Here is a 57,671-nt window from a genome sequence, read left to right on the forward strand (position 1 = left end):
ATGGATGCACTGGTGAGCTGCTTGGATTCCAAGGCTGCCAGATACATAATGGGTTTAAATGCCGAACCTGGCTGGCGTGTGGTCGCCAGTACATGGTTAATCTGATTGGTGCGGTAGTTTTTGCCGCCCACCATGGCTTTGATGTAACCTGTGCGAGGGTCAATAGACACGAGGGCCGTCTCCAGCTCGCTTTTGGCATCCATACCTTTTGCTACAGCATCTTCGGCCGCTTTTTGTACACGTAGATCCAGTGTGGTGTAGATATTCAATCCCCCATGATCCAGCATTGCTTCACTGATTCCCAGCTCTTTGATGGCCAGACTTCGAATATAGTCCCGGAAATAAGGAGCACTTTCCACCGTTTTACGTTCACTTTCCGGCTTGAACGAAAGCATTTTCTCATAGGCCTTATCTGCTTCGGCCTGGGTGATCTTGCCGATATCCGCCATGGCATTCAGCACAATCTTCTGCCGGTCTTTGGCATTCTTCATATGATTATAGGGTGAATAGTAGGTGGGTCCTTTCGGGATTCCTGCCAGCATGGCACTCTCTGCGAGATCCAGCTGTTTGGCTGATTTGCCAAAATACATTCGTGAAGCCGCTTCGATTCCGTATGCTCCATGCCCATAATAGATTTCGTTCAGATACATCTGCAAAATTTCATCTTTGCTATATTTCATTTCCAATTGCGCCGTGTACATGGCTTCCTTTGCTTTGCGAGTCCATGTTTTCTCATGAGACAGATACAGGTTACGCGCCAATTGTTGGGTTAATGTACTCGCACCCTGTGACATCTGCATGTGTTCGAGGTTAACGAGCACAGCCCGTCCCATCCCTTGAACGTCGAAACCGTAGTGATTATAGAATTTGCGGTCCTCTACAGCCAGAGTGGCGTTGACCAGATCCGGAGCAATATCCTCCAGTTGAACGGGAACAGAGTCTTTGCCACCTGCGGAGAAGGTAGCGATCACTTCACCTTGACTGTCCAGCAATCGTGAATTCCGATCAGAGTCTGCGAGGGGCAGGCTGGTTGCGTATAGGTACACCAATCCCGCAGCGGTAGCAAGCATAGCGAGCACGGCGAGCAGAGACAGGTTTTTAAACAATTTCCGTACACGGAACCCGCGTTTGCGGGTCTTTGGGTTTGGCTTGGTCATGGAACGGGCTCCTCTCTTTTCTTCCAGTATGGGACTTGAATGGCAGGGATATTCAATCGGGTGCATAAGCAAACAAAATGTAGCATTTTCCCCGGAAAAACCGTTTTGCAGTATAAACATCAATCGCGTATAATGCAAAAGGGTAATGAAAAGGTAAGATTCGGTACAAGATATACTATCTATATAATGAAGTGAACCGCGGAACTTTCCCGCAGGCCAGCAATCATAACGCGATATGGCGCCGAACGCTGGACGTGCTTGGGCGAACCGATTATAGTGCACAGCACTTGGGTCGGGTATGGCTGATCATTAACTTTACGGAAAGAAGGTAGAGATTATGGAATTGTGGTTTACGGAGAAACAGACCCCGGTATTCGGGATCACCGCGAAGATTAAGCAGACCTATGTTACAGAGAAAACCAATTTTCAGGATTTGGCCATGGTAGAGACCGAGGAATTCGGTAACATGTTGCTTCTTGATGGCATGGTGATGACTACCGTAAAAGACGAGTTCGTATATCACGAAATGGCAGCTCATCCTGCGCTGAACACTCACCCGAATCCGAAAAAAGTTCTGGTTGTCGGTGGCGGTGATGGTGGAGTCATTCGTGAAGTGATTAAGCATGCTGCTGTAGAAAAAGCAGTTCTCGTCGAAATCGACGGTAAAGTTATTGAGTACTCCAAAAAATATTTGCCTGAAATCGCCGGCAAGTTGGACGAGCCTAATGTTGAAGTGCTCGTGAACGACGGCTACATGCATATTATTGAACATAAAAATGAATACGATGTGATCATCGTAGACTCCACGGAGCCTGTTGGTCCGGCTGCTCCATTGTTTGAGCGTGGTTTCTACCAAGGCATCTACGAAGCGTTAAAAGAAGACGGAATCTTCGTTGCCCAAACGGACAACCCCTGGTTCAAGGCGGATCTGATCCAGAAGGTGAACAAAGACGTCAAAGAAATCTTCCCGATCGTACATGTGTACGGCTGTAATATTCCAACATATCCAAGTGGTTTGTGGACATTCACCATGGGTAGCAAGAAACATGACCCGCTCGAAGTGGATGAGACTCAAATCCCGGAGATGGATACCAAGTATTACTCTCCGCGTCTGCACAAAGCAGCATTTGTACTTCCTAAATTCGTGGAAGATTTAACGAAATAAAGGGGAAATCATTAATGAAATTGGATCAAGCTTATTCAGGAAACGTATTTATTTGCAGCTCTGAGGATTATGAGAACTCGAAAGCAGTTATCTATGGTATGCCGATGGATTACACCGTCAGCTTCCGTCCGGGTTCCCGTTTCGGCCCATCTCATATCCGTCAAGCATCGGTTGGACTTGAAGAGTACAGCCCGTACCTCGACAAAAGCCTTGTAGACATGACGTACTTTGACGCTGGAGACTTGCTCTTGCCTTTCGGTAACGCGGGACGCAGCCTTGAAGTGATTCATGAATACATTGGCAGTCTGCTCGCAGACGATAAATTCCCAATTGGATTGGGTGGCGAGCATTTGGTTACTTGGCCAGTCATTCAACAGATGTACAAGAAGTACCCGGATCTTATCCTGATTCATATTGATGCACACGCTGACCTGCGTGAAAACTATGAAGGCGAGCCATTGTCCCACTCCACGCCAGTACGTAAAGCAGCAGAGCTTATGGGTGGCAAAAACATCTATCAGTTCGGTATCCGTTCCGGCTCCCGTGAGGAGTTCCAGTATGGTCGTGAGAACATCAACTTCTATCCGTTTGAAGTAGCAGCTCCAATGAAGAAGGCCCTTCCGAAGATGGGCAACCGTCCGGTATATGTGACCATCGACATCGATGTGCTTGATCCGTCTGCAGCACCAGGAACAGGCACAGCAGAAGCGGGCGGCATTACGTCCAAAGAACTGCTGGAAGCCATCCACATGATTGCAGGATCTGATGTAAATGTAGTCGGTTGCGATCTGGTTGAAGTAGCACCGATCTACGATCCAACACAACAGACACAGATTGTGGCTGCGAAGATGATCCGTGAAATGCTGCTTGGATTCGTGAAGTAATTACAGAATGATCGATAAACTTAATGCTCTCTGTCTGCGCGATTTCAAATTTTGCGCAGGGGAGGGTGTTTTTTTTGTAAACGTTCATCCCTGTGTCCTCAACTATTCCAGCTTAAGGAACGGACTGGATGGTAGATCCGAAACTATTCTGCCAAGCGAAAAAGTTAAGTTAACTTAATTTAACTTTTATCTAGAGCTGTGCTATACTGACTACATAAGTATTCAGTAGTATATGAATTGATATATTACATTCGTGAAGTATATGGTGATCGGGTTCGACCATATACTAAAAAAGAGTCTTCACCGCGTCAACGGTAAAGACTCTTAGGACCCGAAAGGCTGTGGATGGCCACGGCGCGCCAGAATTAAATAGTGCAATTCAAGCGAAACCCACCGTCAGGCGTCCAACCTTATGAGGTGGGTTTTCGCTTGCTACGAAACTTTTTGCGCAACCAACGGTAAAGCTTTCGTCCACTCAGTACAATACTAAGGATCGCAGCAATCCATCGGATTACATCAAGCAACGCCACAAGTTTGACCATCGACGTCACCCCCTTTCGGGAAGCTGCGCCGTGGTCTGAAAAACATCCACCGTTATTCAAAAGTCCATAAGACTGATTATAGCACGTCTGTTCCCATTCCACTACCATTTGTTGTATATGTTAGTACCGTCATCGTCATGTAGATGACCATGCTTTATATATAAATAATATGGAAATAGAGGAAGGTGAATGTGTATGCGTGTGATTTGGGCTCAATTGAGTATGTATCCCAAATGGCTAACTGCAGCTTTTATAGTGTTTGTCATCAATTTTGTATTAGCAGTGACGATATTTCTCAACTTCACGTTAATGGTGGCTAATCTGGCCATGCTTTTTGCTGCATATAGTATTCGGGAATATAAATACAACAAAATATATTTTAGTTTATGCCTTTTCTTAAGTATCAGTTTTGTTATCATTGGTATCCAGACATTTCCGATTTAACCTAGAGTACACAACGTTTAGTGATGAATCACCCTTGCCTGCATGATACCAATCGTGGGTAAAGGTGGTTTTTTTCTTGCGAAATTGTCATCGGGCTTCACTGGATTGTTACGTTAACACAATCGAAATTGGGTAAAACCATAGAAGGAGGTGTTACGATGACAATCAAGAGAACGATGACATGGAAACGGATTGGTGCAATCGCATTATCGTTAACGCTGGCTTGGGGGATGGGACCGGTACATACGCTATCAGGCGCTAACGCTGCATCCTCGCAGGCATGTGGAAAGGGAGACCATGGACTTGCTGCTACATTGAAAAAAGGCAGCGGTGTGGAAAAGCAACACCTGCAATTTACTGACATTGATTTCCTTAATGATACGACTGGACGAGCTGGGGGTGAAGGCTTCCTGATCGGCACATCGAATGCAGGATGTACGTGGCAGTCCATATATACCGGGCAGTGGCAATTCACACAGCTTGATTTTCCGAATAATGTGAATGGATATGCGTTGGCACAAGTGAAGAATTCACCTGCAACCTATCTGATCCGTACCCATGACGGGGGATCTCACTGGACGCGTCTCGATATGCCGGGCATTCAATTCAAACGAATCGATTTCCGCAATAAAGATGTAGGTTATGGCTACACCTATAGTGGTGCATATCAGACGAAGGATGGCGGGGTGACCTGGAGTAAAATCAACACACCTGCCAATACGCGAGCAGCTGCCTTCGCGACAGAGAAGCAAGGGGATGCCGTCGTGGTTGTACCCGGATCGGGATATCATTTGAAGCAAACGAGTGATGGGGGCAAGAACTGGACCACCTCTCTTCGAGTTGTCTCAGACACATGGAGCGGAGCGGATCTGTATGCACATGGCCAGCAAGTGTGGGCCCTACTGTATGGTGATGCAGGCATGTCCCAACAATCGTACTCCCTCTATGCGAGCGGTAATCAAGGCAAGAACTGGACCCAAGTATTTGCGCAATCCACAGCAGGAGGAGGTCCTGCGCCCGGTACAAACAGTACGGGTAAAGGAACCGGACCTGCCAATCCCGGCGGTCATCCAGGCAACATGGCGCTGATCGGTAATCAGACGGCTTATCTGTCCGCAGGTTCACCCGCAGCTGGTAAAGTGGGGATTGGGCGTTCATATGATACAGGTTCCACGTGGAAAAACATTGATCTGAAAGATCCGGGGTATAGTTCCCGTATCTCGTTCCCATCTGCCAAGACAGGTTGGCTTGTAGTAACAAGTGATAACTCCCCTGCAATCTATCAGACTACAGATGGTGGAACGACGTGGATACAAAAAATGTTGTTGCCCACACAGCAGGATTAAAGGGCCTGGTATTATGAAATAACAACGGGGCAAATCCAAATTAGAAATGAATGATAATCAATTTGGTATGTCTCTGCATGAATTTATATAATAAACAAGTCTCTTCCTGATCAATTGCACAGGAAGAGGCTTGTTTGCGTAGAAATAAAAACGGTTGAAACCTGCTTTAAAACAAGTTATTGTAAGCGATAACAATACATTTATTGGAGGTTGAAATTATGGTTGATGTTATTCTAAAGGCTGATTCAGATCAAGGATTAATAAATCGCAATATATATGGTCACTTTTCCGAACACTTGGGACGTTGTATATATGAGGGGTTGTGGGTAGGAGAAGATTCACCTATTCCGAATACGGATGGGATCCGAAATGATGTATTGACTGCCTTGCAGAAACTTAATATTCCAGTGCTTCGCTGGCCAGGCGGTTGTTTTGCCGATGAATATCACTGGAAAGATGGCGTGGGTCCGAAGAGTGAGCGTGCTCGTATGATCAATACGCATTGGGGCGGTGTGGAAGAGAACAATCACTTTGGTACACATGAATTCTTGAGATTATGTGAGTTGCTCGGCACGGAGCCGTATATCAGTGGCAACCTGGGTAGCGGTACAGTGCAGGAGATGCAGGAATGGGTGGAGTACATCACATTTGACGGTGAATCCCCGATGGCGAACTGGCGTAAGAGTAACGGCAGGGAAGAACCGTGGAAACTGAAGTATTTTGGCGTAGGGAATGAGAACTGGGGATGCGGCGGAAATATGCGTCCCGAATATTATGCGGATGAATATCGCCGGTATGCTACATACGTACGTAACTATTCCGGAAACGAGATTTATAAAATCGCTTGTGGACCCAACGAAGGCAACTATGAGTGGATGGAAGTCCTGATGCGGGAGGCTGCTCGCTTTATGGACGGAATCAGTCTTCATTATTACACCATCCCCACAGGAGAGTGGAATGATAAAGGTGCAGCCACAGGATTCGGAGAGGCTGAGTGGTTCACCACCTTGAAGAAGACGCTGTATATGGATGAATTGCTGGTGAAGCACTCCGAGATTATGGACAAATATGATCCAGAGGGCAGAGTCGGCATTATTGTGGACGAATGGGGCACGTGGTATAACGTTGAGCCGGGAACCAATCCAGGGTTTCTTTATCAACAGAATACGATGCGGGATGCTGTGCTTGCAGGCGTTAACCTGAATATTTTCAACCAACATAATAAACGGGTACACATGGCAAATCTTGCGCAGATCGTCAATGTACTTCAATCGCTTGTGCTCACGGAAGGGGACAAAATGCTCCTGACACCTACGTATCATGTATTTGATATGTATCAGGTGCATATGGATGCGCAGCGACTGGACTTGAATTATGAAAGCCCAGGATACACATTCGGAGAAGAGACCATTCCACAGCTCAGCTTATCAGCCTCTCGCAACAAGGATGGGGTCATTCATGTGACGGCTTGTAATCTAAGCCACACGGATGAGTTGGAAGTCGTATGCCAGCTGGAAGCAGCTCAAGCGGCTAAAGTATCTGGGCAGATTCTGCATCATGCTGATTTTGGTGCATTCAATACCTTTGAACAACCAAGTCACGTTCAGCCTGTAGCGTGGGATGGAATCACACTGGAGAATAACACACTGCGTTTTGTCCTTCCACCAGCATCGGTTGGGGTGCTCGCTGTAGAGGGTTAATGCATGAAAAGGCAGGAACCTTGCAAGGGGTGCAATGAACAGTATGATGTGAAGGTTAGCGACGCCAAAATGGCCAGACTTGTGGAGATTGCCTCCCGTTCGCGTCCGACGGTGCAGGATGAGGAATATGAGCGTCGACTATCCATCTGCTCTGCTTGTCCGGGATTGCAATATGGTACAACCTGCAGGCATTGTGGTTGTCTCGTACAAGTGCGAGCGAAGCTGAGTGAGTCGACATGTCCTTTTCCTTATGAATCGCAATGGGCCTGATCTGACGAACGAATCTCATTATAATGAAGCAAAAGGGAGTTGCACTTTACAGGTGTGACTCTTCTTTTTTGGCTTCATGAGGAAAAAACTCTGAATTTGGATTTGAATTGAGCGAGGGAACTGGATATAGTTATACAGTAGAGTGTAGGATAGCGAGCTATCCGGGAATATGAGGGCGTATAGCGACACAACAATACGGGAAGGGCTGTTCTCACCGGCCGTGCCTGATTTTGCGTCGCCTCGAATATAATGGAGGTTAACATTCATGTCGAACATGCGACCGGTACACATCCGGCTGCACAGCCGTTATGAAGGTGAAGATGTGCTGCAGGAAATGCAGGGTGAAGCCATGTTAAAAGGGTCCGTTCTTTATGTTCGTTATGAAGAACCGCAGGTTGGACCTGAGGGGGGGACAACCCGTACAACATTGAAGCTGGGCGGACAATCCATCAAGATTATACGTCATGGTGAGGTGGAATCGGAGCAGACTTTTGAATTGAATCGGAAGCTTCCTGGTTTCTATCGATCACCATACATGTCGTTTGCCCTGTCCACGCATACACAGAAGCTGGAACTTTCCATTCAGGGATTGAGCGCACGCGCAGCGTGGAGCTACGACTTTTACCGCTTTGATGAAGAATCCGGACATTTCGCGATTAGTTTGCATATACAGGAGGAACCAATTTCATGACACGTAATCCACTAGATACGATTAACGAACGGGTAAGCACGGCCATTGGCAATGCCATTGTGGCAGCCGGAATTGTTACGCAGGAAGAATTGCCAGCCATCACATTGGAAGTACCACGTGAGAAGACACACGGGGACTTGGCGACCAATGCTGCCATGCAACTGACCAAGATTGCCAAGCGCAATCCGCGTCAGATTGCTGAAGAGATTATTGCCAATCTGAATCTGGCTGAAGCAGGAATCGAGAAGGCTGAAATCGCTGGTCCGGGATTCATTAACTTCAAATTGGACAAGAGTTACCTTTACCCAGTACTTAAGCTTGTGCAGGAGCAGGGCAAAGATTACGGAAGAATTAACATCGGAGAAGGACGCAAAGTCGAGATGGAGTTCGTCAGTGCCAACCCGACAGGCAGTTTGCATCTGGGTCATGCCCGTGGAGCAGCTGTAGGTGATGCGCTATGTAACATCCTTGACTATGCAGGATATGATGTAACCCGTGAGTACTACATTAATGATGCAGGTAATCAGGTGTTTAATCTGGCTCGTTCCATTGAAGCTCGTTATCTGCAAGAGCTGGGTCAGGATGCTGAGATGCCTGAAGACGGTTATCACGGCGAGGATATTAAAGGGTTTGCCAAGCAACTCGTTGATGAAAAGGGTGAAGAATTGCTGTCCATGCATCCGGGTGACCGTGCGGCTTATTTCCGTGACTTTGGCCTGGAGAAGGAACTGGACAAGATCAAACGTGACTTGAATCGCTTCCGTGTTAACTTTGACATCTGGTTCAGCGAAACTTCCCTGTATGACAACGGAGAAGTGCTGCGAGTACTGGATGAATTGCGTGACCGCAATGAGATCTATGAGCAAGATGGAGCAACTTGGCTGAAAACGATGCAGTACGGTGACGACAAAGAACGTGTATTGATCAAGAACGATGGCACGTATACTTATCTGACGCCGGACATTGCTTATCACCGTGACAAATATGCGCGTGGATACGACACAATGATCAACATCTGGGGTGCCGATCACCACGGATATATTCCGCGGATGAAAGCCGCCATGCAAGCACTGGGCAATGACCCTGAGAAACTGGTGGTCTTGATTGCACAGATGGTGAGCTTGTTCCAGAACGGTGAAAAAGTGAAGATGTCCAAGCGTACAGGTAAAGCTGTAACGATGGAAGACCTGATGGATGAAGTCGGCATTGATGCCATCCGTTACTTCTTCACAATGCGCAGCATGGACTCCCATCTGGACTTTGACATGGACCTTGCCATTTCAACGTCCAATGAGAATCCGGTATTCTACGTACAATATGCGCATGCACGTGTATGCAGCGTATATCGTCAGGCTGAAGAACAAGGTATTGAACTGTTGCCACTGGCACAGATTGACCTGTCCAAGCTGACAACAGAGCACGAGTATGACCTTCTCCGCAAAATGGGAGAGCTGCCTGAGGAAATCTCGGCAGCGGCAACAGGATATGCGCCTCACCGCATCATCCGTTACGTATACGAGCTGGCATCTCTGTTCCACAGCTACTACCGTGCAGAACGTGTTATTACGGAAGACGCGCAGCAAACTCAGGCGCGTCTGGCTCTGATCGGTGCTGTGCGTACCGTTATCGCAACAGCGCTTCGTCTGGTAGGCGTAACCGCTCCTGACAAAATGTAAATTCCAGGCTCGCGGCCTACCGCCGCTCTGCCTAAGGCAAAAAGTCTCCATGTCCACGTTGAGTGTCTTCAACGTGATACATGGAGACTTTTTTTGTTGTGTACTCGGAGCTGAAGAAAACGAATGCCTGGTCCAATGCACACTAGCCTGCCCTGACATCACAGCGGAGCAACCTAGAGTCTCAGCCGCTACGTAATACTCCCTCGTGCGTACTGCCTGGGCTGGGCTACTGCGTTTCACCACGAAGCCTCAATCAAGTTCTGCTGACGACTAACAGAGCTGGCTCACTCCCCGCCCTCCTGCATTAGCCGCAGGGCGTCAATCTCACCACCACGTACCTTGTTTTTTGTGGTGGTGGTCTTGCGGGCGCGCAGCGGGATCGTAGCACGTTTAACGAATGTCTTGATTTCACTGGGGGATAGTCCGGGATGTTTCGCGAGCAGCAAGGCGATTGCACCGCTCACATGGGATGTCGCCATGGATGTGCCGCTCATCTCGTGATGCTTGCCTTGAACCCAGGAGGAGACGATCTTATCGCCAGGTGCATAGACATCTACGTATGCGCCCCGATTGCTGAAGGACGCAATACGTCTGTTTTTGTCGGTTGCCCCAACGGATATGGTCTGTGGATACCTTGCCGGATAATCAATACTGCGGCGTTTGCCGTCATTTCCTGACGAAGCAACAATGACGATTCCGGCATGATATGCACGATTAACCACGTCAAGAAGTGCTTTGCTGCGTGTTTTCATGCCAAAGCTCATATTGATGATATCAACCTTGTTTCGTACACACCAGTCGATGCCAAGCACAATGTCGGATACATAAGCTGATCCGTTGTGGTCAAATGCCTTCACCGGATAGATCAGGGAGCGTGGAGCTACACCAATCATGCCTGCGGTGCTGTTGGCTGCAGCGATAGTCCCTGCAATGTGGGTGCCGTGTCCATTGTCATCATGGGGAAGCAGGCTGCGGTTTAACAGGTTGATTCCGCGTGCCAGGGAATAACGAAGATCAGGGTGGTGGTAATCAGCACCCGTATCAATCACACCGATTTTAATCCGGTGTCCGGTAGACACAGACCATACTTTGGGTGCCCGAATCTGCTTCACTCCCCAGGGTATGCCTTGGGCATTGCTCGGTTTGCTGTGAAGTGCGGTGGCGTGAAGTGAGATGGGCACGTCTGCTTCAATCGTAATCTCATCCCCATAACGGTATAGATCCTCCGGGCGTTGCACTGGAGCGATAATGGAACGAGCCAGTCGCGAGGAGCGGACAGTTTCAAGATCAGTAAATTCATTCCGCATTCGAGACAATTCTACGAGACAGGCCTCATACTGCTGCGGTTTGGCAAATCGGATCAAATATCGCCCTCCCTGTTCTGGTTCAGGGCGTCGCATTCCGTCAATCAATTGATGCAATAAACCAGTATAGTCCATAATGGGCAGCCCCCTTCGGGATGAACATGCTGAGGTATTCTATGAATGCGCTCATCCCGCCGCATGGGGAACTTGCCCTTTTTTTACAAAAACACATTCTCTTCGTGTCAAAACGGGCGCAGGGACATATGATGGATGGAGAGCTAGAGGGCTCTTGCGGGGAACCTGGTGAGGAGCAATCCTTCAAGGGTATACAGTCAGAAGGCGGAGGGGACTCCGTCTTTTTTATTTTTTAATATATGGATGGATTGGACCTGCTCTCCGCATTTGCGTCACATCCGTACATAAAAACTTGCTTTTTAACGCTAAATAGGTTTTACTTAGGTTTGTTAATGGATATGTTATACGTAACAGTCCAGTTCGTAGGGGTTAAAAAGTGAATTTTGTGTGAGAGGAAGTGTCTGCAGTGAGTACCTCGCTCAATTTGAAAATTGATAAAGAAAAGGTAAAAGAGATCCCTTTGGTGGACCTTGCCTTTATGGTGCTGAAAGCGGCTAATACGCCGTATTACTATCGTGACTTGATGAATGAGGTAGCGAAGCAGCGCGGAATGACTGATGAAGAAATCAACGAGTTTATCGCCCAGCTATATACCGAGATTAATATCGATGGCCGTTTTGCTTGCGTCGGTACAAGTCTGTGGGGCTTGAAGCGCTGGTATCCGGTAGCTGGAACAGAAGATTCCATGACGGGTGCGAAGCGTCCGCGTATCATCAACGATGAAGACGATGATCTGGAAGATGAAGACTTCGGTGAAGAAGAAGACAGCTATAACAGCGATGAAGACTTCGACAGCACGGATAAAGACGAAGAAGAAGACGAAGAAGATGAAGACGAAGACGACATCTTTGACGAAGAAGACAGCGAAGAAGAAGTGCTGGTTGAAGATGACGATCTGGAAGATGAAGACCTCGAAGAAGACGAAGAAGAGTCCGAAAACGAGGATGAATTTGACGACGATTCTGATAATCGGTAGTCATTTTTGACGTCTATAATTTACCCGTTTCCCCGGAATAGTCAGCCTTGACAGCAGACGGGGTAACGGGTAAACTATTGCATGGGCTTATGAATGAGCGACAATATATTTATGTTTTTTATAGAAGGTGCCCCGTCCTGCGGGAGTACTTTTTTTTGTATTTTTAGAGGCATAATTTTGCAAAATGATTTCTTTTCCGTATGCTCCCGGCCAACATTTCGTGGCCCGTTTTTGTATATCAAAAACACGAAATGGAATGAAGGCTACCGGAATATTTGCACCATTTTTTGCTGTAGAACAACGTGTATTTAAACCGTCTTCGCAGAAAGAGCAGTTCGCAGATGCAGGGAATTTCTGCCATTGCTCTTTTTAACGATGATTACCTGGGAAACAGGTTACGATAACACCATATATCGCCTGAATTTCTGTACTTATATTAGGAGGGTAATAACAGTGACAAAGTATATTTTCGTGACGGGCGGAGTTGTGTCCTCCCTGGGCAAAGGGATTACGGCTGCTTCTCTGGGCAGATTGCTGAAAAACAGAGGGCTTAAGGTAACGATCCAGAAATTTGATCCATATATTAACATCGACCCGGGAACAATGAGTCCTTATCAGCACGGCGAGGTTTTTGTAACGGATGATGGCGCGGAAACGGATCTGGACCTTGGCCACTATGAACGTTTTATTGATATCAATCTCTCCAAAAACAGCAACGTCACGACTGGTAAAGTATACTCTTCCGTCATCAGCAAAGAGCGGCGCGGGGAATATCTGGGCGGAACGGTACAAGTTATTCCACACATTACGAACGAGATCAAAGAGCGTGTATTCCGCGCTGGACGTGAAGCGGGTTCGGATGTGGTTATTACGGAAATTGGCGGAACGGTGGGCGACATTGAGAGTTTGCCTTTCCTGGAAGCTATCCGTCAGATCAAGAGTGATGTAGGTCGCGACAATGTGATGTACATCCACGTAACACTTATTCCTTATATCAAAGCAGCTGGTGAAGTGAAAACAAAACCAACGCAACATAGTGTTAAGGAATTACGCAGCATCGGTATTCAACCGAATGTGATTGTATGCCGTACGGAGTATGAATTGTCTAAAGACATGAAAGCCAAGATCGCTCTCTTCTGCGACATTGATGAGAATGCCGTGGTTGAATGTCGTGATGCAGACACCTTGTATCAAGTACCTCTGAATCTGCGTGAAGAAGGCTTGGATGAGATCGTGGTAAATCACCTGAAACTGACTACTCCTGCACCGGATATGAGCGAGTGGGAAGGGCTGGTTGACCGGATCAACAAGTTGGAGCATACGGTTGAGATCGCTATTGTTGGTAAATATGTAGCGTTGCATGATGCCTACCTGAGTGTTGTTGAGTCCTTGTCTCATGCAGGATTTGCATCCAATGCCGATGTGAAAATTCGCTGGGTTCCTTCTGAAGATATTACGGATGAGAATGTAGGCGACCTGTTACATGGTATTGGCGGTATCCTTGTTCCTGGTGGATTCGGAGATCGTGGTATTGAAGGTAAAGTATCGGCAATCCGTTATGCTCGTGAGAAACAAATTCCGTTCTTCGGTATTTGCCTGGGTATGCAGGTTTCCGTTATTGAGTATGCACGTTCCATCGTTGGTTTGAATGGTGCAAACAGTTCCGAAATTAATCCGGCTACGGAATTCCCGGTGATCGACCTGTTGCCTGAGCAAAAAGATATCGAAAATCTGGGTGGCACGATGCGTCTGGGTCTGTATCCTTGTAAGCTTCAGGAAGGTTCTTTGGCGATGGCTTGTTATGATGACGAGCTGGTGTATGAGAGACACCGTCACCGGTATGAGTTCAACAATGAATACCGTGAAACGATCGAAAAAGCAGGACTGGTTATCTCGGGTACATCCCCGGATGGACGTCTGGTTGAGATTGTGGAACTTCCAGGACACCCATGGTTCCTGGCGGTACAATTCCATCCGGAATTCACTTCCCGTCCGACCCGTCCGCAACCATTGTTCCGTGAGTTTGTAAAAGCTTCTCTGGAGAATGCGCAGAAGTAATACATGGTTTTAGTGTTAACTTATAGAAATTGGGATGTTCCTGGCAACCATAGCGGATGCCGGAACATCCCTTTTTTTGCGTAAAAGTAGTTCGAAATGCTTTTTGTCATTTTATGAAGGTAGCAGGATTTTAATGGAAGAGGTAGAATACTTATCATGACGACTATGGGATAGTTATCCAGATTCGAAGGTGTACATGCTTTCCTAATTCTAGGAGGTTAAAGAGTGGAAGATAAAAAAGTTTTGATTGTTGATGACCAGAATGGTATTCGAATCCTGTTAATGGAAGTGTTCGGCAGTGAAGGATATAACACGTTTCAAGCACCCAACGGCAAGATCGCCCTGGAAATTGTGAACAATGACAAGCCTGATCTGGTACTACTCGATATGAAGATTCCTGGGATGGACGGCCTGGAAATCCTGAAGCATATTAAAGAAATTGATCCAGATATCAAGGTCATTATGATGACCGCTTATGGCGAGCTGGACATGATTAAGGAAGCCACGGATCTCGGGGCACTCATGCATTTTACAAAACCATTTGATATCGATGAGATGCGAGTGGCTGTGAATATGCAGCTTCGCAATGGTGCTGCCAACAAATGCAGCTAAATCCTGTAGATACAGGATTTTTTTGCGTGCGGAGAACATAGAAGGTGCGTGGTGGAAAAATGGGGTATTTCACTCCATCATCCGGGGAATATTGGAAATGGGGAAGTCATAAAGCGGTGTCTATGAAAACTGTGCTGCAAAGCACAGCATTTTTGCAAATGCTTGTTTAGTATTTGACATGGGATGTGGTATAATAAGCCCGTATGTGATTTCGGCTAAAAACCATAGACACAACCCAAACCCCTAGGAGGATTGAAACCATGCCATTAGTATCTATGACAGACATGTTGAACAAAGCACTTGAAGGAAAATATGCAGTTGGTCAATACAACATCAATAACCTTGAGTGGACTCAAGCGATTCTTGGTGCTGCTGAAGAAGAGAAATCCCCAGTAATCCTGGGTGTATCCGAAGGCGCAGCACGTCACATTGGTGGCTTCTACACTGTAGTTAAAATGGTAGAAGGACTCATTCACGACATGAAAATCACTGTTCCAGTTGCAATTCACCTGGACCACGGTTCAAGCTTCGACAAGTGTAAAGAAGCGATCGATGCTGGATTCACATCCGTTATGATCGACGGTTCCCACCACTCTATCGATGAGAACATCGAAATGACTAAAAAAGTTGTTGAATATGCACACGCTAAAGGCGTTTCTGTAGAAGCTGAAGTAGGTACTGTAGGCGGACAAGAAGACGACGTTATCGGCGGTATCATGTATGCTGACCTGAACGAGTGTATCCGTATCGTTAAAGAAACAGGTATCGACACATTGGCACCAGCTCTTGGTTCCGTACACGGTCCTTACCATGGCGAGCCTAACCTGGGCTTCAAAGAAATGGAAGAAGTTCGTGACGCGGTACAAGTTCCACTCGTATTGCACGGTGGTACAGGTATTCCTAAACACGACATCGACAAAGCCATTTCCCTGGGTACATCCAAAATCAACGTAAACACAGAGAACCAAATTGCTTTCGCAAAAGTGGTTCGTGAAGTGCTTGCAGCTAAACCAGATGCTTACGATCCACGTACATTCATCGTACCAGGCCGTGATGCAATCAAAGAAACAGTTAAAGGTAAAATCCGCGAATTTGGTTCCAACAACAAAGCGTAATTTATCTTTACCAGTTCCATACTGTGAAATGGAAGAACACCGCCTAGCCGGTGTCTTTCCATTTTCACACCTTATTTCTACATTGGATGCCAACAGCACGTATTGCCGTTCATCGGCTGCAAAACACGTAGGGGGACATTAAGCTTTATGGAAAAATTGATGATTAGTGGCGGACGTCCGTTACAGGGAACTGTAACTATAAGCGGCGCCAAGAACAGCGCCATTGCGCTTATTCCTGCAGCATTGCTTGCCGAGTCAGAAGTCGTGTTGGACAACCTCCCGCTTTTGAGTGATGTGGCGGTTTACGCAGAAATTTTGGAGGAACTCGGAGCACATGTGACGTGGGAAGGCAGTCAGATGAAGATTGATCCTTCTGACATCAAATCCATTCCTATGCCGAATGGTCCCGTGAAGAAGCTTCGTGCTTCGTATTATATGATGGGTGCATTATTAGGGCGTTTCAAAGAAGCGACCATAGGTTTACCAGGGGGCTGTAATTTCGAGCCTCGTCCAATTGATCAACATATCAAAGGTTTTGAAGCGCTTGGCGCAACCGTAACAAACGAACACGGCTCCATTCATTTGCATGCCAAAGAGCTGCGTGGAGCAAAAATCTATCTTGATGTAAGCAGTGTCGGCGCAACCATTAATATCATGCTGGCGGCTACTCGTGCCAAAGGCTCTACAATTATCGAAAACGCGGCTAAAGAGCCTGAGATTATAGATGTAGCAACACTTCTGAATTCCATGGGTGCCAGCATCAAGGGTGCAGGTACCGAAACGATCCGTATTGAAGGGGTTTCGGAGCTTAAAGGCTGCCGTCATTCCATCATTCCGGACCGTATCCAAGCGGGTACGTATATGATCGCTGCAGCAGCAACGCGTGGAGATGTTCTGATCGACAATGTGATTCCCAAACACCTGGAAGCTTTAACGGCAAAGTTGTTGGAGATGGGGGTTGGCATTGAGGAATTGGATGAAAGTATACGTGTCATTGGTAAACCAAACTATAACCACGTGGACGTGAAGGCACTTGTATATCCTGGTTTTCCAACGGATCTACAGTCACCAATGACCAGTGTTTTAACACAGGCAACCGGTGTGAGTGTCCTGAGCGACTTTGTATACAGTAATCGATTCAAGCACGTGCCAGAACTGGTGCGGATGGGTGCAAAGATTCGGGTAGAAGGACGGTCAGCGATTATTGAAGGCAGTGCATTGAACGCGGCCAAAGTAAAAGCATCCGATCTTCGCGCTGGAGCAGCACTGGTGATTGCGGGTCTCACCGTCAGTGAAGGTGTGACTGAAGTAACGGGGGTCGAATATATCGACCGTGGTTACGATCACCTGGTGACCAACCTACGCCTGCTTGGTGCAGATGTATGGCGGGAAACCGATTAATTCGTAAGCATCATGTATGATTCGGACATGCACATGTTTATTTTAGCTGAACTGCATATCCTTTCAGTAATTGGGTAAACCTGTTTTAATAGAGTTCTCAGTCTCTCCGGTATAAGACGAAATGTTTCTGTTTCCTTTCCCGGAGGGTCTTTTTTTGAATCAAACTTCATATGGCTGTAAGAACATCATTTCTCTTTCCCCAACCCCCGGTTTTGTTTGAACCTGCGCTCCATAGCCGGTCTACTTGGATCGCTGCCTCATTGTATCGTGTTCACTCATTAGCGGATTATGCCGAATATGGCCATCCCACCCGGAAAACTTACACTCAAAGACAAGTATTTGCATTATAACGGTTACATTCCGTACAATGGACAGAAGAGATTGTGGCAGACGCTGCGCTCTATAGCCGGAACATCTAGCGAAACTATCCATTTCACACGGACTTATTAATTGAATAGGTGGTTATTATATGGATCTACAAATTTCCGATTTGGAAGAAATGAAACTAACGGACCTCTACAAGCTGGCCAAAAAATATCAGATTCCTTACTATGGTACGTTAAAAAAGAAAGAATTAATCTTTGCTATATTACGTGCACAAGCTGAACAAAGCGGTCTGATGTTTATGCAAGGCGTACTCGAAATTTTACCGGAAGGTTACGGATTTCTTCGGCCGATCAACTACTTGCCAAGCACGGAAGACATCTACATCTCAGCTTCTCAGATTCGCAAGTTTGACCTAAGAACAGGTGATCTCGTATCAGGTAAGTGCAGGACGCCTAAGGAAAACGAGAGATACTTCGGTTTGTTGCAAGTCAACGCTGTAAATGGTGAGAATCCATCGGCGGCTGCAGAGCGACTTCACTTCCCGGCACTAACCCCACTGTATCCGCAGAAAAAACTGGTTCTCGAAACATCCCCCAACCATTTGTCCACACGCATTATGGATGTGCTCGCCCCGGTAGGATTGGGACAGCGCGGATTGATCGTAGCACCTCCCAAAGCGGGTAAAACACTTCTCCTCAAAGAAATTGCCAACAGCATCTCAACTAACAATCCAGAAATTGAACTGTTTGTCCTGTTGATTGATGAACGTCCAGAGGAAGTAACGGATATGTCACGTTCGGTAAAAGGGGAAGTTGTGGCTTCGACATTTGATGAACTGCCTGAGAATCATATCAAGGTGGCGGAATTGGTGCTTGAACGTGCGCTTCGTCTGGTTGAGGCTAAAAAGGATGTTGTTATCCTGCTGGATAGCATTACACGTCTTGCCCGTGCATATAACCTGGTTATTCCACCATCTGGTCGTACGCTTAGTGGTGGTATTGACCCAGCTGCATTCCATCGTCCGAAACGTTTCTTCGGTTCTGCACGGAATGTGGAAGAAGGCGGAAGTTTGACCATCCTGGCAACGGCATTAATTGATACCGGTTCACGTATGGATGACGTCATTTATGAAGAGTTTAAGGGTACGGGTAATATGGAGTTGCATCTGGACCGTCGTCTGGCTGAGCGTCGTATATTCCCGGCAATCGACATTCGTCGTTCTGGTACGCGTCGTGAAGAAGTGCTGCTCAGCAAGGAAGAGCTGGACACAATCTGGGCGATTCGCAAGAACATGAATGATTCCCATGACTTTGTCGAAGGTTTCCTGAAGAAACTTCGCAACAGCAAGACAAATGCAGAGTTTTTGGCGGCATTTGATTCAGCTGGTAATAGTCCAACAAGCAATTCGGGGACAACAACAACCCGTCGCTCACCAAGACAGACAGCTACGTCAGGTACATCGACATAAGTGTTGTTCGATCAATAACCTGCGTTTAGCAGCGTTGCTGTGAATTTTACAATACACTCGTCGTTAGGTTTAACCCATTAGATGTGAGGAGAACATCATGTATTTAGTATACGCAGATGAAAAAGGTAATGTATTTGATCACCCATCCCTGTACGGGCTTGCCCGCAGCGGAGATATGATCGTTGAGATTATGGAGGATGAACTTATCCCTTTGCCGGAGGGTGCAACTTTGGTTGGACTCCCAAGTACTCGGCCCATTGGTATGGACCCGGACACAGGTGAGATGTTGCCGATGCCAACGGACACACAGGCTGTAGGTGCGTTGCTTCCACAGGGATTCACTCGTTTGTGTCTCCCAGGCTATGTGAAGACGGATAAGGAGTATAAATTGCCGTTGTTCGGCTATTCCGCAGTAGTTTGGAAAGATGGCGGTTTCTATGTTACGGCTGCGAAATCGGATAGTCCTGACCAATGGAACCCGCTGAACTGTGATCGGGACGATGTGCGTTCCGGAGTTAAACGGTTGACGGAGCAATATCCCGAGAATCGTCTTTATACCCATTTGTCCAACTGTGCGCTCGGATATGAATGTCTAACTTCATCAAACACGTTCCTGAATCGTTGGGAAGGCGGAGTGCCGGTATCCTATTCCTGTAATGCGGGCTGTTTCGGATGTATCTCCGAGCAACCTGATGATAGCGGCTTTGTTTCCCCGCAGACACGTATGAACTTCAGACCACGTGTGGATGAGATTGTGGAGGTTATGCTGGAACACCTGAAGACACCGGAGTCCATCATTAGCTTTGGACAAGGTTGTGAAGGGGAGCCTTCCACGCAGGCCAAGCTGATTATTGAAGCGATTCGTGAAGTGCGTTCCGTAACGGACATGGGGTATATCAACATTAATACCAATGCGGGTCTGAATGATCACATTAGAGGGATTGTTGACGCTGGGTTGGATCTGATGCGCGTAAGTACAATTAGTGCACTGGATGACCATTATAACGCCTACTATAAACCACGTGGTTATACCTTGGCTAATGTTGAGAAATCAATGAAATACGCAGCACAGCAGGGTGTGTACACCTCCATTAACTATTTGATCTTCCCGGGCGTAACAGATCGTGAAGAAGAGATTGAGGCAATGATTGAGTTTGCGAGAAGAACCGATCTACGCTTGATTCAGATGCGTAATCTCAATATTGATCCGGAGAGTTATCTGGAATTAATTCCTCCAGCTCAAGGTGATATCTTGGGTATGAAGCAGATGATTGAGATTTTTGAAGACGAGTTGCCTGATGTGGTGATCGGATCGTATACCCACGTTCCACCAGCTGGAATGGCACGTCCAAAACGGCTAATCACCTCTTGATAATAATGGATTGCAACCGGCATTAAGCCGTGTTATAATCTCTGAGTTATGCCATTTACTCTGGGTCCGCTTGAGGCTCAGGGCGGAAAGAGGTGAAAGGTAATGAAAGAAGCAATTCATCCTAATTACACGATTGGTCAAGTATCTTGCGCTTGCGGGAATACTTTTGAGACAGGTTCGGTTAAAGACGGACTTCGTGTAGAGATTTGCTCCGCGTGCCACCCGTTCTTCACAGGTAAACAGAAGTTTATCGATGCTGGCGGCCGTGTTGATCGTTTCAAGAAGAAATACGGAATCTAATAGGACAATTCTTGGAGTTGTCTGCTAATTGCATCCAACCCACCCCTGCTGATCTGGCAGGGGTTTTTATATCTTTTATGTATACATAGTTGCTGCTACGTTCCTTCTGGTTGCAATTTGGACAACCTTACGTTATACTATTTCTTACCGTGCTAGATGGGGAGGTAGCGGTGCCCTGTAACTCGCAATCCGCTATAGCGAGGTTGAATTCCTGCTAGAGGTTTTGTCGATGTGAGGTTTGGTCCCTGAACGTGGTGTTGACGGTTGGGTCCTCCGCAATGAGTACTCATGAACCTGGTCAGGTCCGGAAGGAAGCAGCCATAAGTGAGATCACTCTTGTGCCGGAGGGTCGCCTAGCCCGAGCTATTGTTCAGGGGTGCCACTTGGATCGCAAATATCGATAGCAGGTGCACGGCTTACCATTTAAATGTTTAGACCTTTGCAGTTGTATGTATGCAGAGGTCTTTTTGATATGTCTCAAAAAACCACGCATGAATGAGTCAGATAAAGTTTGGATTCACCCTGGAATATAGTATAATAGGGGAACGACAAAGGACTCGAATGCGAAGTGGAAGGAAGGTAACGCATCATGGAGCATATCGCGTTATACCGGGCTTGGCGTCCCCAGTCGTTTCAAGATATGGTGGGACAACAGCATATTATTCAGACCTTGCAGAACGCGATTCGTGAACAGCGGACTTCCCATGCCTACTTATTTAGCGGGCCTAGAGGAACGGGAAAGACAAGTGCCGCCAAGATTTTGGCCAAAGCTGTGAACTGCGAACGTGGGCCTGCGCCTGAACCTTGTAACGAGTGTGAAGCTTGCCGCAGGATTACGACTGGCGCTGTAATGGATGTGCAGGAGATTGATGCTGCATCCAATCGGGGCGTTGAGGAGATCCGTGATCTTCGGGAAAAGGTTAAATATGCGCCAACCGAAGTCCGGCAGAAAGTCTATATTATTGATGAAGTGCACATGCTGACGACGGAGGCATTCAATGCTTTGCTCAAAACATTGGAGGAGCCACCGCCACATGTGATGTTTATTTTGGCAACAACGGAACCGCACCGCCTTCCGGCTACCATTATATCGCGCTGTCAGCGATTTGATTTTCGCCGGGTTTCCCTGGAAGAGCAGACAGCAAGGCTTACACTGATCTGTGAACAGGAAGGCATGGAAGCTGATCAGGACGCACTTCAATACATTGCCCGTTTATCGGATGGTGGAATGAGGGATGCACTTAGTGTGCTGGATCAGATCTCTTCATTTACGGATGGACGAGTAACGTACCAGCAGGTTATGGACATGACGGGCGGAATTGCTTCAGAGCAATTTGCCAAACTGGCTGCTTCACTGCTCAAAGGTGATGTTGGTCATATTTTGCAGATGATTGAAGGCTTCATGCATGAAGGAAAAAGTGCAGACAAGTGCATGGAGAATTTACTGTATTATTTCCGTGATTTGCTTATGATTAAGATGGTACCTGATGCAGACAAACTGACGGACCGGGTACTTAATCCGGAAGCTTTCCGTGATATGGCGGAGTCATTCACCAAGGAACAACTGTTCCACATGATTGACACCCTTAATCGGTACCAGAGTGAAATGAAATATGCGGTACAGCCACAGACATTATTTGAAGTCGCATTGCTTAAACTGTGTAGTATTCCAGCACAAGGAGAGGCTTCTGTTCAGGTGGGGGCTTCATCTCATGCGGCGCCAGCTGATGGGGGAGAGATCAACCGCTTGAAGCAGCAGCTTGCTGAGCTGGAGAAGAAATTGGATCGTGCACTTAAAAGTGGGTTGTCTGGTGGAGAAGGTGCATCGAGTGCTCCATCGCGTCCGGCAACAAGGGCCCCTGTATCGAGAGGGAACTCGCCTGCGAAGCTTCCTGCACAGTTAGATCAATATGTTGCGCGCAAGGGAGCCCCTGAGTTCGCAGAGATCAGCAAAAAATGGAGTCAGATCCTGCAACGAGTCAAGGAAGAGAGAGTTACCGTTCACGCCTGGTTTGTGGATGGTGAGCCGGTATCATTGCTTGAAGACAACGTTCTGGTTGCTTTCAAAAACAATATTCACCGTGAAACGACGGAGAAGCAGGCTAACCGCGAAGTCATTGAGCGGGTGTTGTCCGAACAACTTGGGCGTCCGGCACGATTGGTGACGATGATGCTCAAAGATTGGACCGGAGCAATGGAAGGAGCTTCTGAAGCGCCAAAGGAGGACTTTAAGCTTGAACCTGAGCATGAAGACGGCGGTTCAGGCAACAAACAGCCTTGGATTGATGAAGCCATCCAGCTCTTTGGTGAGGACCTTGTAGTGATCAAAGAATAATGCGCATAGCGCGATAACTATAACAAAGGAGATGAACAATTATGAACAACATGAACCAAATGATGAAACAAGTGAAGAAAATGCAGGAGCAAATGCTGAAAGCACAAGAGGAACTGGCGGACAAAACAGTCCAAGGTACTTCGGGTGGTGGCGTTGTAACGGCTGAAGTTAACGGACACAAGAAATTGCTTGCTATCACGATCAAACCTGAAGCGGTAGATCCGGAAGATGTTGAAATGTTGCAGGATCTCGTTATGACAGCTGTTAATGATGCAATGGCCAAAGCCGATGAGATTGCCAACAAGGATATGGGCAAGTTCACAGGCGGCATGAATATTCCGGGATTATTTTAATTAAAAATTGATCCTGTCAAAGGAGACACAATCGATTGTATTATCCCGAACCAATAGCCAAGCTGATTGATGCCTTCACCCGGTTGCCGGGTGTAGGTCCCAAGACGGCAGCGCGTTTAGCTTTTCATGTGCTTAACATGAAGGAAGATGACGTTATCGATTTTGCCAAAGCACTCGTAAGTGTGAAGCGTAATCTTCATTACTGCTCGGTATGTTGTAATATCACTGATACGGACCCGTGTCGCATCTGTCAGGATAAGTCCAGGGATGTCTCTGTAATCTGTGTAGTTCAGGATTCGAAAGATCTGGTGGCCATGGAGCGCACCAAGGAATTCGATGGATACTACCATGTGTTACAGGGCGCGATTTCACCTATGGAGGGAATTGGCCCAGACGATATTCGTTTGAAGGAACTCCTGATTCGATTAAGTGATGAACGTATAAAAGAGATCATCTTGGCGACAAACCCCAATATTGAGGGGGAGGCTACAGCGATGTATATCTCCCGCTTGGTGCGTCCGTTTGAGATCAGTGTGACTCGGATTGCGCATGGATTGCCTGTAGGTGGCGATCTTGAGTATGCGGATGAAGTGACCCTTTCCAAAGCGTTGGAAGGGCGCAGGGAGATGCGTTAGTGTGTTCGATTTGTATTACGCAGTGCATTTCCTTGGAAACTTCGGATGCTAAATAAGTTTCGATGTGCAAAGAGAGCCCTAGGGCTCTCTTTTTTTGTGAAGAAAATGAATGCCCGAGTTCTAAGTTTGTCCTTTCCCTGATAAGTATGAGAATATGCTGTGCTGATCAGGAGGGGGAGAGTTTATGTTTTTGTGGCGAAATACACGGAACTCGGTAGAGAAACACAACAGAATGTTGAAGGAGCTTGAGGCGGATCAGATCTATGCAGATATTCAGATGGCTAAGCAGGAATGGGAACGGGCAATGAGACAGTTTGAAGATGCACAGGGGCAGGAGGAGATTGATTATGCCATTTATGTATTGGAGGCAGCTGAGCGGAAGTACCAGATCCATTTGAGAAGAGCAAAGCGAGCCAGAGCTAATGATGATGTTACATCACAGCGAGGGGTTAGTATGTAGAGTCAGGTTTACATTAAACATGGAGGTGTACCAAGTGAAGAGTATTATACTGGGGAGTGTATTGGTTGTATCGTTACTGGGACTTATCGTTGTTTTATTCAGAAAGCGGATAGGGCTATCATTCTTCACATCATTTGGAATTCATCTGGTGCTGGCTGCAGTAGGTATATATATCGTGAATTATTCCGGCTGGATCACAGGAACCTACATCCCGCTGAACCCTGCAACGATAGGGACTGTAACTGTTTTGGGATTGCCAGGTGTGGGGCTATTATTAGGGTTGAAAATATCTTTGTTCGGATAGTTGACTCGCAGGATATTTATATGGTACATTATATCTCGTTGCTTTGCTTGCTTGGTTAGATGCTTTAGATGAAATGAAGGAGTTCATTACGAACTTCGAAAAAGAATTTCAAAAAAACACTTGACCAAAACAAACGAAGTGTGATATATTATAAAAGTCGCCGCTGAGAGAAATTGGTGACGAAAAAACGAGTTTGATCTTTGAAAACTGAACAACGAGTGAGTAAACATTCTGCTTGCAGAATGAACGCGAAAGTTTGAGACAAGCCTTGGCTTGGATCGACTGGAGCACAAATGAGATTTTTAATCTCGTCAGATTCAAAATGAGCTTATCGCTCTTTTCAATTTATTGGAGAGTTTGATCCTGGCTCAGGACGAACGCTGGCGGCATGCCTAATACATGCAAGTCGAGCGGAGTTGATAGGAAGCTTGCTTCCTGGATACTTAGCGGCGGACGGGTGAGTAACACGTAGGCAACCTGCCCTCAAGTTTGGGACAACTACCGGAAACGGTAGCTAATACCGAATAGTTGTTTTCTTCGCCTGAAGAGAACTGGAAAGACGGAGCAATCTGTCACTTGGGGATGGGCCTGCGGCGCATTAGCTAGTTGGTGGGGTAACGGCTCACCAAGGCGACGATGCGTAGCCGACCTGAGAGGGTGATCGGCCACACTGGGACTGAGACACGGCCCAGACTCCTACGGGAGGCAGCAGTAGGGAATCTTCCGCAATGGGCGAAAGCCTGACGGAGCAATGCCGCGTGAGTGATGAAGGTTTTCGGATCGTAAAGCTCTGTTGCCAGGGAAGAACGCTTGGGAGAGTAACTGCTCTCAAGGTGACGGTACCTGAGAAGAAAGCCCCGGCTAACTACGTGCCAGCAGCCGCGGTAATACGTAGGGGGCAAGCGTTGTCCGGAATTATTGGGCGTAAAGCGCGCGCAGGCGGTCATTTAAGTCTGGTGTTTAATCCCGGGGCTCAACCCCGGATCGCACTGGAAACTGGGTGACTTGAGTGCAGAAGAGGAGAGTGGAATTCCACGTGTAGCGGTGAAATGCGTAGATATGTGGAGGAACACCAGTGGCGAAGGCGACTCTCTGGGCTGTAACTGACGCTGAGGCGCGAAAGCGTGGGGAGCAAACAGGATTAGATACCCTGGTAGTCCACGCCGTAAACGATGAGTGCTAGGTGTTAGGGGTTTCGATACCCTTGGTGCCGAAGTTAACACATTAAGCACTCCGCCTGGGGAGTACGGTCGCAAGACTGAAACTCAAAGGAATTGACGGGGACCCGCACAAGCAGTGGAGTATGTGGTTTAATTCGAAGCAACGCGAAGAACCTTACCAGGTCTTGACATCCCTCTGACCGGTACAGAGATGTACCTTTCCTTCGGGACAGAGGAGACAGGTGGTGCATGGTTGTCGTCAGCTCGTGTCGTGAGATGTTGGGTTAAGTCCCGCAACGAGCGCAACCCTTATATTTAGTTGCCAGCACTTCGGGTGGGCACTCTAGATAGACTGCCGGTGACAAACCGGAGGAAGGTGGGGATGACGTCAAATCATCATGCCCCTTATGACCTGGGCTACACACGTACTACAATGGCCGGTACAACGGGCTGCGAAATCGCGAGATGGAGCCAATCCCAACAAAGCCGGTCTCAGTTCGGATTGCAGGCTGCAACTCGCCTGCATGAAGTCGGAATTGCTAGTAATCGCGGATCAGCATGCCGCGGTGAATACGTTCCCGGGTCTTGTACACACCGCCCGTCACACCACGAGAGTTTATAACACCCGAAGTCGGTGGGGTAACCGCAAGGAGCCAGCCGCCGAAGGTGGGATAGATGATTGGGGTGAAGTCGTAACAAGGTAGCCGTATCGGAAGGTGCGGCTGGATCACCTCCTTTCTATGGAGAATCGTTTCCTGCAACGGAAACATTCAAATCAGCGGGTTCTAAGAACCTGCGACAGCGATTCATTTCGGTCCATCACTTCGGTGTGGATGAAATGAAGAGCACAACACTCACTCGTTGCTCAGTTTTGAGAGCTCAAACTCTCAAACGTTTGGTGGCGATAGCGAAGGGGTTCCACACGTTCCCATCCCGAACACGACCGTTAAGCCCTTCAGCGTCAATGGTACTTGGACCGCAGGGTCCTGGGAGAGTAGAACGCCGCCAAGCGTAGCCCATTTTGGGTTCAAATAGTATATATAATGTGGGCCCTTAGCTCAGTTGGTTAGAGCGCACCTCTGATAAGGGTGAGGCCGGTGGTTCGAGTCCACCAGGGCCCACCATCTATACCTTTAAACTTTATATGGGGCCATAGCTCAGCTGGGAGAGCGCCTGCCTTGCAAGCAGGAGGTCAGCGGTTCGATCCCGCTTGGCTCCACCAAAATGTTTTACAAGTTTGTTCTTTGAAAACTAGATATCGAAACGAAAGTAAATGCGAATTAGAACATTCCTTTTTAGCTGAACTTGTGTTAAAACAAGTTTCAATAAAAACGGTAGATTGCTGGAGCGAGTGATCGAAATGGAGCGACTTTTGGATTTGGACGCAGTCCAAACCAAGCGGAGCGACAGCTCGAACACGAGCGCAATGGTTAAGCTACTAAGAGCACACGGAGGATGCCTAGGCGCTAGGAGCCGATGAAGGACGTGGCGAACAACGAAACTGCCTCGGGGAGCTGTAAGCAAGCTTTGATCCGGGGGTGTCCGAATGGGGAAACCCAGCTGGGGTAATTTCCAGTTACTCACAACTGAATACATAGGTTGTGCAGAGGCATACCAGGGGAACTGAAACATCTAAGTACCCTGAGGAAGAGAAAACAATAGTGATTCCGTCAGTAGCGGCGAGCGAACGCGGAGAAGCCCAAACCAGAGAGCTTGCTCTCTGGGGTTGTGGGACGTCTCACATGGAGTTACAAAGGAACCGGTTAAGCGAAGAGGTCTGGAAAGGCCCGCCAAAGAAGGTAAAAGCCCTGTAATTGAAAGTTGGTTCCCTCCGAGACGGATCCCGAGTAGTGCGGGGCACGTGAAACCCCGTATGAATCCGGCAGGACCATCTGCCAAGGCTAAATACTTCCTAGCGACCGATAGTGAAGCAGTACCGTGAGGGAAAGGTGAAAAGCACCCCGGAAGGGGAGTGAAATAGAACCTGAAACCGTGTGCTTACAAAAAGTCAGAGCCCGTTTTAGGGGTGATGGCGTGCCTTTTGTAGAATGAACCGGCGAGTTACGTTCCCGTGCAAGGTTAAGGTGAAGAGCCGGAGCCGCAGCGAAAGCGAGTCTGAATAGGGCGAGTGAGTACGTGGACGTAGACCCGAAACCGGGTGATCTACCCCTGTCCAGGGTGAAGGTGCGGTAACACGCACTGGAGGCCCGAACCCACGCATGTTGAAAAATGCGGGGATGAGGTGGGGGTAGCGGAGAAATTCCAATCGAACTCGGAGATAGCTGGTTCTCCCCGAAATAGCTTTAGGGCTAGCCTCGGAAAACAGAGTCGTGGAGGTAGAGCACTGATTGGGTGCGGGGCCCGCAAGGGTTACCAAGCTCAGTCAAACTCCGAATGCCATAGACTTACTTCCGGGAGTCAGACAGTGAGTGCTAAGATCCATTGTCAAAAGGGAAACAGCCCAGACCATCAGCTAAGGTCCCCAAGTGTGTGTTAAGTGGGAAAGGATGTGGAGTTGCACAGACAACCAGGATGTTGGCTTAGAAGCAGCCACCATTGAAAGAGTGCGTAATAGCTCACTGGTCGAGTGACTCTGCGCCGAAAATGTAACGGGGCTAAACACACCACCGAAGCTATGGCTTGATGCTTTGCATCAGGGGTAGGGGAGCGTTGTATAAGGGTTGAAGGTGTACCGTAAGGAGCGCTGGACATTATACAAGTGAGAATGCCGGTATGAGTAACGAAAAGATCAGTGAGAATCTGATCCGCCGAAAGCCTAAGGGTTCCTGAGGAAGGCTCGTCCGCTCAGGGTAAGTCGGGACCTAAGGCGAGGCCGAAAGGCGTAGTCGAAGGACAACAGGTCGAAATTCCTGTACCACCGTAAGCCGTTATGAGCAATGGGGGGACGCAGTAGGGTAGTGACGCGGACTGATGGATGTCCGTCTAAGCAGTAAGGCTGATGTGTAGGCAAATCCGCACATTGTAAGGCTGAGCTGTGATGGGGAGTGAAAATTACAGTAGCGAAGGTCATGATCTCACACTGCCAAGAAAAGCCTCTAGCCAGGTGATGGTGCCCGTACCGCAAACCGACACAGGTAGGCGAGAAGAGTATTCTAAGGCGCGCGGAAGAACTCTCGTTAAGGAACTCGGCAAAATGACCCCGTAACTTCGGGAGAAGGGGTGCCCCGGTAGTGTGAATAGCACGAGGGGGCCGCAGTGAAAAGGCCCAAGCGACTGTTTAGCAAAAACACAGGTCTGTGCGAAGCCGTAAGGCGAAGTATACGGGCTGACGCCTGCCCGGTGCTGGAAGGTTAAGGGGAGTGGTTAGGGACTCGTCCCGAAGCTGTGAACCGAAGCCCCAGTAAACGGCGGCCGTAACTATAACGGTCCTAAGGTAGCGAAATTCCTTGTCAGGTAAATTCTGACCCGCACGAATGGCGTAACGACTTGGGCGCTGTCTCAACGAGAGATCCGGTGAAATTTTAATACCTGTGAAGATGCAGGTTACCCGCGACAAGACGGAAAGACCCCATGGAGCTTTACTGCAGCTTGATATTGAATTTGGGTACGATCTGTACAGGATAGGTGGGAGCCTTTGAAGTGTGAGCGCCAGCTTGCATGGAGGCAACGTTGGGATACCACCCTGATCGTATCTAGGTTCTAACCTGGTACCGTAAACCGGTACGGGGACAGTGTCAGGTGGGCAGTTTGACTGGGGCGGTCGCCTCCTAAAGAGTAACGGAGGCGCCCAAAGGTTCCCTCAGAATGGTTGGAAATCATTCGAAGAGTGCAAAGGCATAAGGGAGCTTGACTGCGAGACCTACAAGTCGAGCAGGGACGAAAGTCGGGCTTAGTGATCCGGTGGTACCGCATGGAAGGGCCATCGCTCAACGGATAAAAGCTACCCTGGGGATAACAGGCTTATCTCCCCCAAGAGTCCACATCGACGGGGAGGTTTGGCACCTCGATGTCGGCTCATCGCATCCTGGGGCTGAAGTAGGTCCCAAGGGTTGGGCTGTTCGCCCATTAAAGCGGTACGCGAGCTGGGTTCAGAACGTCGTGAGACAGTTCGGTCCCTATCTGTCGTGGGCGTAGGAAATTTGAGAGGAGCTGTCCTTAGTACGAGAGGACCGGGATGGACGTACCGCTGGTGTACCAGTTGTTCCGCCAGGAGCACCGCTGGGTAGCTATGTACGGAAGGGATAAACGCTGAAAGCATCTAAGCGTGAAGCCCCCCTCAAGATGAGATTTCCCAGTATGTAAGACCCCTTGAAGACGACGAGGTAGATAGGCTGGGGGTGGAAGTGCAGCAATGCATGGAGCTGACCAGTACTAATCGGTCGAGGGCTTATCCAATATGCAAGTTGTAATTCGTAGGTTTCGTTTCGAATCTAGTTTTCAGGGAGCAATCCTTGAATGATGTTGATGATTGTTATTTGGAGAGATACCCAAGTGGCTATAAGGGGACCCTCTGCTAAGGGGTTAGACTGCGTAAGCGGTGCGAGGGTTCGAATCCCTCTCTCTCCGCCATCTTTACCTAAAGATGGACAAGCAATCGAGACACAATTAATATGGCGGTGTAGCTCAGCTGGCTAGAGCGTACGGTTCATACCCGTAAGGTCGGGGGTTCGATCCCCTCCGCCGCTACCATATTACCCAGGAGGCTTAGCTCAGCTGGGAGAGCATCTGCCTTACAAGCAGAGGGTCGGGGGTTCGATCCCCTCAGCCTCCACCATATACGCCGGTGTAGCTCAACTGGTAGAGCAACTGACTTGTAATCAGTAGGTTGGGGGTTCAAGTCCTCTCGCCGGCACCATTAATGCCTGGAACCGTGGTGTAGTTGGCCTAACATGCCTGCCTGTCACGCAGGAGATCGCGGGTTCGAATCCCGTCGGTTCCGCCATTAATCCTAAAATTTAAATATGGCTCGGTAGCTCAGTCGGTAGAGCAGAGGACTGAAAATCCTCGTGTCGGCGGTTCGATTCCGTCCCGAGCCACCTTTAATCCTTGGAGGATTAGCGAAGTGGCCAAACGCATCAGACTGTAAATCTGCTCCCGTACGGGTTCGGTGGTTCGAATCCATCATCCTCCACCAGTTTTATGAGTCATTAGCTCAGTTGGTAGAGCACCTGACTTTTAATCAGGGTGTCGAAGGTTCGAGCCCTTCATGACTCATCTTTTAGAAAAGAGTGATTAATCATTAATTTGATTAGTCACTCTTTTTTGTTATGTAATTTTAGCTGAATATGGATATTTATTAATGCTGCGCAAGATATGATAAAATAATAGAAAATAAGCAGAGTGGTGGCGTTCATTATATGAAGCTCATACCTGATCTAAAACAACAAATTGAAGTCATTATAGGTACAACTTTGGATGAATACGAAATCACAATACAAGAATGGATGCAATCCGTGGAGAATCTGGTCGGTCTTCATGGGAATTCAGTGACCTTTGTTGATGAAGGAGAGAGTCGGGATTTGCCTGATCAATCTATATCTCAAAGTTCATTATCCGATGTGATCAGTCTGAATACGGGAGAGCGTGTATTCTTTAAGGTTCGGATGAATGAAAAAGAAGAGATCGTCGTGTGTTGGGGATGCGCAGCAAGATCTATTACCGTGGAAACACGGCGATTGATTGAGCTTCTGATCCGTACAAACATGGGACTACCCGATGAGACACAGCCTGTTGTATATGAGAATGATAGGGAGCAGTATCTAACTGAATTGGGTCTCTGGCTTAAAGAGCAGATCGAACAACCAACCAAGCAGGATTCTGAAGCTGTTCCTGATCGCTTTGTAGTGGCGGCAGGGTTGAATACGGAGAAGATTCTGTTTTTGCTGCAAGGGGATACACCGGATGCACATCGTTTACGTTCCAAGGAACTCAACAAGTTGCTTGAGAGTTATTTTGGCGAGGAGATTGTATTGATTCCTTTAGGCGAGCAAGAATGGATTTTTATGGGTGATAAAGAGATTGTTACAGAAGAAGCCGAGGAAGATACAATGGAAGCCAAAAAGGATTCATTGAATGCTTTTTGTCTGGGGTTATATGAATTGGTCGCCAGTGAGTGGGCAGGTGTGTTCCATCTCTCTGCATCACTACCATGCATGCCGGCACAACATCTAGTATCGGTCACAGCTCTTCTTAAAGAGAGTGTTCACTTGGGCAGAGCATTCCATGTTACGCAGCATATTCATCTTCCATGGGATCTGCATCTGGAGCGGTTGGTAGCGAGCATTCCAGATGAACAACGCATACGTTTTATACAGGAAACAGGCAAAGACACATTAATCTTCAATGACAGTGAGACACTTGCTACGCTGGAGACCTTTTTTAGCCTGGATTGTAATGTCAGCGAGACAGCGAAACGACTTTTCATTCATCGTAATACGTTGGTTTATCGTCTGGATAAGATCAAACAGGAGATTGGTTACGATGTGAGGCACTTCGAAAGTGCTGTTCTGGTGCAGTTTTTGCTACTTATGTACAAAGTGACGAAAAAGCATTGATATTTTTGTGCAGTTTGCGAATAGTCAAACCTCACGTAGATAGGGTATTATAAAAATACAAATTGTATTCGATTACAAAATGATCTCTGAGGAGGCAACAATCATGGCTGGAGTACGTTTAGAGCATATTTTCAAAAAATACCCGGGTTCTGATAAAGCAACTGTAGTTGACATTAACCTGGACATTAAAGATAAAGAATTTCTGGTTCTGGTAGGCCCGTCCGGTTGTGGTAAATCAACAACACTGCGTATGATCGCAGGCCTTGAGGAAATTTCTGAAGGTAAACTCTATATCGGTGACCGTGTCGTTAATGATGTTGCACCTAAAGACCGCGATATCGCGATGGTATTCCAATCCTATGCCTTGTATCCGCATATGAGCGTATATCAAAACATGGCGTTTGGTTTGAAATTGCGTAAGGTTAAAAAAGATGAGATCGACAAACGTGTACGTGAAGCAGCTAAAATCCTGGATATCGAGCATTTGCTTGAGCGTAAACCTAAGGCATTGTCCGGTGGTCAACGTCAACGTGTCGCTTTGGGACGTGCGATTGTCCGTGATCCACAAGTGTTCTTGATGGATGAGCCTCTCTCCAACTTGGATGCCAAACTTCGTGGTCAAATGCGTGCAGAGATCACTAAACTTGCGAAACGTTTGGAAACAACTGTTATCTACGTAACGCATGACCAGATCGAAGCGATGACGATGGGTGATCGGATCGTTGTTATGAAGGATGGTATCATCCAACAAGCAGCTTCTCCGGAAGAGTTGTATAACCTGCCGGCTAACCTGTTCGTAGCTGGTTTCATTGGTTCCCCGACAATGAACTTTATCTCGGGTAAACTCGCTGAGCAAGGTACTAGCATGCACTTCATAGCTCCTGGTGTGGATGTTGAAATCCCGCAAGGTAAAGCGCAAGTACTGAAATCTAGAGGATACATTGGCAAAGAAGTGATTCTGGGTGTTCGTCCAGAAGACATTCACGAAGAGCCGGTATTCCTGGAAGCATCCCCGAACTCTGTATTCTCTACTCACGTAGATGTAACAGAGAACTTGGGTCACGAAATGCTCCTCTACCTGAGCGGTGTTGGTAATGATACAACGATCGCACGTGTAGACGGACGTTCTAACACTCGTGATGGTTCCACAGTTAAAATGGCCATCGACATGAACAAAGTTCATATCTTTGACAAAGAGACTGAAGTGAACGTACTTCTTCAAGACAAATAATACTGGGATTCCTCGGTGACGATGGAACCTGACAGTTAACGCCATTATACATTGTAATGAGAGCCCCTTCCGTTATTGCTGGAAGGGGCTTTTTTAAGATTATTGGATTTGTAGTTTCGGCGGATCTGAGGATTAATAATCCCAAGAAAAACAGCCGCTAAACTACGAATGTAGTATCCCAGAGGGTGCTTCGATCAGAAGACTTTTCTGAATACTGCTTGTGGGAGGCAGCGATTGCATTCGGCCCGGAATTCATTTAAGATTATTTGAAGGTCTGTCTTCTTATCATTAAGAGATTCGACTGTTGGAAGGGTATGCAGTCTGTACCCAATGTTGTGAATGCGCTAATAATGGAAAGAACTGATACACGATCTGAATTACATAGAGGGACAGCGAATGCTGAAAGGAAGAGACAAATGGCGAAAAAAGTGAAAGTATCCGAATTGGTACAGCAGTTTCAGTTGGAGGTTGTTTCTGGATCTCACGGACTGAAAAGAATCATTACGGTAGACGATCTGAACCGTCCTGGCCTGGAAATGGCCGGTTATTTTGAATACCATCCACAAGAACGGGTACAGTTGCTTGGAAGAACTGAGCTTGCCTTTTTCGCAATGTTGCCGGAACAAGAACGACGTGATCGTATGCAACGTCTTTGTACGGAGGAGACGCCTTGTATCGTTGTAACACGCGGACTTGAAGTCCCGCAAGAGCTGATTGATATCAGTGAAGAACGGGATCTGGCTGTACTGCGCAGTAATATGGCTACAACGATTCTTTCCAGCCGGATTACCGGATTTTTGGAGGGCAAATTAGCACCTACTGCAACGATTCATGGTGTACTGTGTGATGTATACGGGGTTGGTATGTTGATCACAGGTAGTAGCGGTATTGGTAAAAGTGAAACAGCGCTTGAACTGGTTAAACGCGGACATCGACTGATTGCCGACGATGCCGTAGAAATCCGCCAAACATCAGACTTTCAGTTGCACGGTACTGCACCTGAACTGATCCGCCATTTACTCGAAATTCGAGGCGTGGGTATTATCAACGTCATGACTTTGTTCGGAGCGGGTGCGGTTCGTAATAACAAACGGATTACCTTGGTTGTACGTCTGGAAGCATGGCAGCAGGATAAACAATATGATCGTCTGGGTCTGGATGAAGAGACTACACGTATCATTGATACGGATGTGCCTCTCGTTACGATTCCTGTTCGTCCGGGACGGAACTTGGCGGTTATTATTGAAGTGGCTGGCATGAACTATCGTCTGAAACAGATGGGTCTTAATGCTGCACTGCAATTCACGAACAAGCTGACAGCAACCATCTCGGAAGATATGGAAGACATGGATTAAGAAATATTCTATACAAGGAAATGAAGATAAATGGTTGACATGTACTGCTTCTCTAAAGGCGCAGGGCATGCCAACCCTTCGTCATGCGTGCGATTGATCGAATTTATAGGAGTGTGAATAAATGGATACATTATTACTGTTGAACCCGATCGCGTTCTCTATTGGGGCGTTAAAGGTTCACTGGTACGGGCTTATTCTTGGTGCCGCGGCACTTGTAGGACTATTGCTCGTGATCCGGGAGGGTAAACGATACAATATCCCGCAGGAAGTGTTCATGGACATGGTTCTGTTGGGTGTGCCATCTGCCATCATTGGTGCCCGCATCTACTACGTAGCATTTAAATGGGAAGATTATAAGGATAATTTCTGGGATGTCTTTAAAATATGGAATGGCGGTATCGCCATCTATGGCGCACTTATCGGTGCCATCATCTGTGCAGTCATTTTCTTCCGTCGTAAAGGGTATAACTTCTGGCGTATGGCCGATATCTGTGCGCCTGGACTGATTGTTGGACAGTTGATTGGTCGCTGGGGGAATTTTGTGAACCAGGAAGCCTACGGCGGTCCTGTGGAAGAATCATTTTTGAGAGACAAGCTTCATCTGCCAGACTTTATTGTGAATCAAATGAACATAGACGGCGTGTTCCACCATCCTGCGTTTTTGTATGAATCGATGTGGAGTCTGGTTGGTCTGGTTTTGCTGCTGGTTCTGCGTCGTCAGAAGTTTCTGCGTTCAGGCGAACTGTTCATGTCTTATTTCATCTGGTACTCCATCGGTCGCTTCTTTATTGAAGCTTTGCGTACGGACAGTTTGGGCTTCCAGGCTCCACAGTGGGTTGTTTCATTAGTGAACGGGTTGTGGTCTCCAATGACTGCAATGGGCTTTGAACAAGGGTATCTTGATCCTGCATACGGTAACGTAAGAATCTCGCAACTGCTCGCTATTGGCATCATTATTGTTGCTGTTGTATTCATTGTCGTGAGAAGAGTGACAGGCAAAGCGGATGTTCGCTACAGTGATCCGATTGTATCGTCCAAAGTTCCTGCAGATGATATGGAGCATACGGGAACGGTTGCTGGTAAAGAGAATAAGGTAACACCTCCAGCCAAAGATGATCCGAAGCAAGTTGATGATAAAAAGGAGTAATGCAACATGATTGACACGGTATTGTTCGATCTGGATGGAACGATTATTGATACCAATGAGCTGATTATCAGCTCATTCCAGCATGTCATGGGGGGATGGGAGCATTCGGCTCCATGGACACGGGAACAGATCATTCCGCATATGGGTGGCACACTGGAGCAGCAAATGCGTACCTTCTCTGGCCAGGAGGAAGTCTCCGAGTACGTCAAAGGTTACCGCGCCTATAATGATATCCATCATGAAGCGATGGTTAGACCTTTTCCACATGTTATTGAGGTAGTTGAAGCTCTACATCAGGCTGGTATTGTGATGGGTGTAGTCACAACCAAAATTCGTCCATCTACGTTAAAGGTGCTGGAACGTTTTGACCTACTGAAATATATGAAGACAATTGTAACAGTGACCGATGTGACGAATCCGAAGCCGCACGCTGAACCTGTACTGAAAGCCATGACGGAACTGGGTGCAGATCCTGCCAAAACGTTAATGGTGGGTGACAGTCCGGTGGATATCCAATCGGCTCAAAATGCGGGCGCTCTTTCGGCGGGGGTTGCATGGTCTCTTAAAGGGGAAACAATCCTGAACGGATATGGACCCGATCATATGTTACATGACATGAGAGACTTGTTGAAACTCATCCGTATTGAAACGGGACGTTCATGAGAAAAGTAACCCGCTATCCGGTAGAGGGCCAGAATGCACTTTGGCATATCTACAAGACAGTGAGTCCGTGGAAGGGCGTTCGTAATTTTATCTGGATCCAGTTGTCCCGCTACTGTCCGATTCTATCGGTGAAGAACTGGATTTACCGCCGAATGCTCGGTATGAAGGTGGGAAAACACACGGCCTTTGGCCTGATGGTGATGGTGGATGTGTTCTTTCCGGAGAAAATAACGGTCGGCGAAAACTCGGTTATCGGTTACAACACAACGATTCTCGCTCATGAGTATCTCATTAAGGAGTACAGGCTCGGTGAGGTGATTATCGGGGAAAATGTACTGATTGGTGCCAATACAACGATTCTGCCTGGGGTAACCATAGGGGATGGAGCCGTTGTAGCTGCTGGAGCTGTCGTACATAAGGATGTTGCACCAGGAGCTTTTGTTGGAGGTAATCCGCTGCGTGATTTATCACGTTCGGCAGCTTCTGCTGAAGAGACTTTCTTTAACATGGATGATTCTTCTCAGGGTAGTGTGCATTAAGTCAATAAAGTAATGATGAATATGAATCAACGAAGATGACTCGAAGTAAAAAGCTGCTGATGGCAGCTTTTTTCGTATATAAATACCGATTGGCGGGCGTAACGGTGTGTAGATAAAACGATATATCGATCCAAGGGCAATCAAGCTTTGGTATTGTTGACGGTAGTGCGGATTTCATGTTATCATATCCCATATCCTTTAGTTTGTTAGCACTTTACCATGTGAAAGTATTCTTAGGGAAATTAAGCATGATAAAGATTGAACTAAACCATTAGTTGAAGGCTTATGCGATAATACTGTGATTCAGGTTTATAAGATAGAATGGGGATTTACACTACATAAATCCTGTTGAAATAGAACGAGTGCGACTCTTAAATTACTGACTCGGGGTGAATATTACCAATGTCCAAACCAAAAGGATTTGAAAAACCGACCGGATTCCGCGACTATACACCACATGTAGTATCCAAGCTGCGGATGATTGAGCGGAATGTACTGGATTGTATGGAACGCTGGGGTTACCGTCAGATCATCACACCAACGATTGAATACTACGACACGGTAGGTGTAGCAAGCTCTACATCAGATCGCAAATTATTTAAATTGCTGAATAGCCGGGGAACCACGCTGGTGCTGAGATCGGATTTAACGGCTCCGATTGCACGCGTAGTTTCGTCCATGCTCAAAGATGAGCAGTTACCGCTGCGTCTTTCTTACCATGCGAACGTATTCCGTTCCATTGAAGAGGAAGCTGGACGTGAGGCGGAATTCTTCCAGACAGGCGTGGAGCTGGTCGGGGACGATTCACCTGAAGCGGATGCAGAAGTTGTTGCTTTAGCAATTGCCTCTTTGCAGGCAGCGGGAGTATCTTCTTTTAAAATAGCAATGGGTCATATGGGATTCCTAAACGGATTATTGGAGGAAGTGATTCCAGGCCGGACCGCTGAACAGGAGCAATTGAAGGAGGGGCTGCTCGGACGTGATTATGTCGGCTATCGCCAGTCCATTGAAGCATTGAATCTGGAACCTAAGCTGAAAGAACAGCTTGAAGCGATCCTGCGTCTGCGCGGGGGCAAGGAAGTATGCACTCATGCGGCAGAGCTATGTTCGAGCGCTGAAGCAGCTCAATCGATTGCACATCTGTGTGCAGTATTCGAAGTGTTGGAGGCTTACGGTGTATCCGAGCATGTACTGATTGATCTGACGATGATCGGTGACTTCTCCTATTATACGGGCATGACGTTTGAAGGGTATGCGGCAGAACTGGGATCACCTGTATGTAGCGGCGGAAGGTATGATAATCTGTTACAACAGTTTGGGCGCTCGTTGCCAGCTACAGGGTTTGCACTGAAAACCAACCGAATTATTGATGGCGTTCATGGCATTATCATTGAAGAGAAAAAACCAATACTTATCCAATATAGCCCGAAACGTCGGGCCGAGGCACTAACAGAAGCAGCAAGATTACGCAGTATGGGTCAAAATGTAGTGACACTCCTCCTTCCTGTTGACGGAGCTGAGGGAAATGCTGTATCGGGTGGAGCAACAACTGTTCAGGCAGAGCAGGTTATTACTTACGGATCTGAAGAAGGAGGACGCTAAGATGTCGGATATTCTGAAGGTGGCCATGCCGAAGGGCCGAATCTATAAAAAAGCCTCCAAATTGTTCCGTGAAGCGGGGCTGGATATTCCAGAAGACGTGGATGATACACGCAGACTGGTCATTGAAGTACCGGAAGCGGGAATGGAATTCATCATGGCAAAGCCCGTAGATGTTCCAACGTATGTGGAGTACGGTGTTGCCGATATCGGAATTGTCGGTAAAGACGTGCTGCTGGAGGAAGATCGGGATGTGTACGAACTGTTGAATCTGGGAATCGCCCAGTGCCGTATGTCTGTGATCGGACTTCCAGACTGGAAGCCAGGCATCCAGCAACGTGTTGCAACGAAGTATCCGAGAATTGCCTCGCAGTATTTCCGGGAGCAGGGGCAGCAGGTTGAGGTGATCAAGCTGAATGGTTCCATTGAGCTTGCACCTTTGATTGGTCTGGCAGACCGGATTGTCGATCTGGTGGAGACAGGTCAGACGCTGCGCGAGAACGGATTGGTGGAGATGACAGGCATTCTGGACATCACCAGCCGTCTTATCGCCAATCGGGTAAGTTATCGGATGAAAAATGCACGAATTCAGGCCTTGTGTGATGCACTTCAGCAGGTCATTCCGGCTTCGAATGAGATTTCGGCGGGAAGCCTTCGGGGATAAACTACTGTGTCAGAAACATAGATGAGAAACATGCAAAGCAAAGGTAAGAAACACAACAAAGAAACGACTCGGCCATAAGAAGGCAGGCATTACAGGGGATAAGGAGGTTGTACGTATGAAAATTGTACCTGCACGGGATTTTGATCTGAAGCGGGAAGTGGAGTATGGCACGCCAGAGCAAAATGAAACGGTACGGCGTATTGTCAGCGACATTCGCCGTGAGGGTGATGCGGCCTTGCTGCGTTACACGGAGCAGCTGGACCGCACGAAGCTGACGGCCGCGGAACTGCGCGTGCCGCAGGAAGAGCTGCAGGCGGCTTATGCAGCCGTGGAGCCATCCTTTGTGACGGCGATTCGGCAAGCCGCCGCCAACATTCGCGCGTTTCATGAGAAGCAGAAACGCAATTCTTGGATGGATTGGCAGCCGGACGGCAGCCTGCTGGGCCAGGTCATCCGACCGCTGAAGCGGGTCGGTGTCTATGTACCTGGCGGCAAAGCAGCGTATCCATCGTCTGTGCTGATGAATGTGATTCCGGCACAGGTGGCAGGCGTGCCGGAGATTGTTCTCGTGACGCCGCCGTCTACGAACGGCGGCGAAGGCATTAACCCGTACATTCTCGTCGCTGCTGCGGAAGCAGGCGTGAGCGAGATGTACCGGGTTGGCGGCGCTCAGGCCATCGCCGCCCTCGCTTACGGCACGGAGAGCATTGCCCCGGTCGACAAGATCTGTGGACCGGGCAATATTTACGTGGCGCTCGCGAAGCGCGAGGTTTACGGTGCGGTCGATATCGATAGTATCGCCGGGCCGAGTGAGATTGTGGTGCTCGCCGATGATACGGCGAATCCGGTCTATGTCGCCGCGGACCTGTTGTCGCAGGCGGAACATGACGAGATGGCATCGGCCATTCTCGTCACGAATTCGGCCACGCTGGCGGAAGCCGTGCAGGGCGAAGTGCAGCGGCAGCTTGAAGTGCTGCCGCGTCGCGATATCGCTGCTGCTTCGGTAGAGCAGTATGGCGCCATTATTGTGGTCGATTCCATCGATGAGGGAATCGACGTGGTGAACCGGCTCGCACCGGAGCATCTGGAGATCATGGTGCAGGAGCCGATGGCTTACGCTGGCCGGATCGAGAATGCCGGCGCGATCTTCCTCGGCCCGTACAGCTCGGAGCCGGTAGGGGATTACTTTGCCGGACCAAATCACATTATTCCGACCAATGGAACTGCGCGATTCAGTTCGCCAGTGGACGTGGATGATTTTATCAAGAAATCGAGCCTGATCTATTATAGTAAAGAAGCGCTGCTGCAGAACGGAGCGGCTATTATAGAGTTGGCCCGCCATGAGGGTCTTGAAGGGCATGCCCGTGCAATCGCTGTACGGTTAGAACAGGAAGGAAAGGCGGAATCGGACAATGGATAAGCAAAATAATGGTGTGGAACTTGAAAACAAAGGCGTGGTGCGCCAAGCAGAGGTTGACCGCAAAACTAACGAGACCAATATCCAATTGGCTTTTACTGTAGATGGAACTGGGCAATCCACGATTGAGACGGATGTACCCTTCCTGAACCATATGCTGGATCTGTTCACGAAGCATGGACAATTCGACCTGAACGTGCAGGCTCGCGGAGATATCGACATCGATGATCACCATACGGTTGAAGACATCGGAATCTGTCTCGGACAGACGTTGCGAGAAGCATTGGGTGACAAACGTGGTATCAAGCGTTACGCCAGTGTTTTTGTACCGATGGACGAGGCGCTTGCTCAAGTCATTATCGATGTGAGTAACCGACCTCACTTTGAATATCGTGCAGAATACCCTTCCCAACAGGTAGGCAGTTTCTCCACGGAGCTGGTACATGAATTCCTGTGGAAATTGGCGCTGGAAGCTCGGATTACGTTGCATGTCATTGTGCACTATGGCCAGAACACCCACCACATGATTGAAGCGATCTTTAAGGCATTGGGACGTGCACTGGATGAGGCAACGATGATTGATCCACGTGTAATGGGTGTGCCTTCCACGAAGGGAGTGCTGTAGACGATGGCGATTGCAATTGTCGATTACGGTATGGGTAACCTGCACAGCGTCGGCAAAGCGGTCGAACGTCTTGGCTACGAAGCGCTGGTCACGGGTGACCGGGAAGAGACTCTTGGCGCAGATGGTGTCATTCTGCCAGGCGTAGGTGCTTTTGGTGATGCGATGGTTCATCTGCGGGAGAGTGGACTGGATACGGTGGTGAAGGAAGCCGCTGCCGGGTCCAAGCCACTGCTCGGTATCTGTCTGGGGATGCAGTTGTTGTTCAGCTCAAGTGAAGAGCATGGCGAGCATGAGGGACTGGATATTTTGCCAGGTAAGGTGGTGCGTTTCGCACCAGGAGAGCTGAAGGTTCCACATATGGGATGGAACCGGTTGGAATTCCTGCACGCGGAAAATCCGCTATTTACGGGGCTTGATGCAGGTCACGTCTATTTTGTCCATTCCTATCATGCGCTTACTGAAAACAGGGACGATCTGCTGGCGGTAACGGATTACGGACATCCGGTGACAGCCATTGTAGGCAGAGGGTCCAACTTCGGCATGCAATTCCACCCGGAGAAAAGTGGAGAGCTTGGCATGAAGCTGCTCGGCAACTTTCTGGCTCTGACAGGAGCGCCTGTACAAAGGTAAAGCAATCATCTCTTCTTAACTATAGAAAGCGCACAAATCTAATTCATATTCAGGAGGCCTTGTATGTCATCTTTTATCCTATATCCGGCGATTGATATCCGGGACGGCAAATGTGTAAGACTGGTGCAGGGAGATTATAATCAGGAGACCGTGTATAACGATGACCCGGTTCAAGTGGCTCTATCCTGGGAGAAGCAAGGCGGTACATACGTTCATCTAGTGGACCTGGATGGTGCCAAAGCGGGGCATCCCGTTAATGATGAACTAATCGGACGGATTGCCGCGGCTGTGAACGTACCCGTTCAGGTTGGTGGCGGACTTCGTACGGTAGCGGATGTAGAACGTTTGCTGGGTCTGGGTGTTAGTCGGCTCATCATTGGAACAGCAGCGATTGAAGATCGTACTTTTACAGAGGAAGTACTGGGACGTTATGGGGATAAAGTGGCAATTGGTATCGACGCTCGTAATGGTTATGTGGCAACCCGCGGATGGCTTGAAACATCGGAAGTACAGGCAGAGGTACTTGCAAAGGAATTGGCGGCATATGGGGCAGAAACGTTTATCTTTACGGATATTTCCCGTGATGGCATGATGCAGGGTCCTAATGTGGAAGCGATTGTGTCTCTAGCCAAGGCAAGCGGACGGACAGTTATTGCTTCCGGCGGTGTGAGTGTAATGGATGATCTGCTTCGTCTGAGTCGCCACGCGGATGATGGTGTTGGTGGAGCAATCGTGGGTAAAGCACTGTATACGGGAAGCATCGATCTGTCTGAAGCAGTACGTGCGGTAAATAAGTAAGGGATATTCGGATAGAGAGGAAGAGGTAGCATGCTGGCAAAAAGAATCATCCCCTGTCTGGACGTGAAGGACGGCCGGGTCGTCAAAGGCGTCAACTTCGTTAATCTCCGCGATGCGGGTGATCCGGTAGAGCTGGCGGCACTATATGACCGCGAGGGCGCGGACGAATTGGTATTTCTCGATATCTCCGCTTCGGTAGAAGGTCGCGAAACGATGGAAGAAGTCGTGCGGCAGACGGCGGGCGAGATCGCTATTCCCTTTACGGTAGGGGGTGGCATCTCCAAGGTAGAGGACATGAAGCGGATTCTCCGTGCAGGAGCGGATAAAATTGCAGTGAATACAGCGGCGGTACTTAACCCGCAGTTGATTGCAGATGGTGCACGTCGCTTTGGCTCGCAGTGTATCGTGGTAGCGATCGATGCCAAGTATAACGAAGCTTGGGGCGAGTGGGAAGTCTATACCCATGGTGGACGGAAACCCTCCGGGATCAAGGCGCTGGAATGGGTTAAACAGGCTGAGAGCTTGGGCGCGGGGGAGATTCTTCTCACAAGTATGGACGCGGACGGAACGAAAGACGGCTTCGATCTGAAGCTGACGGCAGCGGTATCCGAATCTGTGCGTATTCCAGTCATCGCATCGGGCGGTGCGGGCAAGGAATCTCATTTCTATGATGTATTCACCACAGGCAAAGCGGACGCAGGTCTGGCCGCAACAATTTTCCATTACAAAGAAATCGCCGTACCGGCGTTAAAACAACATTTGAGAGAACAAGGGGTGGAGATCCGTGACTAAAGTGAGCGATGAAATCAAGGAACAGCTATCCTTGGAACAGGTTGTGGAACACATTCGTTGGAGTGACGGTTTGGTTCCTGCTATTGTGCAGGATGTGGATACACGGGAAGTCTTAATGATGGCTTATATGAATCGTGAATCCCTGAAGTTGTCGCTAGAATCCGGTGAAACCTGGTTCTGGTCACGCTCGCGTCAGGAGTTGTGGCATAAAGGTGCAACATCCGGCAACGTGCAGACGATTACTTCCCTGAAATATGATTGTGACGGTGATACCTTGTTGGTTGAGGTCAAACCCAATGGTCCTGCTTGCCATACAGGTGCGGTATCTTGTTTCCATAATGAGATCATTGGTTTGCCAGAGAATTCGGCGGACAAGGCTTCGGATGGAACGGGTGCGACTGCTGCAAACTCCAGTTCCGAAAGTCGCTTTGAGGTATTGGCTGAACTGGAATCCGTTATTGCAGAGCGTGAACGTGAGCGCCCTGAGGGTGCATATACAACGTATTTGTTCGAAAAAGGTGTAGATAAAATCCTGAAAAAAATCGGTGAAGAAGCGTCCGAGACGATCATCGCCGCCAAAAATAAAGATAATGACGAGCTTCGCCTGGAAGTCAGTGACTTGATGTATCACCTGCTCGTCCTGTTGCAAGAGCGCAAGCTGCCGCTGGACGATATTATGTCAGAGCTGAGCCGCCGTCATGAACGGCCTCGCCGCGATTAGGAGGCGAGTTACGTGCGTATAGACTATCACACACACCATGAGCGGTGTGGACATGCAGTCGGCAAACTGGAGGAATATGTGCAGCGCGGTGTGGAGATCGGATTATCCCAAATTGGGTTGTCCGATCACATGCCATTGTTGCATGTCGATCCGGCTCAATATTATCCGGAAATGGCGATGCCTATGGATGAACTGCCGCGTTACGTAGAGGAGTGTTTCTCCCTGAAAGAACGTTACCGTGGGCAGATTGACGTACGTGTTGGTCTGGAAGGTGACTATATTGAAGGCTGTGAAACAGAGATCCGTGCGATCATTGAGCGTTATCCATGGGATTATGTGATTGGCTCCGTTCATTTCCTCGGGGAATGGGACATTACGGATTTCCGCCAGACCCATCACTGGGAGGGCAAAGACATCCTTGAAGTATATCGTCAGTACTATGATGCCGTAAGCAAGGCAGCTGCGACGGGCATGTACGATATTATGGGCCATACGGATGTCATTAAACGGTTTGGCTTTGTTCCTTCAGCGGAGCAGACTGAAGAACGTATCTCACTGGAGGACGCAGCGCTGCAGGCTATCGCAACAAGTGGCTGTGCCATGGAGCTGAATGCATCCGGGTTATCGAAACCGTGTGCAGAGATGTTTCCTAGTCGCAGAATGCTGACGGAAGCTATTTGCTTGGGGATTCCATTAACCATGGGCTCTGATGCACATGACCCAATGAAGCTGGGCGATTATTTGACTGAAGCTGAAGCACTTTTACGTGAGTTGGGCTGTACGGAAGTCGCTGTTTTCGAAGGCCGTCATCGCTCGTTCATTCCTTTAAATGTATAAGCCAGTGGAGTATAATGAGGGTAGGAAATAACCTTTTAGATAAGGGATTATATAGGGACTTCAACCCTCGGGAGGGCATTATGCAGCATTCGTTACGTATTTTTTCCGGTTCATCGAACCCTAAGCTGGCAGAACAGGTATGTGACAAGCTGGGAGTACAACTGGGCAAGATCAAGCTGTCCCGGTTCAAGAGCGGAGAAATATACGTTCATTATGAAGAAACAATCCGTAATTGTGATGTGTTTCTAATACAGTCGTTGTCTCATCCGATCAATGAGCTGTTTGTCGAGCTGTTGGTGATGATTGATGCCGCAAAGAGGGCTTCAGCGCGCACCGTGAACATCATTGTTCCGTATTACGGCTATGCTCGTCAAGAGCGTAAATCCGCTCCACGGGAACCGATCTCGGCCAAGATGGTAGCAGATGTATTAACTACGGCTGGCGCCAATCGAGTGGTAACGATCGACCTGCACGCAGCGGCCATTCAGGGATTCTTCAACATTCCGGTTGACCATATGACATCACTGGATCTGATTAGTGATTATTTGTTAAGCAAAGGAATTGAGAACCCTGTTGTAGTCTCCCCGGATGCGGGACGAGCATCGATGGCAGAGAAGCTGGCGAACCGTCTGGATTCTCCATTTGCCATTATGATCAAGAAACGTCCAAGCCATAATGAATCGGTGATTACCCATGTCATTGGTGATGTAGAAGGACGGACACCTATTATTATTGAGGATCTGATCGACACCGGAACAACCATTCTGAATGTTGTGGAAGGTTTGAAGGAACGTGGCTCCAAAAATGTATATGTATGTGCAACACACGGATTGTTCTCGGATGGGGCAGTAAGTAAATTGAATCACCCGTCAATTGAAGAGGTGGTAGTTACGGACTCGATCGCACTGCCAGATGACCACCCTGAATGCTTCAAAGTGTTACCCGTTGCGCCAATGCTGGCCCGCGCCATACGCATTATTGTGGATGGTGGCTCCATGGCCACATTGTTTAAGGATTCTGGCATTTAGAGCATCGAGGATATAACGGTGTGCTGCCAGATGAACTGTTCCGTGTCTGAGTTGTTGTCTGCTCAGCACGGTTTTTTTGTTTTGGCTCTTTGAATTCAATTCTTGCTTTGCTGCTCAGAGGCTTGTGCTATAATAACATAAAATCAGTTATGATAGCGTTATCATATGGTATTCAGCCCCTAAGGTGAGATGGATGCTGAACAGTAGAACCACGGCTGAGAACATTGGCATCGTGGAGTGAGGAGTGGGGTCTATTGTCTCGTAATTGGTACTACCGGTTACTGTTCTCGTATTTCCCAATTTTTTTTCTTACGGTGACCATACTCATATTCATCGCGTTTGTCTTCATTAATGATATCTCTAAGGAGGAAACGAAAAAAGCAGACCGGATCTCCTCCAGTTATATGATAGATACGGTGGATCGCACAATCAGGGATATTGAACTATCCGTCCTGGAAACGGTACAGAGTCAGCAGGCATACAGACTCTATTTTAATAACACAAACCAGACCAGCTCGGACACAGTGTATGCAATTGCGCAGAGTTTACGTGAGCTAACCAATTCGTCCTCATGGATTCAATCCATCTATCTATATGACAAGCGAAATAAACATGTTCTGACCGTAAGTGGTTCCAGAGAAGCGGAAAGTTTCTCGGATAAGGCATGGATTGATCAGATGGGTACCGGGTCTATCGCTTCAGGCTGGCAGCCGGTCCGAGAATTCGATGCGGACTCTGGTCAACGTACCCCTATTCGCGTATTAACCGTGAACAAGGACATGCCTTTGCCTTTTGGCTCTCAGGGCACATTGGTCATTAATATCAAGATGAGCAGCATTGAACAGAGTGTAGATAGTATGGTCAATGGGCAACTGTCGTTTCTGACAATTACGGATCGGGACGGTAAGGTTGTGTATAATGCACATTCGGATCAAGAGGGCTCGATAGATGGCCAGGAACTGAATACGCTACCGCTAGAAAGACTGGGCTGGACAATATCCAGTGGAATTAAGGCCGGCAACTTATTTGGCTGGGTATCTGTCGTGTCTTATGTGTGGGTAATCATTGCTATTGTGACTGTCATCTGTGCGATTGTGTATATCGTGTATATTACTCGCCGTAACTATAAACCCATTCAGATCATCATGAACCGGATTGAGTCTCATCAGATTCGGGCGTTTGAACACTCGGGTGCTCGCACGGATGAGATGAAGATGATTGATGGTGTGCTTGAGAATCTGATTAATCATATGATGGATTATGACAAGAAAAGCAGGGAAAATGTACTCATGCAGCGTAGCAAGTTATTCAATGCCCTGTTGCATGGTGAACACATGGAAAACGCAGCAGAGCAATTAAAAGAACTCTCTCCGCTGAATGACGTGCATGACTCGTCGCGTTTTGTCGTTGTTGTTGGAGAGATTAACCGTTATGAGAAGGGATTTCAGGAGAGGTACACGAGAGGTGAACAAAATACGCTGAAGTTTGCCTTGATGAACGTTTTGCAAGAGCTGTCACGTAATACGGGAGTTCAATGCTGGACGGAATGGATTAGTGTGGATCAGATTGCAATCCTTTTTGTGTTCAAAGAACAGAATGATAGCAACTTGGATATGTCTGGGCAGATTCGTGTTGTAGCTGAGGAATGCAAATCTTGGGTAGAACAAAATCTACGCATTTCTTTAAGCTTTGGCATTGGACCTATTGCTCAGGGAATCGGTACAATACGAGATTCCTATGCGGCCGCAGAAGCGGTAATGCAACGCAAACTGTTGATGAATGGAGATGTCGGCCAAGCCGACTGTGGCGAACCACAGCATCCTTTGCTGGATACCTATACCTATCTGCAGATGATTGCGGACTTTGTTAAGCGGTTCCGGATGTCGAGTGGACAGTGGCGGGAACAGTTGGAGGAGATCTTTACAGCATTTGAAAAGAACAAACTGCCCGATGATGAGATTCGTTCTCTGATTCAGGCCATGTTACAGATGCTTAGCCGAGAGGTGGCCATGATGTCGGAAGGACTCCAGGAAGAACTGTCCGAAGAAAACATCAACAGATGGTTGAGTGCTGTGGAAGAGGCAGAGACGCTTACGGATGTGAAAAGTCTTTTGTTCGATGGTCTGACGGACTTGTTCAGAACGTATGTAGCGGTAACGGAAACCAAGAGTTACAAAGCAATGGTCAACGAAATGAAAAATTATATCGAAGAACAGTTTGCGAATCCGGATCTTTCATTGAAACATCTGAGCGACCGATTCCAGATCACGGGCAAACATGCGAGTTATTTGTTCAAGACAGAATTCAACATGAAGTTTGTTGATTTTGTTACAGAGCTTCGCATGAAGGAGACGGAGCAGCTTCTGCTCAATACTGATTACTCTTTGCAGGATATTGCCCTGAAGGTTGGGTATGCAAATGGAATTACGTTGGGACGTGTATTTAAGCGGGTAACGGGCATTACACCAGGAGATTATCGTCGTTTGAAACGTGAACATCGAGAACCCGAAGAGTAACGCAATTATGATCATATTCTGAGATCTGTACATCAGGATACCACAGGGTGAATTTCATGCAGTCACTTTCCACTAGGAGAGCAGGCTTGCAGAGGTTCGCCCTGTTTTCGCAGGATAGAAGCTAATATTCCTGTTTTTTCTCCGTTTACGAATATAGGCAGTGTGTGAAAATGGTTTATCCGAATTGGGACAGGCAGTTCCGAGTCGTGAGGCGTTGAGAGCCGTCACAGCCTAGCGCGGCGCAGCTTTGGGAAAATAATCAGTCTGCGAAAATGGGCTTAACACATAAACTAAATTCCGTTTGTAAGCGCTTCCGAAATTGGTTTATTGCTAGAGTTCCGAAAGATGTGGAATACTCGGAGCAAGCCTTAAACATTCACGCAAAGTAAAAGGGGATGACTAAATGACAAGAACAACAACCACAGGGAAAACGAAGAAATGGGTAGGTTTGGCGCTTACGATGATAATGGGAGTTTCGTTGCTGGCAGGATGTTCTTCACCATCCAATCAAGAGTCGGCAGAAGGCGGGGCAACAACTGATGGTGAGCGTGTTACTTTGAAAGTGGAGGTTTTCGATCGTGGTAACAGTCCTTCTCCACATACGATCACGAACAACTACTTAACTAAATTTGTTCAAGAGAAATTCGGCGATCCGAATAACATTGATGTGCAATTCGTACCTGTTCAACGTTCAGAAGAAACAACCAAGCTCAACGTGTTAATGGCCAGTCCCAGCGACGTTCCAGATATTGTGTTTGTATACGACTCCAGTGTGTTCTACCGTTATGCTCAGCAAGGTGGTCTAACTGACGTAGGTGAACTTCTTAATGAACATGCACCTAACTTAAAAGAATATCTCGGCGAAGACCTGTTGAAATTTGGTCAGCTTGAAGGTCAGCAATTCGCTATTCCAGGTAAACGTGCCATTACGGCTCGTTACAACTCATATATTCGCCAGGATTGGCTAGATAAAGTCGGCATGAATGCTCCAACAACAACGGATGAGCTGTACGAAACGTTGAAAGCATTCAAAGAGAAAGATCCGGGCAATCTGGGCAGCAAAAACATCCCAATGGGTATGGCACTTGCCCCAGCGCAGTACGAAACATTGATTTACTCCTTTATTAAACCCGTACAAGATGGGCTTACGTACAGTCAGCGTTACGAGCTACCATTGCATGATGGCTTCAAAGATGCGATGCAGTTCCTTAACAAGCTTTACAATGAAGGTCTGATCAGCAAAGACTTCAGTCTTGATGAAGAAAAAACGCAATTGGTCAAAGACTTCCAGAACGGTAATATTGGCTACATGTCTGAGGACGTAGGTCAGATTCTGTATGCAGATGGTATGCTTGATAATTTGTCCAAAAATGTACCGGATAGCAAAGTTGTAGCAGTTGACGCTTACACCAACTCAAATGTGGACAACAAACACATCAAATCACGTTATGGCAGCAACGGTATGTACATCATGATTCCAAAAAGCAGCAAACGTTCGGTTGAAGCAGTGAAATACCTAGACTGGATGGCTTCTGGAACGAACTTGCTGGAGATGAACACCGGTGTCGAAGGTGAAAATTACGATAAGGTTGATGGTGTTCCAGTTGTTAAAGATGATGCACCACAGGATGTCAAAGATCGTGTCTACAACGGTGGTGACATGGCCATCATTGCCAACGGTAAAGTAGTTGGAGATCAGGCAGCCAATGAAGCCGCATGGATTGCAGGCTTCCCAGAACGTAACCAAGAGCTGATGAGACAGTCCATTGATATCGCTAATACTGATACGATCGGACCGGTTATCTTCAGCAAACCAATTGAAGCAGAATCTAAATATGGTACAGCGCTAAATGATAAGTTGAAAGTGCTTATTGTGAAAACTGCAATGGCTAAACCGGCAGACTTCGAAGCGGTATATGAAAAAGAAATAAATGATTTCATGTCACTGGGTGGCACAGAACTGAAGAAAGAGCTTGAAGCAGCACTTCAGTAAGCGTTATCAAATAAACAGGTTCATCTTGTGATTACTAAATCAATATGTAATTTACCGCATAACTTTGAAGGAACGTGTGCCGCCGAACTTAAGCGGCACAGCCGTTTCTTTGTTGATAGGAGGAAACCGACTTGACGATCACATACTTGAAAAGGTATTGGCAATTGTACGCACTGATTTCCCTGCCTCTCATCTACTTTTTGATCTTTCGTTACGGACCAATGTACGGTGTACAGATTGCCTTTAAGGATTTTAACCTGTTTCAGGGAATCAACGGCAGTGAGTGGATCGGTTTCGATGCTTTTCGTGAGGTATTTGGAATGCGGGACTTCTACACCACATTGCGAAACACCTTCATGCTAAATTTCCTTGACCTGCTTGTTTCCTTCCCTGCTCCAATTATATTGGCCATCATGCTCTATGAAGTTCGATTCAAATGGTTCAAAAAAATATCGCAAACGATTCTGTACATTCCTCACTTTATCTCCTGGGTTATCATCGGGGGAATTGTATACCAATTGTTCGGCAATCAATCCGGTATGGTTAACGGTGTGTTGGAGAGTATGGGCTTGAATTCAATACCATTTTTGACAGAGAAAAACCCATGGCTTGTGACGTACCTGTTCACAGGTGTCTGGCAGAGTGCAGGATGGGGTACCATTCTTTATTTGGCGGCATTAACCGGTGTGAACAAGGAATTGTTTGAGGCTGCCGAGATTGACGGAGCTTCAAGACTGAAGAGAATCTGGCATATTACGTTGCCAAGTATTAAACCAACCATTGTGACCTTGCTCATTCTTAATCTCGGACATATGGTCAGCATCGGTTTTGATCGGCCTTATATTATCGGTAACACAGCCGTACGTGAATACTCAGATGTACTTAGTACTTTTGTATACAGGGTCGGCCTTGAATCAGGACAATACACGCTGGCAACTGTCGTAGGACTATTCCAGGCTGTTGTAGGGTTAATCTTTGTACTTGGCTCTAACTATATTTCGAAAAAGGCAACCGGCGAAGGCATTTTATAAGTTATCAAAGCATGAAAGATACGCCAATCGGCTTGTATGTATAGACCATCAGTAAAGGAGTTGTGCGCATATGAGTGAACGCACCTCAAATCGGATTTTTGATATCGTTAATATCTCCTTTATCAGTTTGTTTGTTATATTCTGTCTGGCTCCATTTTTGCACACCATTGCAATATCTCTAAGTTCTAACCGCGCCATTACTTCGGGAGAAGTGACCATTTTTCCTAAAGAATTTAACTGGGATGCGTATATCCAGGTATTCTCTGATCAATCCATGCTCTATTCACTGGGCTTTACGACTGTTTTGACTGTGGCAACGACAGTGTTGTGCATGTTATTCACACTTGCTGCTGCATACCCGCTAACCAAGAAAAAATTGAAAGGGCGCAAGCTCTTCATGTATGTCATCATCATTACGATGTTTTTCAGTGGCGGGATGATTCCCGAGTATTTGCTCATTCGTGATCTCAATATGCTTAATTCAGTCTGGGCACTGATCTTACCAGGACTTGTGAGTCCATTTAACCTGATTATCCTGATCTCATTCTTCAGAGGCATTCCTGAAAGTCTGGAAGAATCAGCAGAAATTGACGGCAGCTCACATGTACACACGTTATTCAAAATCATACTGCCATTATCCATGCCTGTACTTGCCACATTAGCGCTATTCTATGCGGTTGGTCGCTGGAATGGATTCCAGGATTCACTTTTGTATATTAATGATCCAAAGTTGTATCCACTACAATTGAAGCTCTTCCAAATGGTTCAAAACAACATGGTGAGTGAACTTACATTGATGGAAGGTGCTAACCGCACACCACTGACTCCGGAAAGTCTCAAGGCAGCCACAGTTGTATTCGCAACTGTACCCATTCTGCTTGTTTATCCGTGGCTGCAAAAGTATTTTGTCAGCGGTGCTATGCTTGGCGCGGTAAAAGGTTGATATAAAACTACGGGGCAAGCTCCAGCCAATGGGAAGGAGAAGGGAATCAGATGCAGCACATAGATAAGGGTATATATTCGTTCTCCACATGTTGGAATATCCGAAAACATGATGTCGGGGAAGATATGATTCGGGAGATTGCGGATCTCGGCTTTCGTCGGGTGGAGCTCAATTATAATGTGACGAAGGAGATGCTCACGACGATTGAGCCCATGATTGAGCGTGGAGAGATCGGAATTTCTAGTGTCCACAACACTTTTCCACATGACCCTGATCCCGATTATGGTACGGATTCCATCTTGCTCGGCTTCGAAGATGAAGTGAAACGTAAGCGGGCGATCGAATTGCTGGTAGAGTCGGCTGAATATGCCCAGCGTTATGGGGGAGAAGCTGTTGTTGTGCACCCCGGAGAGGTACCTTTTCCTGAGGATATCAGCAAAGACCTTGGAAAGCTCTATCACGAGGATGGTCCAGACTCACCGAAGTATCGCAGCAAATGGGCGGAACTGATGGAACGGCGGGAGGCACTCAGCTCAGGGTATGTGGAGAAAATTATCGCCAGTCTGGATGAAGTATGCAATCGGGCGGCAGCTAAAGGTCTGGATGTTCGTTTTGGCATCGAGACGAGATCCAGACCACAACAGATTCCTACCCTTGCCGAAGCCAAGACCATCATCACGGCCCTCAAAGGGGCTCCGGTTGGTATCTGGTACGATACGGGTCATGCCATCATGATGGACCGACTGGGTCTATATGATAGTGTGGGAGAAATGCAGGAACTGATGAATGATATCGTAGGGGTTCATATCCATGAGACACTTGGTCTCTCCGACCACTGGTGCCCTTATGTACACAGTAAGGACATGAATTTCTATGATGCCTATCTGCCGATGATTCGCCGGGCACAGGTGAAGGTATACGAGTTGAAGTCTGCCTGTAAGCCAGAAGAGATCCACGAGAGTCATGATTTGCTTATGAAGAAGCTTGAAGTGGCAGATTAGCAGAGTAGGAGCCGTGACATTAGGAACATTCTGCGTGTTCAAAGCGTGTGTTCAACGGCTGTTTTCTCGGTGATGAAAACACATAAAAATGTGGTGAAACAAGAACGGATTTTCTAGCGACTTTTGTAGAAATATGATATATACTGACGAGAAAAATGAACTCACGTTACGGGCGGTATGGGTAAGCAGCTTCCGGTCTGAATCGAAGAGCTGAAGCAACATACTTTCACATCGGGAGAATGCATTGGTATGGAGGGACTGCACATGTACAAACAACTGGTGGACAGTAATGACAGAGCGGTAGAAAGAGGCATATCCCGGCAGATGCTTGACCCGGAAAGCCGTTACTATGGAGGGACCATCGATCCCTACACAGGTGTTGCCTGGGTCAACCACACGACTGGAACACCCACGGATATGTGTTACTGGGGAGCTGCGCTCTCCAATCCGGACTCCATCTATTACCGGGATGAGGCGTTGTTAAATCGACTGCTGTTAGCTACGGAATTTGTACTCCGCTTCCAGCATGAAGACGGTTCAATATCGCCTGGCTGGACCAATTACCATTCCCCTCCGGATACTGCATTTGTCGTTGTAGGGTATTCACAGTTGTATCAGCTTCTTCAGCAGCAAGAATGGGAGCCGATTCAACCCGTATTGAACAATATGAGGCTGTTTCTGGAACGGACAATCCCAACCATGCTTACAGGAGGTTGTCATACGCCAAATCATCGCTGGGTGCTATGCGCGGCGCTTGGTTTCCTGCATGAACTATTTGATCTGGAGGAAGCTGTGCAGCGCGCAGAGCAGTGGATGGATGAAGGGATGGATATTACACCCGATGGGGAGTGGACGGAACGGAGCAATGGGATATACAGCGCAGTTAGCGACATCATGTTAATTCATGCCGCGCGCCTGCTTAATCGTCCTGAACTGCTTGAACCGGTGAGGCTCAATCTTCGTATGATGGTGTACCTTGTGCATCCTATGGGTGAAATTGTTACAGATTACTCAGGGCGACAGGATCTGGGCAGTGTTCATGATCTGTCACCTTATTATCTGCCGTATGCCATTTTGGCGCGCCTGGACGGTGATCCACTCTTTGCTGGCATGGCAGCCTGGGCGGGAGATACACTGACAGATCCGGGTGTATGCTCGGTGAATACGCTCGTTCGATTAATGCTTGAGCCGGAGCTTCAGCAGACAAATAATACACGTGATGCATTACCGGAACAGTATGAGGTCATGCTGAATGAACATTTTGTACGGGACGAATATCTGGAGCAGATGGATTCGGCAGGGCATCACGGACGTATCTCTCACAGTCGGATGCATACGGATTTTGGTGCTCCCGTAGCCCGAATTCGGGATGGCGCAACTAGCGTGACAGTGATGACAGAAGTTCCTTCCTTCTTCGCTCTTCGTCATGGCAAGTTGCGTCTGCTGGCTGTGCAACTGGCTTCATACTTTAATCCAGGGTATGTCCCTATGCAGCAAATGACAAGACTGTCCGAAGGGTATCAACTGACTGGCGAGCAGAAAAAAGGCTATTACGGCCCAGTCCCTGCGAACCTGCTGCCAGAATTGGCTGCATCAACCATCAGTCCATGGTACTTGCTACCTCATCAGAGCCGTCAGCTCACTCATGAGCAGACGTTCCGTGTAGGGGCAGAATTACAGCCAACGGAAAACGGATGGACCATGCATCTTTCGGGGCAGGAGCCGGAAGACATTATGATGCAGCTATCCTTTGTATTCGGAAGCGAAGGGGAGCTGACCTGTGAGGACGCGATTGAAACGAGTGAGGGTCACTACTTGTGGAAAGGCGGTACGTTACGCTATACCTGCGGAGAAGACTGGCTGGAGATTACTGGAGGCGAGTTGGGTCATCTGGCGGCAACGGTACGGGAGGCAAAACTGCCAGACAAGTGCAAGGTTGTGCTGGTCAATTTCATGACGCCGTTTGATAAGACCATTCATATTTCACTGTCTCCTTCGATGGCGTTGAAGAATTAAAGCCATTGAGGCTCCTTTCCTCGCACGTTAAACAAGGTCATCATTTTAGCTTTTGAGATTCAAGCGCTGTTCCTACATCATGGACTAATAACGAAAATTAGACCATGAGCTACACTCATCTTACCATAACCGAACCAAGCTATTAGAAGTCCTTAACCGACAAGGTTGGACTGAGGCGTTATAGCTAAAGAGAAGGTTTGTAAAAATAAAAGATGGCATTTCATCCGTGCATGATGGAATGTCGTCTTTATTTGCATTTTTTTCATAAACGACATGAAACTACATATTGAGAAGTGGGCCTTAAGATGTGGTATACTGAAGAGTATGAATGAAATGCAAAGAGGAGGTGCCTTGGGAGATGAAGGGCAAGCTAGTGCGGGCTGAGGGACACCTTGCCAATATTATACCGATTCACTTGGATGCTTCTTTCTTTTTTGAAAGAGCTGTCCGCTCGCTGGACCGTAATCATGTCGACAAGGCATTAAAATATTTTCGCAAAGCTGTTGAATACGAACCGGAAAATCCGGTGAATCATTGTAATATGGCGGGTATATTATCGGAGAAGGGGGATTACGAAGCCTCCAATGCCATTCTGGCTAACGTGCTGGAAGTGGTAGATCCGTCGATGACGGAATGTTATTTCTATATGGCGAACAATTATGCAAATATGGACCGGTTTGAGGAAGCCGAGCAAGCACTTGTTACCTACTTGGAGGAGGACACCCAGGGCCAGTTCATGACGGAAGCTGAAGAGATGATGGAGCTTCTGTACTATGAGCTGGATCGTCCGACCAAACTGAATCGAATCAAATCGCGCAAAGGTGTAGTGGAGCACGATCAGGCACGGGAACTATTGGAAGAAGGGAAATTTGCACAGGCTGCTGAGCTGCTCGAAGGCATGTCATCTGATTATCCTGATTACCTGGCTGCCCGTAACAATCTGGCACTCGCCTACTATTATATGGGGCTGTTTCCCAAAGCAAAAGAGACTATTGCGGAAGTGCTTGAACAGGAACCAGGTAACCTGCATGCACTTTGCAATCTCGCTATTTTCCATCAAAATGAGAACCGGGCTGATCAAGTGCTGCTTCTGATCAAAAAATTGCGTGTCATCGTGCCATTCCAGCACGAACAAGTCTACAAACTGGCTACAACGATGGGGATTCTGGGTCAGCACGATACGGCCTATGTTCATTTCCGTCGTTTACTTAAGGACGAAGAGACAGCTGGTGATCCGGCACTTGCTCACTATGCAGCAGTAGCAGCTTATAATACAGAGCGTTATGATGCTGCTGAGCGTCTATGGCATCATGTGTCCAAGCTTGATCCGGGTTCGGAAGTATCTCGATACTATCTGTCAGGTCTTGAGGCTGTACGGCAAGGCGAGCAAGAGCCGGAGAAGCTGAGTTATCACTATCAT

At 47.7% G+C, this 57,671-nt stretch carries 47 protein-coding genes, 10 tRNA genes, 3 rRNA genes and 1 other RNA gene (2 of these 61 cut by a window edge); 58 read left to right on the forward strand and 3 right to left on the reverse strand.

Annotation, left to right across the window (positions count from 1 at the left end):
* Positions 1-1,157, reverse strand: partial view of a transglycosylase domain-containing protein gene (locus AC1S8V_RS00545; protein ID WP_482072035.1) — the 5' portion only. Its footprint begins 922 nt before the window's first position; only the first 1,157 of its 2,079 coding nucleotides appear in the window; the start codon lies at positions 1,155-1,157; its stop codon lies beyond the left edge, outside the window.
* Positions 1,158-1,348: 191 nt separating this feature from the next.
* Here AC1S8V_RS00545 and AC1S8V_RS00550 point away from each other — a divergent pair, with 191 nt between their 5' ends.
* The 3 genes from AC1S8V_RS00550 to speB are packed head-to-tail and all read left to right on the forward strand — an operon-like array spanning position 1,349 to position 3,206.
* The gene (locus AC1S8V_RS00550) at positions 1,349-1,489 is read left to right on the forward strand and encodes a hypothetical protein (RefSeq protein WP_482072036.1); all 141 of its coding nucleotides are present in this window, start codon (positions 1,349-1,351) and stop codon (positions 1,487-1,489) included.
* A 5-nt stretch (positions 1,490-1,494) separates the two neighbouring features.
* Positions 1,495-2,322 (forward strand): polyamine aminopropyltransferase, encoded by an 828-nt coding sequence (gene speE / locus AC1S8V_RS00555; RefSeq protein ID WP_336766068.1) that lies wholly within the window; start codon positions 1,495-1,497, stop codon positions 2,320-2,322.
* A gap of 14 nt (positions 2,323-2,336) precedes the next feature.
* Positions 2,337-3,206, forward strand: coding sequence for an agmatinase (gene speB, locus AC1S8V_RS00560; RefSeq protein ID WP_482072037.1), 870 nt, complete (start codon positions 2,337-2,339; stop codon positions 3,204-3,206).
* A gap of 410 nt (positions 3,207-3,616) precedes the next feature.
* Here the strand turns inward: speB and AC1S8V_RS00565 are convergent, their stop codons facing one another.
* On the reverse strand, positions 3,617-3,748 hold the full coding sequence (locus AC1S8V_RS00565) for a hypothetical protein (protein ID WP_017691304.1): 132 nt from the start codon (positions 3,746-3,748) through the stop codon (positions 3,617-3,619).
* A 602-nt stretch (positions 3,749-4,350) separates the two neighbouring features.
* On the opposite strand from AC1S8V_RS00565, the gene AC1S8V_RS00570 reads away from it, so the two are divergent.
* The 5 genes from AC1S8V_RS00570 to argS all read left to right on the forward strand — a co-directional run bounded on the left by AC1S8V_RS00570 (position 4,351) and on the right by argS (position 9,875).
* Positions 4,351-5,538: a WD40/YVTN/BNR-like repeat-containing protein gene (locus AC1S8V_RS00570; RefSeq protein WP_482072038.1), complete on the forward strand. Its 1,188-nt coding sequence runs from the start codon at positions 4,351-4,353 to the stop codon at positions 5,536-5,538.
* 218 nt (positions 5,539-5,756) lie between these two features.
* Positions 5,757-7,238: an alpha-N-arabinofuranosidase gene (locus tag AC1S8V_RS00575; RefSeq protein WP_482072039.1), complete on the forward strand. Its 1,482-nt coding sequence runs from the start codon at positions 5,757-5,759 to the stop codon at positions 7,236-7,238.
* A 3-nt stretch (positions 7,239-7,241) separates the two neighbouring features.
* A complete protein-coding gene (locus AC1S8V_RS00580; RefSeq protein WP_458124852.1) occupies positions 7,242-7,508 on the forward strand; it encodes a DUF6171 family protein in 267 nt (88 codons plus the stop codon).
* 265 nt (positions 7,509-7,773) lie between these two features.
* Positions 7,774-8,199 carry a YwiB family protein gene (locus AC1S8V_RS00585; protein ID WP_482072040.1) on the forward strand — a complete coding sequence of 142 codons (426 nt, stop codon included), beginning with the start codon at positions 7,774-7,776 and terminating at the stop codon, positions 8,197-8,199.
* Complete coding sequence (gene argS / locus AC1S8V_RS00590; RefSeq protein WP_482072041.1) at positions 8,196-9,875, forward strand: arginine--tRNA ligase; 1,680 nt, start codon at positions 8,196-8,198, stop codon at positions 9,873-9,875. The genes AC1S8V_RS00585 and argS overlap by 4 nt, the downstream gene beginning before the upstream one ends.
* A 284-nt stretch (positions 9,876-10,159) precedes the next feature.
* Here argS and AC1S8V_RS00595 read toward each other — a convergent pair whose 3' ends face one another.
* A complete protein-coding gene (locus tag AC1S8V_RS00595) occupies positions 10,160-11,314 on the reverse strand; it encodes a S8 family peptidase (protein WP_482072042.1) in 1,155 nt (384 codons plus the stop codon).
* A 406-nt stretch (positions 11,315-11,720) separates the two neighbouring features.
* On the opposite strand from AC1S8V_RS00595, the gene rpoE reads away from it, so the two are divergent.
* From rpoE to AC1S8V_RS00845, 50 genes are all read left to right on the forward strand, one after another.
* Positions 11,721-12,290, forward strand: coding sequence for a DNA-directed RNA polymerase subunit delta (gene rpoE / locus AC1S8V_RS00600; protein ID WP_124118867.1), 570 nt, complete (start codon positions 11,721-11,723; stop codon positions 12,288-12,290).
* A gap of 453 nt (positions 12,291-12,743) precedes the next feature.
* A complete protein-coding gene (gene pyrG / locus AC1S8V_RS00605; protein WP_482072043.1) occupies positions 12,744-14,348 on the forward strand; it encodes a CTP synthase in 1,605 nt (534 codons plus the stop codon).
* A gap of 225 nt (positions 14,349-14,573) precedes the next feature.
* Complete coding sequence (locus AC1S8V_RS00610) at positions 14,574-14,960, forward strand: response regulator (RefSeq protein ID WP_458124858.1); 387 nt, start codon at positions 14,574-14,576, stop codon at positions 14,958-14,960.
* 260 nt (positions 14,961-15,220) lie between these two features.
* Positions 15,221-16,075, forward strand: a complete 855-nt coding sequence (gene fba / locus AC1S8V_RS00615) for a class II fructose-1,6-bisphosphate aldolase (RefSeq protein WP_145326613.1) — start codon at positions 15,221-15,223, stop codon at positions 16,073-16,075.
* A gap of 147 nt (positions 16,076-16,222) precedes the next feature.
* Positions 16,223-17,476: a UDP-N-acetylglucosamine 1-carboxyvinyltransferase gene (murA, locus tag AC1S8V_RS00620; RefSeq protein WP_253429002.1), complete on the forward strand. Its 1,254-nt coding sequence runs from the start codon at positions 16,223-16,225 to the stop codon at positions 17,474-17,476.
* A 469-nt stretch (positions 17,477-17,945) separates the two neighbouring features.
* The gene (gene rho, locus AC1S8V_RS00625; protein WP_036607258.1) at positions 17,946-19,271 is read left to right on the forward strand and encodes a transcription termination factor Rho; all 1,326 of its coding nucleotides are present in this window, start codon (positions 17,946-17,948) and stop codon (positions 19,269-19,271) included.
* Positions 19,272-19,368: 97 nt separating this feature from the next.
* Positions 19,369-20,643 carry a radical SAM family protein gene (locus AC1S8V_RS00630; RefSeq protein ID WP_091039190.1) on the forward strand — a complete coding sequence of 425 codons (1,275 nt, stop codon included), beginning with the start codon at positions 19,369-19,371 and terminating at the stop codon, positions 20,641-20,643.
* A gap of 102 nt (positions 20,644-20,745) precedes the next feature.
* Positions 20,746-20,943 (forward strand): 50S ribosomal protein L31, encoded by a 198-nt coding sequence (gene rpmE, locus AC1S8V_RS00635; RefSeq protein ID WP_036607255.1) that lies wholly within the window; start codon positions 20,746-20,748, stop codon positions 20,941-20,943.
* A 147-nt stretch (positions 20,944-21,090) separates the two neighbouring features.
* Positions 21,091-21,358, forward strand: an RNA gene (gene ffs / locus AC1S8V_RS00640) — signal recognition particle sRNA large type.
* A gap of 174 nt (positions 21,359-21,532) precedes the next feature.
* The gene (gene dnaX, locus AC1S8V_RS00645; protein WP_482072044.1) at positions 21,533-23,278 is read left to right on the forward strand and encodes a DNA polymerase III subunit gamma/tau; all 1,746 of its coding nucleotides are present in this window, start codon (positions 21,533-21,535) and stop codon (positions 23,276-23,278) included.
* Positions 23,279-23,319: 41 nt separating this feature from the next.
* The gene (locus AC1S8V_RS00650) at positions 23,320-23,631 is read left to right on the forward strand and encodes a YbaB/EbfC family nucleoid-associated protein (protein WP_036607248.1); all 312 of its coding nucleotides are present in this window, start codon (positions 23,320-23,322) and stop codon (positions 23,629-23,631) included.
* Between the two features lie 35 nt (positions 23,632-23,666).
* Positions 23,667-24,266 carry a recombination mediator RecR gene (gene recR, locus AC1S8V_RS00655; protein ID WP_062838113.1) on the forward strand — a complete coding sequence of 200 codons (600 nt, stop codon included), beginning with the start codon at positions 23,667-23,669 and terminating at the stop codon, positions 24,264-24,266.
* A 184-nt stretch (positions 24,267-24,450) separates the two neighbouring features.
* Positions 24,451-24,726 carry a DUF2508 family protein gene (locus AC1S8V_RS00660; RefSeq protein ID WP_482072045.1) on the forward strand — a complete coding sequence of 92 codons (276 nt, stop codon included), beginning with the start codon at positions 24,451-24,453 and terminating at the stop codon, positions 24,724-24,726.
* Positions 24,727-24,760: 34 nt separating this feature from the next.
* A complete protein-coding gene (locus tag AC1S8V_RS00665; RefSeq protein WP_315939840.1) occupies positions 24,761-25,030 on the forward strand; it encodes a pro-sigmaK processing inhibitor BofA family protein in 270 nt (89 codons plus the stop codon).
* Between the two features lie 345 nt (positions 25,031-25,375).
* A 16S ribosomal RNA gene (locus tag AC1S8V_RS00670) occupies positions 25,376-26,928 on the forward strand.
* Between the two features lie 156 nt (positions 26,929-27,084).
* Positions 27,085-27,201: ribosomal RNA gene (rrf, locus tag AC1S8V_RS00675) — 5S ribosomal RNA — on the forward strand.
* Between the two features lie 36 nt (positions 27,202-27,237).
* A tRNA-Ile gene (locus AC1S8V_RS00680) sits at positions 27,238-27,314 on the forward strand.
* Between the two features lie 22 nt (positions 27,315-27,336).
* Positions 27,337-27,412 (forward strand) — tRNA-Ala (locus AC1S8V_RS00685).
* Between the two features lie 206 nt (positions 27,413-27,618).
* Positions 27,619-30,546, forward strand: a 23S ribosomal RNA gene (locus AC1S8V_RS00690).
* The 16S, 23S and 5S rRNA genes sit together here with 10 tRNA genes alongside, the layout of an rRNA operon.
* An 82-nt stretch (positions 30,547-30,628) precedes the next feature.
* Positions 30,629-30,720: transfer RNA gene (locus tag AC1S8V_RS00695), tRNA-Ser, on the forward strand.
* A 43-nt stretch (positions 30,721-30,763) separates the two neighbouring features.
* Positions 30,764-30,840, forward strand: a tRNA-Met gene (locus AC1S8V_RS00700).
* Between the two features lie 9 nt (positions 30,841-30,849).
* Positions 30,850-30,925, forward strand: a tRNA-Val gene (locus tag AC1S8V_RS00705).
* 5 nt (positions 30,926-30,930) lie between these two features.
* Positions 30,931-31,006, forward strand: a tRNA-Thr gene (locus AC1S8V_RS00710).
* 9 nt (positions 31,007-31,015) lie between these two features.
* Positions 31,016-31,093 (forward strand) — tRNA-Asp (locus tag AC1S8V_RS00715).
* Between the two features lie 21 nt (positions 31,094-31,114).
* Positions 31,115-31,187: transfer RNA gene (locus tag AC1S8V_RS00720), tRNA-Phe, on the forward strand.
* Between the two features lie 12 nt (positions 31,188-31,199).
* Positions 31,200-31,285: transfer RNA gene (locus AC1S8V_RS00725), tRNA-Tyr, on the forward strand.
* A gap of 7 nt (positions 31,286-31,292) precedes the next feature.
* A tRNA-Lys gene (locus tag AC1S8V_RS00730) sits at positions 31,293-31,365 on the forward strand.
* Between the two features lie 143 nt (positions 31,366-31,508).
* Positions 31,509-32,705, forward strand: coding sequence for a PucR family transcriptional regulator (locus tag AC1S8V_RS00735; protein ID WP_482072046.1), 1,197 nt, complete (start codon positions 31,509-31,511; stop codon positions 32,703-32,705).
* A 103-nt stretch (positions 32,706-32,808) separates the two neighbouring features.
* A complete protein-coding gene (locus tag AC1S8V_RS00740; protein ID WP_017691279.1) occupies positions 32,809-33,936 on the forward strand; it encodes an ABC transporter ATP-binding protein in 1,128 nt (375 codons plus the stop codon).
* A 416-nt stretch (positions 33,937-34,352) separates the two neighbouring features.
* Positions 34,353-35,291: an HPr(Ser) kinase/phosphatase gene (gene hprK / locus AC1S8V_RS00745; RefSeq protein ID WP_482072047.1), complete on the forward strand. Its 939-nt coding sequence runs from the start codon at positions 34,353-34,355 to the stop codon at positions 35,289-35,291.
* A 121-nt stretch (positions 35,292-35,412) separates the two neighbouring features.
* Positions 35,413-36,438 carry a prolipoprotein diacylglyceryl transferase gene (gene lgt / locus AC1S8V_RS00750; protein ID WP_482072048.1) on the forward strand — a complete coding sequence of 342 codons (1,026 nt, stop codon included), beginning with the start codon at positions 35,413-35,415 and terminating at the stop codon, positions 36,436-36,438.
* Positions 36,439-36,444: 6 nt separating this feature from the next.
* On the forward strand, positions 36,445-37,101 hold the full coding sequence (gene ppaX, locus AC1S8V_RS00755; RefSeq protein ID WP_017691276.1) for a pyrophosphatase PpaX: 657 nt from the start codon (positions 36,445-36,447) through the stop codon (positions 37,099-37,101).
* Complete coding sequence (locus tag AC1S8V_RS00760; RefSeq protein ID WP_482072049.1) at positions 37,098-37,640, forward strand: acyltransferase; 543 nt, start codon at positions 37,098-37,100, stop codon at positions 37,638-37,640. The genes ppaX and AC1S8V_RS00760 overlap by 4 nt, the downstream gene beginning before the upstream one ends.
* Before the next feature lie 402 nt (positions 37,641-38,042).
* Positions 38,043-39,242 carry an ATP phosphoribosyltransferase regulatory subunit gene (locus AC1S8V_RS00765; protein ID WP_482072050.1) on the forward strand — a complete coding sequence of 400 codons (1,200 nt, stop codon included), beginning with the start codon at positions 38,043-38,045 and terminating at the stop codon, positions 39,240-39,242.
* A gap of 1 nt (position 39,243) precedes the next feature.
* The gene (gene hisG, locus AC1S8V_RS00770; protein ID WP_091012003.1) at positions 39,244-39,903 is read left to right on the forward strand and encodes an ATP phosphoribosyltransferase; all 660 of its coding nucleotides are present in this window, start codon (positions 39,244-39,246) and stop codon (positions 39,901-39,903) included.
* Positions 39,904-40,018: 115 nt separating this feature from the next.
* Positions 40,019-41,323 carry a histidinol dehydrogenase gene (gene hisD, locus AC1S8V_RS00775; protein WP_076333454.1) on the forward strand — a complete coding sequence of 435 codons (1,305 nt, stop codon included), beginning with the start codon at positions 40,019-40,021 and terminating at the stop codon, positions 41,321-41,323.
* The gene (hisB, locus tag AC1S8V_RS00780) at positions 41,316-41,945 is read left to right on the forward strand and encodes an imidazoleglycerol-phosphate dehydratase HisB (protein ID WP_482072051.1); all 630 of its coding nucleotides are present in this window, start codon (positions 41,316-41,318) and stop codon (positions 41,943-41,945) included. Before hisD ends, hisB begins: the two co-directional genes overlap by 8 nt.
* Before the next feature lie 3 nt (positions 41,946-41,948).
* Positions 41,949-42,575: an imidazole glycerol phosphate synthase subunit HisH gene (gene hisH, locus AC1S8V_RS00785; protein WP_482072052.1), complete on the forward strand. Its 627-nt coding sequence runs from the start codon at positions 41,949-41,951 to the stop codon at positions 42,573-42,575.
* 63 nt (positions 42,576-42,638) lie between these two features.
* Complete coding sequence (gene hisA, locus AC1S8V_RS00790) at positions 42,639-43,373, forward strand: 1-(5-phosphoribosyl)-5-[(5-phosphoribosylamino)methylideneamino]imidazole-4-carboxamide isomerase (protein WP_482072053.1); 735 nt, start codon at positions 42,639-42,641, stop codon at positions 43,371-43,373.
* 30 nt (positions 43,374-43,403) lie between these two features.
* Positions 43,404-44,165 (forward strand): imidazole glycerol phosphate synthase subunit HisF, encoded by a 762-nt coding sequence (gene hisF, locus AC1S8V_RS00795; RefSeq protein ID WP_017691268.1) that lies wholly within the window; start codon positions 43,404-43,406, stop codon positions 44,163-44,165.
* Complete coding sequence (gene hisIE, locus AC1S8V_RS00800) at positions 44,158-44,886, forward strand: bifunctional phosphoribosyl-AMP cyclohydrolase/phosphoribosyl-ATP diphosphatase HisIE (protein ID WP_482072054.1); 729 nt, start codon at positions 44,158-44,160, stop codon at positions 44,884-44,886. The genes hisF and hisIE overlap by 8 nt, the downstream gene beginning before the upstream one ends.
* Positions 44,887-44,898: 12 nt before the next feature.
* Positions 44,899-45,723 carry a histidinol-phosphatase HisJ gene (gene hisJ, locus AC1S8V_RS00805; protein WP_482072055.1) on the forward strand — a complete coding sequence of 275 codons (825 nt, stop codon included), beginning with the start codon at positions 44,899-44,901 and terminating at the stop codon, positions 45,721-45,723.
* 80 nt (positions 45,724-45,803) lie between these two features.
* Positions 45,804-46,751, forward strand: a complete 948-nt coding sequence (locus tag AC1S8V_RS00810; protein WP_482072056.1) for a ribose-phosphate diphosphokinase — start codon at positions 45,804-45,806, stop codon at positions 46,749-46,751.
* A gap of 254 nt (positions 46,752-47,005) precedes the next feature.
* Positions 47,006-49,267 carry a helix-turn-helix domain-containing protein gene (locus AC1S8V_RS00815; RefSeq protein WP_482072057.1) on the forward strand — a complete coding sequence of 754 codons (2,262 nt, stop codon included), beginning with the start codon at positions 47,006-47,008 and terminating at the stop codon, positions 49,265-49,267.
* Between the two features lie 403 nt (positions 49,268-49,670).
* On the forward strand, positions 49,671-51,260 hold the full coding sequence (locus AC1S8V_RS00820; protein WP_482072058.1) for an extracellular solute-binding protein: 1,590 nt from the start codon (positions 49,671-49,673) through the stop codon (positions 51,258-51,260).
* Positions 51,261-51,391: 131 nt separating this feature from the next.
* On the forward strand, positions 51,392-52,291 hold the full coding sequence (locus AC1S8V_RS00825; protein WP_062837760.1) for an ABC transporter permease: 900 nt from the start codon (positions 51,392-51,394) through the stop codon (positions 52,289-52,291).
* A 70-nt stretch (positions 52,292-52,361) separates the two neighbouring features.
* Positions 52,362-53,234, forward strand: a complete 873-nt coding sequence (locus AC1S8V_RS00830; RefSeq protein WP_062837759.1) for a carbohydrate ABC transporter permease — start codon at positions 52,362-52,364, stop codon at positions 53,232-53,234.
* A 50-nt stretch (positions 53,235-53,284) separates the two neighbouring features.
* Entirely contained in the window at positions 53,285-54,235 is a 951-nt protein-coding gene (locus tag AC1S8V_RS00835) for a sugar phosphate isomerase/epimerase family protein (RefSeq protein WP_482072059.1), read from the forward strand.
* Between the two features lie 264 nt (positions 54,236-54,499).
* Positions 54,500-56,251, forward strand: a complete 1,752-nt coding sequence (locus tag AC1S8V_RS00840; RefSeq protein ID WP_482072060.1) for a hypothetical protein — start codon at positions 54,500-54,502, stop codon at positions 56,249-56,251.
* Between the two features lie 358 nt (positions 56,252-56,609).
* On the forward strand, positions 56,610-57,671 hold the 5' portion of the coding sequence (locus tag AC1S8V_RS00845; protein ID WP_482072061.1) for a tetratricopeptide repeat protein. It continues 672 nt past the right edge of the window; 1,062 of the gene's 1,734 nt are visible here — the first part of the coding sequence; its start codon is at positions 56,610-56,612; its stop codon lies off the right edge, out of view.

It is taken from the genome of Paenibacillus sp. B46(2026), from assembly GCF_056786355.1.

Coding starts and splice junctions, on each gene's coding strand:
- AC1S8V_RS00840 (WP_482072060.1), top strand. CDS start 54,500: ATGTACAAACAACTGGTGGACAGTAATGACAGAGCGGTAGAAAGAGGC.
- AC1S8V_RS00630 (WP_091039190.1), top strand. CDS start 19,369: ATGTATTTAGTATACGCAGATGAAAAAGGTAATGTATTTGATCACCCA.
- hisH (WP_482072052.1), top strand. CDS start 41,949: ATGGCGATTGCAATTGTCGATTACGGTATGGGTAACCTGCACAGCGTC.
- AC1S8V_RS00830 (WP_062837759.1), top strand. CDS start 52,362: ATGAGTGAACGCACCTCAAATCGGATTTTTGATATCGTTAATATCTCC.
- AC1S8V_RS00650 (WP_036607248.1), top strand. CDS start 23,320: ATGAACAACATGAACCAAATGATGAAACAAGTGAAGAAAATGCAGGAG.
- AC1S8V_RS00585 (WP_482072040.1), top strand. CDS start 7,774: ATGTCGAACATGCGACCGGTACACATCCGGCTGCACAGCCGTTATGAA.
- AC1S8V_RS00660 (WP_482072045.1), top strand. CDS start 24,451: ATGTTTTTGTGGCGAAATACACGGAACTCGGTAGAGAAACACAACAGA.
- AC1S8V_RS00575 (WP_482072039.1), top strand. CDS start 5,757: ATGGTTGATGTTATTCTAAAGGCTGATTCAGATCAAGGATTAATAAAT.
- AC1S8V_RS00760 (WP_482072049.1), top strand. CDS start 37,098: ATGAGAAAAGTAACCCGCTATCCGGTAGAGGGCCAGAATGCACTTTGG.
- lgt (WP_482072048.1), top strand. CDS start 35,413: ATGGATACATTATTACTGTTGAACCCGATCGCGTTCTCTATTGGGGCG.
- argS (WP_482072041.1), top strand. CDS start 8,196: ATGACACGTAATCCACTAGATACGATTAACGAACGGGTAAGCACGGCC.
- AC1S8V_RS00595 (WP_482072042.1), bottom strand. CDS start 11,314: ATGGACTATACTGGTTTATTGCATCAATTGATTGACGGAATGCGACGC.
- rpmE (WP_036607255.1), top strand. CDS start 20,746: ATGAAAGAAGCAATTCATCCTAATTACACGATTGGTCAAGTATCTTGC.
- AC1S8V_RS00835 (WP_482072059.1), top strand. CDS start 53,285: ATGCAGCACATAGATAAGGGTATATATTCGTTCTCCACATGTTGGAAT.
- hisB (WP_482072051.1), top strand. CDS start 41,316: ATGGATAAGCAAAATAATGGTGTGGAACTTGAAAACAAAGGCGTGGTG.
- AC1S8V_RS00570 (WP_482072038.1), top strand. CDS start 4,351: ATGACAATCAAGAGAACGATGACATGGAAACGGATTGGTGCAATCGCA.
- speE (WP_336766068.1), top strand. CDS start 1,495: ATGGAATTGTGGTTTACGGAGAAACAGACCCCGGTATTCGGGATCACC.
- murA (WP_253429002.1), top strand. CDS start 16,223: ATGGAAAAATTGATGATTAGTGGCGGACGTCCGTTACAGGGAACTGTA.
- AC1S8V_RS00820 (WP_482072058.1), top strand. CDS start 49,671: ATGACAAGAACAACAACCACAGGGAAAACGAAGAAATGGGTAGGTTTG.
- ppaX (WP_017691276.1), top strand. CDS start 36,445: ATGATTGACACGGTATTGTTCGATCTGGATGGAACGATTATTGATACC.
- hisG (WP_091012003.1), top strand. CDS start 39,244: ATGTCGGATATTCTGAAGGTGGCCATGCCGAAGGGCCGAATCTATAAA.
- AC1S8V_RS00735 (WP_482072046.1), top strand. CDS start 31,509: ATGAAGCTCATACCTGATCTAAAACAACAAATTGAAGTCATTATAGGT.
- hisD (WP_076333454.1), top strand. CDS start 40,019: ATGAAAATTGTACCTGCACGGGATTTTGATCTGAAGCGGGAAGTGGAG.
- AC1S8V_RS00740 (WP_017691279.1), top strand. CDS start 32,809: ATGGCTGGAGTACGTTTAGAGCATATTTTCAAAAAATACCCGGGTTCT.
- AC1S8V_RS00580 (WP_458124852.1), top strand. CDS start 7,242: ATGAAAAGGCAGGAACCTTGCAAGGGGTGCAATGAACAGTATGATGTG.
- hisA (WP_482072053.1), top strand. CDS start 42,639: ATGTCATCTTTTATCCTATATCCGGCGATTGATATCCGGGACGGCAAA.
- dnaX (WP_482072044.1), top strand. CDS start 21,533: ATGGAGCATATCGCGTTATACCGGGCTTGGCGTCCCCAGTCGTTTCAA.
- AC1S8V_RS00565 (WP_017691304.1), bottom strand. CDS start 3,748: ATGGTCAAACTTGTGGCGTTGCTTGATGTAATCCGATGGATTGCTGCG.
- hprK (WP_482072047.1), top strand. CDS start 34,353: ATGGCGAAAAAAGTGAAAGTATCCGAATTGGTACAGCAGTTTCAGTTG.
- AC1S8V_RS00765 (WP_482072050.1), top strand. CDS start 38,043: ATGTCCAAACCAAAAGGATTTGAAAAACCGACCGGATTCCGCGACTAT.
- hisF (WP_017691268.1), top strand. CDS start 43,404: ATGCTGGCAAAAAGAATCATCCCCTGTCTGGACGTGAAGGACGGCCGG.
- fba (WP_145326613.1), top strand. CDS start 15,221: ATGCCATTAGTATCTATGACAGACATGTTGAACAAAGCACTTGAAGGA.
- rho (WP_036607258.1), top strand. CDS start 17,946: ATGGATCTACAAATTTCCGATTTGGAAGAAATGAAACTAACGGACCTC.
- AC1S8V_RS00810 (WP_482072056.1), top strand. CDS start 45,804: ATGCAGCATTCGTTACGTATTTTTTCCGGTTCATCGAACCCTAAGCTG.
- speB (WP_482072037.1), top strand. CDS start 2,337: ATGAAATTGGATCAAGCTTATTCAGGAAACGTATTTATTTGCAGCTCT.